This is a genomic window from Paenibacillus sp. fava2 (genome assembly GCF_058313675.1).
The window spans coordinates 3512312-3569982 of the sequence record NZ_CM177755.1 but is presented as its reverse complement, the minus strand read 5'-3'; the positions used below and the strand labels follow the sequence as shown (position 1 = coordinate 3569982).

Genomic DNA, 57671 nt, shown 5'->3' with positions numbered 1-57671 from the left:
GTAAGCCAGGCCAGTTCAGCAATTTCTGCTGCCGGGGCAAGCGTACCGTTATATTCTGCGGTCAGGCAGGTCATCCGCACCTGCACACCGGGTTCTTTACCATGTGCTTCAGCTTCAAATGTGCCAAAATGCCGGATACTCTCCGGAATAATGTGTACCGTTAATTCCTCTTCAATTTCGCGGATCAGCGTTTCGTTGTCCGTCTCGCCCGCTTCCCGTTTGCCTCCGGGGAAATAATAGGTGTCTTTACCGTGAGAACGAGCGCCGAGCACCTTCCCGTCTACCATATGAATCCAGGCAATCTTGTCTATCACTTTGGTCATTTGCTACCCTCCATTCACTTTTATCCATTAAAAGCTATCTTACCCGCTCCATAAAGGACAGATGTCCTACACAATTGCTCCGGCAAATGTCTCAGTGCTCCAGCTTAACATGCATATGCATAGCCGCCTCATCCCAAGGGACAGAATAAGCCTGTCCTTTGGCACAAAAAATCGAAGCCGACTGGTAGGCCGGATCGGCATTTTTATCGTACTGCTTCATACTGATGATGTGTCCTGACTGATGGCAGGTCTGGTACCCACCGGCCCGCAGAGATAGGGCACCTTTGCCTTGTGTCATGGAAGCAAGTCTTACCGGATAATTCATGAAAGTGGCAACCGGTACCGTTCCGGTAAGGATAGCCGTTTCACCGTTTATTTCGGGCGCGGTAAAGCTTCCGCTGGCCTGCTGAATATCGGACATCACCTTGCCTACATGATCGGCATGAATTCTGATTTTGAAGTCATAAAACGGCTCCAGCAGCACATTCTCCGCCTGCTCGAGCCCCTGGCGTAATGCGCGCAGCGCAGCCTCCCGGAAATCTCCGCCTGACGTATGCTTATTATGGGCCCTGCCGCTCAGCAGCGTAATCTGCACATCGGTCAGCGGAGAGCCTGTCAGCAGGCCGTGATGGCCATTGTCCAGCAGCACCTGAACAATCTGATTCTGGTAGCCCACAGCCAGATGATCGGGGTGACACTTATTATGTATCGTTACGCCGCTCCCGCTTTCACCGGGTTCAAGCCTCAGATGAACTTCGGCGTAATGGCCGAGCGGCTCAAAATGGCCACAGCCATAGGCTATTGACTCGATCGTCTCCATATACAAAATCTCCGGATCACCAAAGGTTACCTGAATTCGGTACCGCTCCCGCAGCACCTGCTCCAGCACCTCCAGCTGGATTTGCCCCATTACCTGAATTTGCAGCTCCTGAAGCATTTCATCCCAGCTTACATTCAGCGAGGGGTCTTCCGCACCGAGCTGCTGAAACGCCTGCAGCACCTCTTTCAGGTGAACCGGCGGTTCGAAGCAGACCTTTGATCTTAGCGCAGGAACGAGTCCGCTGCCTATGGTATCTACCAGCTCTCCAACGCCTTCGCCCGGCCCGGCAGCCGTTACGCCGGTAACGGCGAACAATTCACCCGCAGCAGCCCAGTCGGCTGCTGCCGTCTTCGCCCCGTTAATCCGCCGGATTCCGGTAATACGTTCAGAGATCCGCTTTCCTGCAGGACCGCAGGTTAACTCCTCCCTAACCTTAAGCACACCTTGCAGCGCTTTAATATAAGTGATTCTTGTTCCCTTGTCATCGTAGCGCACCTTGTAGACTCTCCCGGCAAAAGGCAGACGATAATCATATTCCGTTACTGCAAGTGCATCCAAATTTCGGAGGAAGCTGCCGATCCCTTCATCCAGCAGAGCGGAGCCTGCCATGCAAGGAAAGACTTTGCCCTGCCGCACCAGCTTAACCAGAGCCTCCTTCCAGGCCGGCTCGTCCAGGCTTCCATCGAGATATGCCTCAAACAGCGCTTCATCCCGTTCCGCCAAAAAAGAGCGCAGCTCCTCATCCACACCCTCAGCATCAAGCTCCGGCAGCATAACGGCATCTCCGCTGAGCAGCTGGCGAATCTCGCTAATCACACGCTGCGGGTCGGCGCCGGTACGGTCTGTTTTATTGATAAAAAAGAAGGTTGGAACCTTATGGGAACGCAGCAGCTGCCATACCGTCTCCGTATGACCCTCCACACCTTCAACTGCGCTGACAATCACAACGGCATAATCGAGAATCTGGAGTACCCGTTCCATCTCCGGAGAAAAATCGACGTGGCCGGGTGTATCCAGCAAAAAGTAGTGTGAATCACCGTAGATGAATTCCGCCTGATCAGCGAAAACAGTGATGCCGCGCGCTTTTTCAATCTCGTGGGTATCCAGAAAAGTATCCTTATGGTCCACTCTGCCCCTGCTGCGGATCGCTTCCGTATGGTAGAGCAGCTGCTCGGCGAACGTCGTCTTTCCGGCATCGACGTGGGCCAGCAGACCGATTGTAATATTCTTAGTCATTCTTGCTGGTAGTACACCTCCAAAAGTATGATTCGATTCCTTTATATACACATTTATGTACCTCATACAAAATACACGGCAAACCATCCCTTTTCATTATGGGCGGTTTGCCGTGTATGATCAATCCTATGAAACGTATTATCTATCCTTGCCTGGAACGGTTACGTCCCTCCTGATAAACAGCCAGCGCCCAGACCAGAACAAACAAAGGAATAAAAATATACCAGGGAAGGGTTACAGTATCACCGATTATAAACGAAATAAGAAGTAGGACCGCTATGACAATAATGGAATACAGCACGCCTCGTCCAAAAGTTCTCATTTTTCCCGCCTCCACTTCATTCAGGTATATCCAATATTACCCAAACCGGAGAAAATAACTCTGAAAGACGGGAATATGTAATGTAGCTGTTATTTCGGCAATCCAAAAGTATAGACCGGGTACTGTTCTGTTCAAAGACCTGTCATTAAATGTCAATATTATCCTTCACAACCTTCTTTTCTTAAACCAGAAATACAACAGAGCACCCAATACCAATACAAGAAAAGTTGCTGCAATCAGCATTGGAAAGTTAACAGAAAAGCCGAAGTCGCCTTGGAGCAGAGTGTCTTTTGACGGATCAGGCTCAACCGATAGACCATATTTATCTATTAACTCGGCTTTTCGGTCTTCCGTAAGATTGTTTACCGCATTTCCCACATCCATCATCCTCTCATCAACATGCATTAGTACAGCTGGATTTAATACTTGTTCGTTAAAAGTATCCTTAATTCCTTCAATAAAAATAGAGCAGCCTCAGACCGCAAGCCGCTCCTCTTAGCCTTATGTAGTTAAGCCAGATCTATTAACTCAGTACCGCAATACCAGTACAAACCGCATCCCCTCCGCATAAGCTTCACCGTAAATATCCCCGTCCATCTTGCGCATCAGCTGGCGGCAAATGAACAGGCCCAGGCCATTGCCCTGCTTGCCGGCGCTGTTCGAGCCGCGCCAGAAGCTGGCGAAGATATGCGGCAGCTCGATGGCCGGAACGGGAGCGCCGGTGTTCTCAATAAGGATCAGCTGGCGGTAATCCTCTTCCCGGAAGCTGATTCTAATTAGCGTGCCGTCCCCGTATTTGATTGCATTCTCCAGCAGGTTGTCCACAACCTCCAGCAGCTTATCCGGGTCCCCAAGCAGCAGCTTGTCTTCAGGTTCACCCACTTCAAAACGGATTTTGAGCAGTTCAAGGCGCTCCTTGTAATGCTCCGCCACCCGCCTGATCCAGTCTTTCAGGTAAAATTCCGCTGCGTGCACCTCTGTCTCCTGCAAAGATGACACGGATGCAGAAATGATGCTGCTGATCATCTCCTCAATCTGTCCGGCCTTTTGGCCGATCAGGCTGGCGGATGCCCTGCACTTGTCTTCGTTGTCATAGAGCCCTTCCGCCAGCGCACTGGAGTACAGCTTAATCGCAGCGACCGGTGTTTTGAGCTCATGCGACAGGGAGGCGATCAGAGTCTGGCGGTCTTTTTCCAGCCGCAGATTGGTCTGCTTCTGCCGGTCCAGCGTCTCGCGCAGCAGGTTTAGCCCCCAGACAAATTTGCCAAAAAACCTGCTTTTGCTCTCCTTCATGTCCTGAGTCAGATTGCCTTTGGATAATGCGTAAGGAAGCTCCTCAATCGTATGGAACGGCCTGATGATCTGCTTGCGGATGTACATAAGCAGGCCGCATATGGCAGTAAGTACTGCACCAAGCAGTATGACCGTCAGCAGAAGCAGAGGCGAACGGCTTGTACCTGACGCATACTCCAGCCTCAAATAACCTGCCGGCTCATCTCCACGGTATATAGGTTTAACAGTATACTCGGCATTGTTCTGCACACCTGTGCCGTCAAAAAATCCGCGTACGGCCTCCGGCTCTGCATTCCATTCAAGCCATGCAGCATTTCGCACATAGGTGTATCCGTCCAGCTTAAGTGCACCGGGCTCACGCCGGTCACTTACCTCCCGGGTAATCCGGTTGACCTCAATCCGGTATGCTTTGTCTCCTGAGTCTCCTGTCAGCTTGAAGCCATAGGCGGTAAACAAGGCAATCACCGCGATACCGATACTTATCGTGCAGAGAATCAGCCGGTCAAACCGCTTCATACTTGTAGCCTACTCCCCACACTGTTACAATCCGTTTCGGCTGCTTCGGATTAAGCTCAATCTTTTCCCGCAGCTTGTTAATATGTACAGTTAGCGTAGACGGCTCGCTGAAGCTGTCCGCTCCCCACACCTGCTCGAACAGCCACTCCTTGCGCAGCGCCTTACCCCGGTTATTCAGCAGCAGCACCAGCAGCTCATATTCCTTCATTGTCATGGACACCGTAGCTTCCGCCAGAAACACCTGCATGGAGGAGCGGTTGACCAGGAGGTCGCCGTCTGTCAGCAGCTGCCTGTTGTCATTCATCTCATAGCTCCGGCGCATATGCGCCTTTACTTTGGCAATCAGCAGCTGAATGGTAAACGGCTTTTCCAGATAATCGTCTGCCCCCAGCTCCAGCCCGATAATCTTGTTGTCATCTCCGTGCCGGGCACTCATGATGAGAATCGGCAGATTGTATTTTTCCCTGGCCAGCCTGCACACGGCAAAGCCGTCGATCCCGGGCAGCATAATATCGAGCAGCAGCAGCTTCACTGCCTCGCTGTCCAGAAGCTCCAGTCCCTCTTCGGCACTGGAAGCAGATGCTACAGAGTAGCCCTCCGCCTCCAGAAAATCCCGTATAACCGCAGACAATTCCAGATTATCCTCAATGACCAAAATATCAGCCAATGCCATCCCTCCTGTACTTTCTATCTCTCTAAGGCAGGCAAGGCGGCAATTAGCCGACACTGATTCCCCCGCCTACCAGCCCTGCTCCATCAGCCACTCATTCAGCCTGCGCTCCCGTTCTCTGACGCCCTCCGCCTCAGCAAATTTGCCAAGCTTCAGCTCGCCCTGGATGTTGCCGTCCACCATATAGAGCACCTTATCGGTCTGCGCGGCTACCTTCACATCATGGGTGACGATCATGATCGTCGTACCTTCCCGGTTGATCCGGCACAGCTCCTCCATCACTTCCTTGGCGGCTTTGGAGTTCAGTGCCCCGGTCGGCTCATCGGCAAACAGCATCCTGGGAGCGTTGATCAAAGCCCGGCAGATACAGGCCCGCTGCAGCTGTCCGCCCGACACCTCGGCAATGTCATGTCCGGCAATTTCGATAATCCCCAGCTTGCGCATCAGCTTGTCGGCATACTCGTTGATGTCACTGCGGCTGCGGTTATCTCCTTTGCCCTTAATCGCCTGATAGCCCGATAATATGATATTATCATAGACCGACAGGTTGCCGAGCATATACATTTGCTGAAAAATAAAACCCATCTCATGCAGCCGGACCTCTGCGATCTCATTCTGCGACAGCTGTGACAGCTGCTTCCGGTTAAACAGGACCTCTCCCGCTGTCAGGCGGTCCATCCCGCTGACCGTATATAGCAGGGTAGATTTGCCGGAGCCGGAAGGTCCCATGATCGACACAAACTCTCCCTCATGCAGGGTGAAGTTAATATTCCGCAGCACATTATGCTGACTTTTGTTCACGATATAGGTTTTGCACAGATTGGTAACTTCAAGTATGGTACTCATCGTTTCATTCCTCCTGATTATTCTTTATTCATATTCCAGACATGGATGTGTTTAATTTGTCCGCAGCTGGTATATACCGCCGTTACCACTACAGCCAGAATCACCAGCGGGTACAGCACGTAAACCTGCAAAGGCATAATCTGAAAGTGAAGCTCAGTAAGCCCGAACATTCGGAAGACGAAGCCGAACAGCCGTTCACCGAGAATATTGGCTCCCAGCACGCCTATAATCAGCGAGCCTGTCAGCAGAATCATAATCCGCAGCACCTGCCACAACCGGATCAGACCGTCTGTAAAGCCAAGGCTTTTCATAACGGCAATGCCCTGGATCTCTTTGCTGATAAGCAGCCGTACAAACAGGCTTGTAATAAAAAAGATAATCAGGCACACAATGACCGTAAGCAGGCCGATGACGCTTTTTAGCTGACCGATAAAGCCGCCGATAACCTCCTTCAGCATTTCATCAGCAGTCTTAATTTCGTACTGGCTGAATAACCGCTTCATCTCTGCCGTGATTGCAGCCTTGTCCTGATCCGGTGCATGAATCATGCCGGTAATCATATAAGATGTTGTCATTTGCGGGTAGAATTCCCCGGCCAGCCGGACCATATAGCCTTCATTCGAGATGGCCTGAAAAATACCGGTGATCAGGAAGGAATGCTGCTGGCCGTCTATTTCAAATACAATAGAATCACCAAGCATTTTGTGATAGACCTCTGACATAATGCTGGTAATCGCTATTTCATTAGCCAGCTCAGGAGCCGTTCCCTGCAGATACTCAAGATTGGCCGCAGGCTCGTTTTTCGTGCCGGATATACTTCTGTTGCTCTCGCCGTCCTCGGAGATATACTTTGTCAATGCCGTGTATTCCAGTGAAAGCTCCACATCGAACTTCTGCTCCTTAAACTGCTGCTCTACCTTCGACAGCTCCCCGCGGATCTCATTCAGCGGTTTATCAGCCACGACGGCTTTCGTATAGAAATCCGCTTCCGTTGTTCCCAGATAGCTTATGAATTTCGGTGTGAGGATCGTATTGGTCAGATTGATAGGGATAATGATGATAGCTGCGCTAAGAATAAAGGTGAGGATTAACGTGGTATAGCTTTTCAGCCGGCTTACAACATCGCTCATTGCCAGAAACAGCATCGGATACAGCCGTTTGCTGCGGTGAAGATGGAACCTGCGTGAAGGCTTGAACCTTTCGCCGGTATGGCCCTGTCTGATCGCGTCGATCGCAGAGGCTTTATTAATTTTGCGCATACACAGGATACAGAACAGCAGGGTCAGCAGAACAATTGCTATTGCACTGATTATGGAAATGATAATGTTGGTTATGCCACCGGGTAAAATAATGTATTCTGCTGTTTTACGGGACATAAGGGCACTCAGCGGAAAGCTGCCAATTAGTCCGACGGCTCCGCCTATGACAGCAAGGCCTGAATATTTGGCCAGGTACAGCCCCTTGATCGATCCGTTCTTAAAGCCGATGGCCTTCATCACGCCGATCTCCCGGTATTCATCCTGCAGCGTAGACACAATGGTGAATCTCAGTGTTATAAAAGCTATGAAAATCAGAAACAGGCTGATTACAAACAGCATGGCGGAAATGATCTGATCCGTCAGGAAAGAGGTTTTTACAAGCCCCTTGTCGACCTGAAAATTCGCCTGCAGATCCTCCTTGGCAAAAGCTGCCGTTACCGCTGAAGACTCCACTCCTTTAGCTGCCATAAAACTATACTGCACCGAGATTGCTTCCTCAGGAAGTGTGCTCTGAATGGCAGTAAAATCCTGCTGCGAAATCATCAGCCGTTTCAGCCCCATCAGGTCGGCTCCCAAAAAGGCGTCTTTGAAAAATTCTGTTACTGTAAAGCTTTTGGAGATGCCGTCAAAATTCATAGTGATGCTGTCGCCAAGCTCCATGCCGGTAGCATTTCTGATGCTTACCGGTATGCCGATCTCGCCTGCATCCAGCTTAAACTGCTGATCGTCCTGGCTGAAGATCAGATTAACCTTGTCAGGCAACGTCGCCAGTGTAAGCACCAGATTGCTTGAAAAGCCGTTCCGGCCGGCCGGCAGCTTAATCTGCTGGCTGGTTACACTGATCTGCGGCTCGGAGTATACCTCACCGATAATAGGCTGATTACCGGCCCAGTCTTGAATCTTTTGCCTGTTCTCCGCCGTATCGGGAATGGTGATACTGTGGTCCGCGACATTGCTCTTGTCAATAAAATACCCGATGGCCGATGAGGTGGTGTACATCAGGTTTGTTCCGCTCGCCACCAGGGCTGTAGCCAGTGTGATCAGCACGAGCAGCACGATATTCATCGTTTTTTTGCGCCGCAGATCCTTTTTCAGAATGTTAAAAAACACGCTTCGTTCCCCTTTCTCATATCCTCTGAAGTGATTATAATGGGGAAGTTATTAAATAATCCTTAACTGGGGGGGATTTTGACGATGGAGACGGATTTGAGATACCCGATTGGCCCGTTTGAGTATGCCGGTGAGATTACCGCTAATGTTACCACCGCGTGGATCAAGCAAATTGAAGAATTACCGGGACTATTGCGGGAGGCTGTAAAAGAGTTGAATGATGAACAGCTGGATACCCCATATCGTCCGGGCGGATGGTCGGTGCGGCAGGTTATCCATCATGTTGCAGATAGTCATATGAATGCTTATGTCCGGTTTAAACTGGCTCTAACGGAAGACAAGCCGGTAATTAAGCCTTATGAGGAGACAAAATGGGCCGAGCTGCCGGATTATGCCTTACCGGTTGAGCCATCCCTTTTGCTCATCGAAACCTTGCATCAGCGCTGGGTAACCGTTTTGCAAGACCTGACTCCTGCCGATATGGACAAAACCTTTATCCATCCGGAATCCGGTGTAGTTTCATTAGGCAGAAACATCGGCATTTATGCCTGGCACGGCAAGCATCACCTTGCCCATATTACCTCGCTATGCAGCCGCATGGGCTGGTAAACAACCCGATACATCTAAAAAAAACCTGCCCGGGAAAGTGGATAATCCATTCTGATCATCCAAACCTAAGGCAGGTTTTGTATGTTACTGCTGTTTCACAAATTCATAAAATGCCAGGGCCTGCTCCCAGTCCGTAAAGCCGGCCTGGGCCAGCTTGTCGCTGCCGCCGCCTTTACCGCCGAAGCTGCCGAGGTGCTCCTTAAAGAACGCGCCACAGGACAGCCCGGCATTTCCGCTCTGCGCGAACACCAGTTTATTCTCGGCTGCTGACAGCAGCAGCACCGGCAGATCAGTCAGCGCAGTCAGCTTGACCGCAAGGCTCTGAAGATCCTTGAGTGATTTCTGTTCATAAGTCTGCGCGATAATCCTGCTGCCTTGCTCCTGCGCCGCCAGCAGTTCGCCTGCTGCATAGCCGTCATTCTGCTCTTTAAGTGCTGTAAGCTCGGCCTGAAGCTGCTTTTGCTCCTGTTCCATCTTTTCAATCCGGTCCAAAATCTCGTCCTTGCCGGTATTGAATTTGGCGGACAAGGCGCCCAGAATACGCACATTGTCATTGAACTCGGCCAGTGCGCGGCCGCCGCATTTGAAGGTCACCCGGATGTTCCCCTTCTGCTTGTCCGCTCTCAGCAGCTTGATCATCCCTATTGCTCCGGTTGAAGGGACATGAGTACCTCCGCAGGCGTTATATTCAATTTCTTCAATTTCCACGATCCGGATATTCTCAGTCACTGTAGGCTGCTTCACCAGCGGCAGGCTGGCCAGCTCTTCACCGCTCACGAAATAGCTGGTAATACTGCGGTTCAGAACAATCTGCCGGTTAACCTCGGCCTCCACCTCCAGCATTCTGGCCGGTGACAGCTCTGTCAGCTCAACATCAATAGTCGCGTAATCAGCTCCGAGATGGAAGCTTAGCGTCATCGCCCCGCACAGCTCGCGGAATACCGCAGACAGCAGATGCTGCCCGCTGTGCTGCTGCATATGATCAAATCTCCGCTCCCAGTCGAGCCTGCAGCTGACTTCAGCGCTTCCGGGAAGACTCTCCACCTTGTGGAACACTTCGCTTCCCTCAAGAATGACATCCAGCACCGGAATGCCGCCGATGGTGCCGGTATCGCAAGGCTGCCCGCCGCCATGCGGATAGAAGGCTGTCTGCTCCAGGACAAGATACAGCCCCTCTTCTTTTTCCTCAATCCGGCTGACTTTTGTCTCCCACTCCTGTATATAAGCTGATGCATAATATAATTTATCAGTCATTTGTCTGCTCCGCTCCGTTTCTGTTTACAGCTCCGGCTCCGGCTGGTCCGAATAACCGTTCCATAATGATATAGTCTTTACCGCCTTTAGTGAACGACTGCCCCGTTGCAGCCAGTCCGAACTTCTGATAAAAAGGGGCTTTATTGCTCCGTGCATTGCAAAAGATTCTGCGGACTCCGCGCTGCGCCGCCGCCGCAAGCACATGCTGCAGCAGCCTGCTGCCATAGCCTTTGCCCTGCTCGGACTCCAATGTCGCGAATTTACGGAACTGTGCGTCCTCGCCTTCAATAAATAAAGAAACAACGGAAATCATCCGCTCACCGTCGAACAGCCCGTAATGCTTCCCGGCATCGTCATCAGCCAGCTTCACATAATCCAGCTCCCGCTCCGGCCACATGACCTCATGCCTTAACTGCCATGCCTGTTCCTTAGGTATGAACCTTATGTCCATATTTCCACCTCTATCTCGCTCTGTTTAGTGCATCGTATCCCATATCTGTTTGCCGATCAAGATCACTGTTACCGCAATGAACAAAGGACGGATATATCCTGCTCCTTTGCGGATAGCAACCTTAGAGCCGAGTATAGCGCCGATAACCATCGGTACACCAAGCACCAGACCATAGGAGTAGCTCACCGAGCCCAGCGCAACGAACGTAAGCAGACTGGAGATATTGCTGGCAAAATTCAGCACCTTGGCATTGCCGGCTGCCGTCACGAACTCAAAGCCCAGCATCAGAAAGGCAAAGATCAGAAACGATCCCGTCCCCGGACCGAAAAAACCGTCATAAAACCCGATGATCAGGGCGACCACCATGCCGGTCAGTCTGGTTTTTTTGCTGCTGCCCGAGAAGGTGGACACATCACCCCAGGATTTTTTGAACAATGTATAGAGCGTAATCACCACCAGCATCACGATGACCAGCGGCTTCAGAAATTCTGAAGGCACCTGCCGGACGGTAAAAGAGCCAGCAACCGCCCCCGCAATAGAGAAAGGTATTAACAGCCTGATGAGCTGAAAGTTGATTTTACCGGATTTAATAAAGGAAGCTGTACTGGTAAAAGAGCACATGGTGCCAGCCAGCTTGTTCGTTCCTAGCAGAAGATGCAGCGGAATGCCCGCCGACAGCAGCGCCGGAATTGAGATCAGGCCGCCGCCGCCCACTACAGAATCAATAAAACCGGCCAGAAAGCCGCAAACCACTAAAACTATGATCATTCCAGTACTAATATGATCCATCCCCGGCCTCCTGCTATGTAGACAATGAGTATATTAAACCTGTAATCTGGAAGGCTTGTGTAAGCTTAATCCCAGCCGTATTCCACAAACCATTCCCCGCATCCAAAGGCATCCAGCGCTTTTGTCATGAATGGAAGGGTATTGTCCGGGAGCTTGTTCAGGTCAAACCAGCCCAGCTTATCACATTTGTCCGGCTCCATATTGCTCACTTCCCCCGACCACTCCTCGGCCCGGAAGAAAAAATCAATCCGTTCCGCGTCCGCTGTCTTAATGTGCATTGTCCCCAGCATATGCAAATGTGCCGGATCAATCCGCACCCCTGTTTCCTCCCGCGCCTCCCGGATTGCCGCCATTTGCAGCGTTTCCCCGCCGTCCAGCTTCCCGCCGGGAAAGCCGTAATAACCGTCCATATGTCCTGTATTGAAGCGTCTAAGCAGCAGCACCTTGCCGCCCTGAACCAGCATGATATGTACAACACTGAGCACCCGGAATTCCGCCATATTGTTCTATTCCTCCCTCGTAAAATAAAAAAAGAGCAGCAGGATCATCTCCTGCCGCTCCCTTAAATCCGTATGGATGCAGTAATTACTTATAAGAATTCTGTTCATTCTTCTTATAAGTTGTCTTGTCATCGCTAAGGGACTCCTTGCGGATGTCGAGCTTCTTCTGCTCCATCTGCTGTGCCTGCTGGCTGGTAACTGCCGCATGGTCCAGCTCATCCACAGTGTTCATCAGGTTCTTATCCGGTTTGGCGTGATCTGTCACTGCGCTGCCTCCTTAAGGGTACTAAAAATCGGTTCACCTTATTGTGGCAATGAACAGCCCGGATTATTCGGAATCAACGTTGTGATAGACCTGCTGTACATCATCGAGCTCTTCAAGAGCATCGATCAGCTTCTCAAACTGGGCCTCGGCATCTTCCGGAATCTCCACATAATTCTGCGGTAGCATGGTAAGCTCTGCTACGGTGAATTCCGTAATACCGGCACCGCGCAGTGTTTCCTGCACAGCATGGAACTGGTCAGGCTCGGCGTATACGATGACCGCCTCGTCCTCTTCCAGCACATCGCGCACGTCAACGTCGGCTTCAATCAGCAGCTCCATTACTTCTTCGGCAGATTTGCCTTCAAGGCCGATAACGGCTGTCGGGTCAAACATATACGTTACAGATCCGCTGACACCCATGTTCCCGCCGTTTTTGCTGAATGCGGAACGGACAAGCGGAGCCGTACGGTTCACGTTGTTGGTCAATGCATCAATAATAATCATCGAGCCGCTCGGGCCGAAGCCTTCATAACGCAGCTCTACATAGTTTTCGTCGCCGCTGCCTTTAGCTTTTTCCAGGGCGCGGTCGATAATGGCCTTCGGTACATTATAAGTTTTGGCGCGTTCCAGAACGACCTTCAGCGCACGGTTCGATTCCGGGTCCGGTTCGCCTTTCTTCGCTGCTACATAAATCTCAACGCCGAATTTGGCGTAGACCTTACTTGTATTGGCATCCTTGGATGCTTTCTTCTCTTTAATATTATTCCATTTACGGCCCATAGTGTTCGACTCACTTTCCAACATAAGTTATAAACAGTCCGTTATATTATACCTCTCTTGGGACGATCCCGTAAAGGGCACCGGAGCTCCGTTTAGAAGTCGAGCAGCGCTAGCACGCGCTCTTTGCCCAGTGCCTGAACTAGTACAGGAACCCTTGGACCCTCCGGCTGCTGCAGAATCAGCTGATATAGGATAGTAAACAGCCGCTTCTGATTGCTTCTCATCGTCTTTTTGTCAGCATCGTGACAAATAGCGTACACCTGCTGCATAAATTCTGTTTCATCGGAAAATCCGCTGCGGAGCAGGCCGCAGAATGCCAAAATCCGCTCCCGTTCAGCAGCCTCCAGTGATTGATACAGTACCCGGTCCGGGCTGCTGTTCACTGTTACCAGCTTGTGCGGGGCATAATGTCTGATCCAGTGCTCAGCCCGTTCTGCGGCTTGACGGAATAATGCCTCTTCGCCGGCTTGCACGCCATCCTGAACAAGCAGTCTTTGCAGCAGCCCGCTGTCCCAGTTAAGCAGAGGCAGCAGGGCCGTAATCTGACTGAAGCCCGGTATTTCCGGGTCTTCGGGATTGCGCAGGGCCAGGTCAAGAGCCGCCCGTATGTCCTCACTCTCCAGCTGCCCGGCGGCATTAGCTTTGCGGAACCGCTCGAATTCTGTATAGTTCCGCAGTACATCCTCATCAAGGCCGATGCTGAAGGCCGCATCCGGCTGATATTTGGCGAACATGAACAGGATCGGCTCCGGCCCGTATACCTTCAGCAGATCATCCGGCGTATAGTTATGGCCAGACGAGCTGGACATTTTGGCATGGCTGCCTTTAATGTTGATGAACTCATAAGGAACGTAATACGGCGGCTGGTTACCGAATATTTTCTCCGCGATGACTTTGGCAACATTATAGCTCCCCGTCTCGGAGGAATGGTCACGGCCGCCCGGCTCGAATACGACATCCTCCATCCCCCAGCGCATCGGCCAGTCTATCTTCCAGTGCAGCTTGATGTTCGAAGCCTGCGGAACGTGAAGCGTGTTATAGCAGCCGCATTTGCAGCTATAGATGATGTCCTCCGACTCCCCGTCAAAAGCGTGGACACTGGTCGTATCCTTTCCGCAACGCTCGCAATAGACCTGAATCGGATAAAAGGCTGCCCGTTCCTCTTCAGTAGCTTTGCTCGTTTTGAACATCATCAGAATGTCGTAAATTTCCCCTCTGCTGCGCAGGGCATGGAGGATAGCCTGGTTATACCTGCCTGACTGATATTCACGGCTCTGGTAGATGAATTCGGGTTGGATGCCAAAAGCGCTTAGCGCTTGCTCAAATTCCTGCTCGTAGTGCTCAGCATAGGAAATATGGCTGCCGCATGGACATGGGACCTTGGTGTACGGCATACCAATATACCGCTCATATGAAGCGTCCAGCTGCGCGGGAACCTTGCGGAACCGGTCGAAATCATCCCACGAAAAAATAAAACGAACCTCTTTCCCGGCTCTCTGCAGCGCCTGGGTAACGAAATAGGTGGTGACAATCTCGCGGAAATTGCCGATATGAACCGAGCCCGACGGGCTGATGCCCGACGCGCATACAAAGGTCTGGCACTCAGGATGGCTGCTGATCAAGTTGCTTGCGATTTTTTGTGCCCAATGCATGTTAATAATCTCCTCTGCTCTTTAATAAAAAACAAAAAAGCCCCCGCCTCAAGATTGTCATCTTGAGGACGGGAGCTGTCATAAGCACCGTGGTACCACCTCTGTTCGCGGACATGTCGCCAGGCCCGCCTCTTCGGGTACGGCAATAACGCTTATACCCTAGCTCTGTAACGGGAGCTCCCGTCATAGCATCCTTGGGCGATCATTCTGCCCAATTCCGTATGCAGCTCAGAGACTTTATTCGTCAGGCACATTGCTGCTCCATTTCACCGGGCTGGAGCTCTCTGTGAACAACGTTTGCTTAACTACTCTTCTCATCATCGCTTTTTTTATCCAATTAAACCTATTTAAACATGATTTGCTATGCCTTTTCAAGTTTAAATTTCATTTCTACATTTTGATGAAAAAGATTTTGAACAGGCCAATATACTGCCGCTTCGCCTTGATGTCTCCGATAAAAGTATCCGTGTCTTGGATGTCTGGCAGACTGAAAACGGAAAAAATGATGTAATTATCCCTCTCTGCAAGGCTCTGCACCAGCGGCCGGATCACAGCCTGACTAACGCCATCCGGCAGTGATGCGCCTAGTATTTCCTGCAGATCATCAGCGGCATACTCCGCAAAATCCTCAGTGGACGGATTAAGCAATGCAAGCACGCCCAGCAAAACCACAAGCACAATCAACATATTTCTGATTCTTCCCGGTCTGGCCCTGCGCTCAACCTGCCGATCAGCATATGGCTCCATAACATCCCTCCTGCCGTAACCATAATTCATTTGGGTAAATATGTAAATGATGTTTAATTTGTGATTAAAGCTTTCTTTGCTGACGGCTGACGGCTGACGGCTATGTACAGGTATTCAAGGTAGATATTTTCTGCTACACTGGCAACATTATTGTTTATAGAGGAGCTTTTACGGATGTTATCAAATGAATCTTTTACGGCAGTATTATTTCTCTTATTCACCATACTGGCAGTAATCGTCTGGGCGGTCAGCTTAATCAAACCATCCTTTGTTGGTCGCAGGAGTGCTTCCGCCCGAAAATCCAGCAAGCGTGTTAACAAAATCTCACTGCTCACAGTGGCTATAAGTTTCGTTTTATCGGTTGTTACCGCACCTGGAACTTCACTTGTTGAGAAGGCTACTTCAATACAGAATTTTTTCATATTAAGAGATTTCAAAGTGGCTGGCACATTCATATATACTTCAAAAACAATGGAAGCCGAAGTCACCTCGGTTATCGACGGAGACACCTTCCGGATCCGCACCGATGAATTAGGTACCGAGAAGGTACGCCTGCTGCTGATTGACACGCCCGAGATTGGAAACGAGCCAGAGCCCTATGCTCTGGAAGCGCGTGACTATACGGAGGAGCTTCTTGCAGGCCAGACGGTTCATCTAGAATTTGACGAATCGGAGCGGGATCAATACGGCAGGCTGCTGGCATACGCTTATGTTGACGATCAGATGGTTAATCAGCTGCTGCTGGAAAAGGGGCTGGCCCGAGTGGCTGTTTTCCCGCCGGATACCAGGTACGTAGAGGACTTTAGAGAGATTGAAACGAAGGCGCGGGAATCCCGGCTCAGGGTCTGGAGTATTGACAATTACGTCACTGACAGGGGATTTAATGCAGAGGCGGCTGCTCAAAAGCAGCAGTAAATAACAGCAGGCAAGCATAGCTTTAATAGCCCATTGTGTGATAGAGAATTTGATGACTGTTTTTCAGTTGAGCTGATAGGAGCGCCGCTATTCCACTCAGTTGAGCTCCCAGCAATAACAAACTTAGCCCGGTACCGGCAAAATAACAAAACAGGGATGTCCCGCAGCCGCTCAGGCAGACCGGAACATCCCTATTCTTTTTCCCTGTCCTAACTTGCTATAGTGGTCTTACACCCATATCTCATTCGCCGTCTCAATAACGAGCCGGATTTTGTCCCACTGCTCTTCCTCCGTAAGAATATTCCCTTCCTCGGATGATGCAAATCCGCATTGCGGACTTAGACACAGCTTGTCGATATCCACATATTCCGCCGCTTCGGCGATCCGCAGCTTCAGCTGCTCCTTATTCTCCAGACCGCCATGCTTGGTAGTGACAAGGCCCAGCACCACGAACTGGTCTTTGATGAACCGCAGCGGTGCGAAATCACCGGAGCGCTCGTTATCGTATTCCAGGAAAAAGGCATCCACCTGCGCCCCGCCGAACAGTGCCTCCGCAACTGGCTCATAGCCGCCGGCCGCGAACCAGGTTGAACGCAGATTGCCGCGGCATACATGCAGTGCGATAGTCATATCCTCAGGTTTATCTGCTATACTCTCGTTGATTAGCGACACGTAGTCCCTGGCCAATTGATCCGGATCAATGCCTCTGCTCCGCAGATGCGCCCGGTGCCTGCCGCTCGACAGCGTTCCCCACGTCGTATCATCCATCTGCAGATAGCGGCAACCTGCATCATAAAAAGCCCGGATAGCCGCACGGTATACAGTAATAATATCCTGGAACAGCTGATCCCGGTCAGGATAAATCTCGTTTCCATTGTAATCCTGTACGAAGTGGAACAGGGACGGGGCAGGTATTGTCATTTTGACCATCGTATCACCGGCCATTTGCTGCAGTCTGGTGAAATGAGCCAGCATCGGGTGATCGCCGAATGATATTTTCCCGGTAATCTTAAAGCTTTCAGCCCGTTGCGCGTTTTCCTTGGCCGAACTATTTCCTTGATTTAGAATGATTTTGTGTGTGCCTGTTATTCCCAGAAAAAAATCCAGATGCCACCACGAACGGCGGAATTCTCCGTCAGTAACAGCCTTGAGGCCCAGTGCCTTTTCCTGCTTCAGCAGTTCAGCAATTTCTCTGTCCTCAATCTCCTGAAGCTGTGCAGCAGTTATTTCCCCCTGTTCGAGTAAGCTGCGCGCTGTCTTGATGCCCTCACTGCGCAGAAAGCTGCCTACGATATCATAGCGAAAGGGAGGGGCAGTTCTGGCGGAACCCGTAATTGGACTGATCATACGACCCTCCTGCTGTTATAGTAAAAACTGATTCATGTCAAAATAGCTGCTGGCAACCAGATCGTTCAGCAGATCAATATAAGCGGACATAATTTCACTCGGCTTACGGTCTTTATGGGCAATCCAGCCGACAGTAAACACTTCATTACTCTCATAGGGAATGGTCACCACCCCGTTGCCGTTCAGATCAGAGGCCATAATGCCTGTCCCGATCGTGTAAGCGTCGCTCCCAAGCAGCAGATTAGACAGGGTGGCCCTGTCCGTTACTTTGATGTTTTTCTCAATCTGGGTGAAGCTAAGCATTTCTTCGGAGAAATGCAGTGAATTGTTATCTCCCTGCTCAAACGTAATGTACGGATACGGCAAAATATCTTCGAGTATAATAGACTCTTTGCCAGCCAAAGTGTGCCCCGCTCTCACATACACATGCGGATTGGTATTGAACAGCGGCGTAAATTTGAGATTCCCGTCACTGAACAGCTTGTTCATCACCTTATAATTGCTCTCATTGATGTACAGAATGCCCAGATCGCTGCGCAATGTCCGCACATCCTCAATAATTTCAAAGGTCTGTGTCTCCCGCAGGCTGAAATTATATTCTGCAAGCTCCCGCTCCTTCATCAGACGCACAAAAGCATCTACAACAAAGGCGTAATGCTGGGTGGATACGGAAAAATAAACCGGACTGCGCTTCTTGCCGGTGTACCGGTTCTCCATGAACTCGGTCTGCTCGATAATCTGCCGGGCGTAGCCAAGAAACTCCATGCCTTCGGCCGATATGCTGATTCCCCGGTTAGTCCGTTCAAAAATAGTTATGCCCAGCTCGTTCTCCAGTTCCTTGATCGCATTGGAGAGACTGGGCTGCGACACAAAAAGCCGTTTGGCCGCTTCGTTCATCGAGCCGCTGTTCGCGATCTCAATTGCGTAGCGGAGCTGCTGCAATGTCAAACCTGTTCCCCCTCTTACCTCAGGCTGATGCCTGTGCGAATCTGGCTTATAACAAGTAGCATACCTTTAATTCCCGTCCGGTGTCTACTGGGTCCGCTTCTTGGCGGCGTCAATCTGGGAGGGATCAAGACCTTCCCAGATGTTATCAATCTGCACCTGCTCCGGATGCTCGAATACCAGAAAAGCTGTCGGCAAATAGCGTTCTCCATATTGAGAGGACGGTTTGTTGACGATTTCGTTGTCCTTCACCAGCACTGTGGATGAGCCCCCGTCCAGATTGGCGGCAATCACTGCACCATGCTTTAGCATGATCTGCTGGACATCATACAGATTGGCCCCGATGCTATAGCCCGGCTGTCTGCCGTCAATGACAACAAACAGCAGCGCACCGTCAGCACGCTGGCCCATGGCCGTTCTCGGGGCAATGCCCCAGCCTTCGGCTGCATTTTTGATCAGCCCTTTGCCGTTCACGATAATCCGCGGCTGAAAAGAAACGGCCTCCTGAACCCCAAGCTTGTTTAGCTCTTCCAGCGAATAGTTGCCGGCTATCATTTTCCCCTGTTTATCTAACCCGACTATTTGTGTCGAAGTCTTTCCCCCGAGCCCGTTATAAAAAAGCTTACCCTGGGAGATCACAAGCCCGATCGGCTTAAATCCGTTACCTTTCCAGTTCGGGTCGGCGAAACCTCCACCATTAACTCCGGCAATAGCACCGGTTCGCGCTACCATACTGGATACCTTTTCGCCGGAGCCTGTTTTATTCGGAATGCCCAGCCGGACTTTGGTAGGATCATTCACTGTCATCACATAACCCGAATAGCCGGTTCCGCTGACCTTTTCAATTTCCACCAGCTTCTTCTCTGCCGGGGCTTCAGCATCAGAATCGGATTCAGGTGCGGGAGTGGTAATAGTATGCGTATCCACTTCATCCCCCATGTTGTCAAAGCGCTGGTTATACTCCGCTACTCTGTTCTTCAGTTCTTCTTCCCCGATAATATACTTTGCCATATAACGGTGCTGTGTTGTTATTAGTGTGTCCGCTATCAAGTAACGAAAATTGTTGGCCGAGGGCGCAAAATACAGCCAGCCCATGCCAATAGTCAGCAGCAATAAACAGAACATAAACACTCTGATAAGTCTGCGCAGAAAGCTTGCTTTTTTACGTTTCTTTTTGACGGGTTTCTTCTTGCGCGCGTTTGAGCGCTGGGGTAATGATGAAGTGCTCACTTCTGGATTCCTCCCTGGTCTTGCCTATCATGCAAATGTGGCAGTCTCGTATTCTCCCATGATAGACGATCTTGTGCCGGCAAAGGTTTCAGTATTTTCACATTATCATCCATAATTTGTAACAACAAAAAAGCCCTCCTGATGAAGAGGGCTACACATTATAGTATGTCATCAATCTAGCCATGCCTGCTTTTTCCGCCTCTACGATTCGAACGGCCGCTTTGACCAGCTCCCCGGAAGAGTCGCCGGCTATGCTCCGGTTCTGTTTTCCGGTATGGAGCAGACCGGGCAGATTGACGGTAGCGGTATAAAGCAGCCACAGCGATTAAAGCAACAATACTCAGGAGCAGAACAATAGACACTACCCCTTTACTTTTTGGAGTAAGCTCCTTGACTCTGTCAATACCTTCATCAGATACAGTTTCATGTTTAGCTGGTGCTTCAGCTGCAATATCAGCAGCTGCTTCTGTTGTTTCGGTGGCTGCTACTCCGGATGCTACTCCGGATGCTACTCCGGCTGCGTTCCCGGCTGCTGTCGGACTTCGGTCAGCTCTGGTCAAAAAATAATGGTAGAAATCATTCGCCGCTGCGGTAACACCAGCCGCATACTTTTTGGCGGCAAATTGCGGCTCCAGTGACTTATTGAGGATATCTCCGATAAGCTTATTCGTTAAGGTAGTATCCACATCCCTGCCCTGCAGAACATGATAGTTGTCTCCTTCTATATCTAGCACCACCAGAACATCTCTGGTACCGGCTCCGAGCGAGGCATATTTGGCATAGGTGTACTCCTGCAGCGTTTTTCCGCCGGGGTTGTCCACTGTTACAAAATAGATACCACTGCCGGTCGTTGTTTTGTAACGGTTACTAGACTGGTTAAGATATAGTCTTGTAACCTGCGGAAGGACTCCGGCATTATCGGCAACAAAATTCTGCATTCCGAGCGGCTCCGTCCATACCCCACCCAGACTTTTAATCAAGGCACCATAGGTTTTGCGCGCTCCGGCAGCATACTCCTTGCGGGCGAAATCCGGCTCCAGTGACTCGGCGAGGAGCTGCGACAGCATGCTGTCGGTAAGTGAGTTCTTCAGACCGTCACCCTGCAGCACCCAGTAATTATCATCCTTTACCGAGAGCAGCAGCAGAACCCCTTTTTCTTTGTCAGATGAGCCGACTTCCCAGGTGTCGAACAGTGTTCTGGCGTATTCCTCCATTGAAGCTCCGCCGGTTGAGTCCACTGTTACAAGTACCACCTGCGCTCCCGTCTCCTGATGGAGCTTTACGCCGTAGTTGACCATATAATTCTCTGCTTTGAGGTCGATAACTCCCGCAAAGTCATTCACATAAAAAGCATCTGTATGCTCCGGAACCGCCGGGTTGGCCCAACTCCTATCCGGCAGCAGCATGACACTCAACAGCACCATAATCAGCAATAACATAATCCCTTTATGCTTCATCCGAATCCCCCTGCTTGTCCATTATTCTGGCTTTGACTAACATTAGCCTCATTTGGTTTAGTACAATTTCACTCGACAATAACTGGTGTGAATGTTACGTTTAATGCTTGCTACGGTTCGAGTTTGTTTGGTGAACTGTTTGTACTTACTACTAATCTGCTAGCATTTGCGGGCTATCTGCTATTGATTATATGCTTGATCCTATTATTAATTACTAATATTAATCCAAGGAAAAATAAGAGTAGAAGGTAGGTACTCAATAGTTATTGGGGGTTTGCCTTGCGGCTACTTCGGCCGGAATCAAAGGCATTTTTGCCTTTGATATGGCTCTTTCGGCCACGCGGGCCGGAATCAAAGGCATTTTTGCCTTTGATTTGCCTCATTCGGCCAAGCGGGCCGGAATCAAAGGCATTTTTGCCTTTGATTTGCCTCATTTGGCCACTCAGGCCGGAATCAAAGGCATTTTTGCCTTTGATTTGCCTCATTTGGCCAAGCGGGCCGAAATCAAAGGCATTTTTGCCTTTGATATGGCTCATTCGGCCACTCAGGCCGGAATCAAAGGCATTTTTGCCTTTGATTTCGCTCATTCGGCCACGTGAGCCCGAATCAAAGGCACTTTTGCCTTTGATTTCGCTCATTCGGCCACGCAGGCCGGAATCAAAGGCATTTTTGCCTTCGATATGCCTCATTCGGCCACTCAGGCCGAAATCAAAGGCATTTTTGCCTTTGATTTGCCTCATTTGGCCAAGCGGGCCGGAATCAAAGGCATTTTTGCCTTTGATATCCTCCTCCCCTCCCTTTCGCCCTCACAAAAATAAGACCCGCCGGGCATCTGCCAGACGGGCCTTATTTTTGTTAATACTAGAACAACGACGCCGGGATCATCTTCCTGCCGCCTTTTACCAGAGTAGACTCCAGCATTTCTCCCTTATCTCCGCCAAAATAGAGCTGCCAGTAGACGCCGAACCGCACACTGACATCATTCTTCACCAGCTCCGGCGGTGTCACGATCAGCCACTGGAACCTTAGCGCTTTGGAAATCTCGAATACGGGATCAAGCACGTTGTTGGAGACCATCTCGCCGAACGGGTTATCGTAGAGGAAGACAGTCCAGCCCTTGTTCTCGCGGTTGACCCGCTTATGGGTCATGATCATCATCGCCACCAGCAGCTGCACTGACTGGCGCTGGCCGCCGCTGCCGACCGCTTCGTCAAGTGCCCCGCGGTTGATGACCTCCCAATCGGAGTAGTGGAATTCTTCCGGTGCCGCATACAGGAAGTAATTCTCTGTAACCGGCTTGTACACCTGCAGCACAGGGAAGCGGTTCTGCATAGCTGCGTAGACGAGTTTGCCGTCATTGATCAGATCTTTCACCGCTGCCGCCGGCACCTGCTCGATCTTCGGATATTTCTCCAGCAGGCTACTGATGCAGCGGTTGAAGTAGTCGCTGACCAGCGGCTCAATGTCATCGGTCGTCTTGGGCACGGTGATATGCTTATAATTCAGCTTCACCAGCGGAAAAGCATGTCCGTTCTCGTTATGAATAATCATCCGCCGCTCCATGCGCTTCAGGATATCCGTAATCTGCACGACCCGCTTAGCCGCACGACCGACCCACAGCTTGCGCGAGAGCTCCATGCTCTCTTTATCGCTGCGGATGCTCTCAATCTGGTCGCGTGAGCTCTGCAGCATCGAATCCAGCACCTGCCCGGCAATAAAGAAGTCCTCCCAGTGGACGGTGTTCAGCCGCTCCTGGATTTTGGTCTCCAGCTCACTGTTCCAGCCGCACTTGGCCAGCTTGGCACTCAGGTCATTTTTCTCTTCCTTCACTTTACGGGTAAGCTCTGTACGCTGTGCACGGCTCTCTTTACTCTGAAGCAGCCAGTCAGCGACTGTCCGTTCACAGATTTCCCTCACCTGAAGCTGTACTTCCTCCGGTACATCACGGAGCTGAACCCGGCCCTCAACATGCGTGTCCAGAATCTGTCTCTGATTGCCCAGTGTCTGCAGCCATTGATCCACGGCAGAGAGCCGTTGTTTGCACAGATTTAACTGCCGTTCATTCTCACGGGTATCCTCCGTAATCTCCTGCTCCTTGACAGTGAGCGTGTCAGTCCATAATTCAACAGGCCGTTCATGCTTCTCCTTGATCGACTTTTCCGTTTTGCGCAGCTCTTTCTGCAGGTTCTCAAGGATCGTCTGACAGCGGATGAAGGATTCGCGTACACTCTGGTAATCCTCCTCCAGATATACTGTCTCATTCTTCTGCCGCGCCCGCGCCGCAGCTATAGCTTCCGGTGAATCCTGTGGCTCGGGTGCTTGTTGCCAGTCGCGGTCAACCTGATAGACAGCAGCTTCAAGCTCACTAAGCTGTTCGCCGGCACGCTTTATGTTTCCCTGCCGCGTTCGGATTTCCAGCTCATTATGGGTCAGGGATTGCTGCAGACTCTCCACTGTACTTAACAGCTGCAGCAGAGTATTCTGTACATCAGGGTTAATCCCGGCCTCAGCCAAGTCTGTTTCAATCTGACGGTCATTCGGGAAAACAAGCTCTGGGAACCAGGTCTGCAGCCTTGGGTACAGCGAATAACGGGTGTCTCCGATCCACTGCTCCCGCAGCTGTGCCGCACTCTCCATCTCCGTCTTTAGCTGAACCAGTCCCTGGTCCTTGACAGAGATCTCTTTACTCAGCGCCTGTCTGCGGTCAACCGCCTTCTGCTTATCCTTATAATCCTGCTCCTGCTTCCGGGTCCGTTCTTCCCACAGCCGCAGGGCTTGGGCTCTTAGCTCCAGCCCGCTCTTTTCCTGCTCGAATTCATTAAGCTCCTTCTGAAGGGAAGCAAGCTGTTCTTCATTCTCACTGATCTCTGTTTTTAGTCCGGCCACCGCTGTATCCAGGTCATTCACAATCAGCTCCAGCTCACGGAGCTTGGCTTTTAAGCTTACTGTATGCTCACCCTGGAACAGCCGCTCAAACTCCTGACGGGCTGTTTTCAGCTTCGAGAGATAATTCTCCGCGTCCTGAAGCTCTTCTTCCCGCTCTTTCAGCCGGGAGGCAATGCCGCGCTTCCAGTCCTGGAACTGCTCCGGCTGCAGAACCATCTGAGGCCCCTGATTAGCAAGCAGCAGGAACGGCTCCGCAGCAGCTAAGCCCATTTCCTCGCGGATAAAGACCGGAACAGCCGATTTGAGGATGACATTCTTCAATGCATCCGGCGGGATTTTGTCTGCTTCATGCTGTGTAACGATTAGCCCGTAAGGGAGCAGCGGATGGCGTCCAAGCTCTTCTTCACGGTGCAGATAGCTCAGGTCATTCAGGTAGGAGCTGCCAAGCATGGAGCTGATTTTGAGTGCATCCAGCCTGTCCTTGACTGTAAGCACATCTGCATTAGGCAGCCAATAAGCTTCCTGCTGCAGCTCAACGTCCAGCTGCTGGTGATAGAACTCCCTGCGCAGCCGCTTGGTCTGCTGCTCTGTATCTTCCAGCCTGCGGATGAACCGCTCATGGATCAAGGCTTTTGCTTCAAACAACGCTGTTGCGCCCAGCACCTGATGCTCCTCATACAGCTCAAGCAGCACAACAAGCTGTGACCACAGCTGCGATTCCCGGCCCATCTGCGCTTCCAGCTGATTGTGCAGCCCGCCCGTTTGGCGGCGCTCAGCGGCAAGCTTAGCCTGAAGCTCCGCCAGATTCGTGCGCAGGCTCAGCTTACGAGCTTCCCCCTGACCACGCAGAGCAGTGCGTTCCGCAATTGAATCCGCAATAGCATTGGCAGCCAGAAGTGTCCTCTGCAGCGCCGGCCCCGGTGCACTGGCCGCCTCCTGCCCATGCCGCGAAGCAAATACGCCCGCTTCCTCGCTGAATTGGCGAATGTAGCCGGTAAGCTCATTGATCCGGCTTTCCAGTCCGCCCAGCTCCAGAACATAACCCTCCCGCTCTTTACGCAGCCCGGCTTCTTCAGCCGAAAGCGCCTGCTGACGGCTTGCGAAGCCGGAAAGCTGTTGCTGCCACAGCCGAAAGACCTGATCCCACTGCAGGCGCAGCTCCTCTTTGGCGTTCTGGATAACCTCCTGGCGTTCCTTCATTTCAAGTGAGCCTTCAATGGCTTCAATTTCCTTCTGCCACTGGCCGATTTCCCGCTTGTGCACCTGGCGTTTAGCCAGATATTGCGCCACTTCCAGACGTTTTTCCTGCTCTTTGGACTCATCAAGCCGCGAACGCGCACGTCCCTGGTTATCGCTTATGGCTTTGAACTCTTCCTGCTTCTCATCATACTCCTCTTTGCTGCGCAGGTAGCTTAGGTTATCCGCCTCGAAGCGAAGCTGCCGGGCTTCGGACTGCAGCCGGACCAGCTCGTCAGCTTGTCTGCCCCGGTTATCTTCTGCAGATCTTAGCTCGTCGTAAATGACTGTATAAATCTGCCGTCCAAGCAGCTCGGTCTCCTGAAAGCTCCGCTCTGCTTCTGCGCCTTGCTTGACCAGCTCATGCAGCGGAGCAGCCAGCTCCGTGAACTCGGCAAAAGCCTTCTCCCGCTGCTCCAGCATCGGAAGCCGCTGGGCAACCGTTGCTGTATCGGTAAACATCCGCTGAAGCGATCCGTCCTCCTCACGCGACCCGTCATCCAGGCTGGAGCCGATTTCCGGAATAATGAGCTTTTCAAACAGATTGTGGTTCGTGAAGGCATCATTTTTCTGAAAATAACCCTTGATCCCGCCCTCTTCACCGTTAATCTTCTTCATATTGCGCCATTCCCCGATGTGGATATCCCGTCCGGCCAGGAAAGCGTAGTATTTCTTAAGCTCTGATTGGCTGCTGCCGTAATAGATGATCTCGTTGCGCCGTTCCCGTACAAACTGCTGAATCGCCTCAAAGCTTGCAGGGCCGCCTTCATCTGCATTATAGAGCGGCAGCGTGGAAAGAGTAAGGTCTGCTTGCTCATCATAATCCGTCAGCGTGTACAGCAGGTAGTCGACCTTAATCTCAAGCTGGTCTGCCGAGCTATTGGCGGTCATGGCAATCCCGGTGGTGACGTATTCATTGCGGTCGCCGGAGTCCAGCTTCCATTCAATGGCTACGTGGAAGGTGTAGGGCTTCAGCTGTTTTTTGTGATTATGGAAAAACGCCTCAACCTGATTCTCATTGTCCTTCCCCCAGGAAGTCTTAGGAATCAGCAGCTGAAAAATCGACTGCAGCAGCACCCCTTTTCCGCCGCCGTTCATCAGGGTAATCAGGGTATTGGCCGGCCCTTCCTCGTTGCACAGGTCAAGTATCATATCGTCGTATTTCTTGAGCATTTTCTCATATTTCAGTCCGGCGATCCGGATCCGTTCAATGCGCGGCATGGGCGTCACCCTCCTTCTCAGCCAGTGTGCTGCCGATAAGGGCCTTCAGTTCCTTATAGCGGTCTACATCATGGTACAGATAGCGCATCCGTTCGTACAATTCCTCCCGCGGGAAAATCCGTTTTTCACTCTCGGAAATGAATACCAGATGCTCGTCCTCCAGCAGCTTCATCCCTTCATGAATCAAGCCGATCCGTGAACCGGAGCCTCTGGAGAGTGTATCGGCATCCTCCTGGCTTTTGGTCTGCATATATAGGCTGGCCCATACCTTGTACATCGCCTGAATGTCGAGCCGCCACTGCTTGCTGAACTTGCCTTCCTCATCCATTTCATACCAGGCCTTCAAAACGGCCGACACCTGATCAGCCAGCTGGATATAAGACATACTGTCCTGTCCGGGTTTAAAATGCTGCTCGTCCTGATCCATTTCTGCCAAAAATACTAAGATAATGACGTTGATAATATGTAAATGCGTCTTGCGCTCAATCCGTGAATATTTACTCTTCAGCTGCGTGAAGTTGGTCGCGAAGCCAGATCCTAGCGGATTGACCAGCAGATGAAGGCGGTGCCCGGAGTTCATGATCCGGCAGCCTCCCTCTTTAGCCAGATATTGCAATGCATCATAAGCACCGTTATCCTGCAGGCACTCCGCTGCAGCCGGATCATCAAGTGAAATGACTTTTCGCCGCAGCAGATCAAAAAACAGCCGTGACGCCTGCTGCAGTTGTTCCAATGTATAACTCATGTTCGGACCACTCATCTTTCTTCTATAATAATAGTGTATGGACTCATCTCAAGCCCAGGCCATCTGACTGCAGGCTGCTGCCCCGTACCGGAAATTTTTGTTCTAAGCACTTTACCCCGCATAATCTCCAGTTCAGGGTGACTGTCCAGCAGATATTGAATAAGCCTCTGACATTCGTCCGTTCCGGCCGGGCTCTCCGCACCAGACTCTTGCACCTTTACTTCAGCATGAAAAAACTGTGCCCACAAGTCCACCGCATTCGGGTTATTAGCCCAGCCGAGCTTTTCTTCTTCGGTAAAAGCTTCTGCAGCAAAGGTGAACCTGCCGTCCGCCGCAAGCCCTCTAAATACGGGAAGCCACAGCCCGGCAACCTCTGCCCAGGGTATCGTCTTGGGAATATAGGATGCTTCCGGTTCTTCCCCGGTATCTTCAGGTTCCTCCAGCCATTCTTCGGGCATAAATCCGGTTTCCTGCTCTTCCCACGCCCAGGCTAGGGGATAAATGAAGTCCTGCTGTGGTGCGAACAAGCCGCCTACCAGCAGCTCAAGACTGTCACCGCCCGGAAGTCCGTCGCTTTTGACCCATTCCTCCCATACATTGGTCCGGAAGTTAAAGCCGGAAGCCCCCCAGAACAGCTCGGGGAAGTTCAGCCGCAGATTGGTTTCCGCCTCAAAAATGCCCAGGACCACCTCAGCCAGCTCATCATGCACTTTCCGTGACAGTTCCACCCGCTCAGACAGCAGCCGCAGCTCGTTGAAATCAATAAGATCCTTCTCATCATTGGCCAGACGCGCCAGCGAGCGGTGAATATTATCAAAGTGCCTGCGTTCCTCGTCAAATTGCTGGTGAATCTCCTCCAGCCGCTGGTGGCGCATTACCCCGTATTCACTGAACATATGCTTCGGATTACGGCGCAGCGCGTTCCGGTATTCCTGCTGCTGCTGGGTCATTTTGCGCACCCGGGAGATCAGCTCGTTCACATCCTGCAGCGCCCGCGTTACCCGGCCATGCTTGATATGCATCTGAATCTCCAGCAGCTTGATGCTGATCTGGAACTCCTCGATGATCTCGTGGCTCATAAAGATCAGCTCCATCGCATACTCGGAGAGCCGGTAGACTGTCGTTCCGCTCTCTTCCCAGCTGCTGCGTGTGGCATCCTCATCTACGGTAAAATATTTATATTTCTGCATCGTCATCTGCCGCGTGTGATCATCATAATATACCGCCTCAAAATCACCGCCGTTGCCGCTCCAGAGCAGCCCGTCCACCAGCCGTTCCACCGATTCGGCAGTTCCCAGCCCGGTAATTTTGAAGCGTTCCAGCGAGCTCCATGCCAGACCGATGATATCCTCCTTGGACCGCTGCTCATTCGACTCCAGCTCCAGATAATAGACCTGAAGCAGCACACTCAGCGCAATCATTTCCTTATACGGCTGAAGCTCACCGAGATTCATCCCCGCGCCAAGGCTCCACAGCGGATTAAGCCGCTTGTTCCGTTCCCCAAAATCAGACCAGTTCATAATGTATAAGCCAACCCCGCCATCACTTCGTAATTGGTGACAAAATAACATAACCCATATCAGCCCCGGATAGGGAAATATGGGTTAGCAATCACAGATAACTAACATTTTCCTTGCGAATATATGTTTCTATTATAGCAATCAAATGTGAATCTGGCTATTCAGATAATTAAGATAGAGCTGCCCAGATAATCACCAGGCAATGTTGTCCCAGCCGGCCTGGCGTTCCTGCCGAAAGCGCTGCACCCATTCTTCGGCGACCTCATCGGCAATGGGGTCATAGTAGGGAGCAGCGATCTGCACAGAGTCCGCAGGTATATCCAAAAAGCCTAATATGTTTCTAACGGTTTCTTCATAGTTCCGGATAAAGTCCTCGTAAACAACCATCATTGGTACAATCTTTGCCTCGGCATAAAATGCCTCCATCCCTGCTTCACGCATTGTACACTCCACCAGCAGATGATTAATGGCATCAAAAGAGTATTTATCGGCTATCTCCGCCTCATGCGGCTTAATACCATGCTCCCGGTGCCATTCGCCGGATACAATTGCTCTCCACCAGGAAACTGCAAGCCGCACTTTATTGCGCCGGGTCATATAAATATGCTTGCATTCCGGGAAGGCTGCTTCCCAAATCTGCGGTCTGGTGAGCCCTTCCGGCAGCCTCAGCTCTCTTTGGAATGTTTGCAGCCATTCATCAAGCCTCCACGTCGAAGTCTTTAGCCCAAATACGCCATTAGGCGTTGTGCCGTGGTGCCACATCTGCTGGATGTCCTGATAGCTGAAGGCCGCAGGGTCCGGATCAGTCAGCCACTCGCAAGGTTTTCCTGCAACTCCTGTTGATTCTAATGCTTTATAGAGCAATGTACTGCCGGTCCGCTGAGAAAACCAGATTGTGTAGCTGCGTTCAGGTTTCATATTAGATTTCTCCCTTGATTTCAATTTTGATTTTTAATTTCAAAAAGTCCTTTAAGGCTGCTACACAGTGCTCTAAAGAATATCTTTCTGTATCCAGTACAAGGTCGGGCTGAGCTGGCGGCTCATAGGGTGCGGATATCCCCGTAAAATCAGCTAACACGCCGGCTTCGGCCAGGCTGTACATTCCCTTTGGATCACGCCGCTTGCATTCCTGCAGTGAGCATTGTATATATAATTCCGCGTAATCCTCCGGCTGAAAATGCTGTCTGACAATCGCCCGTCCTGTTTCACTGGGGGATATTAGCGGAGCCAGAACCAGACAACCCGCCTCAACGAACATCAGTGCGACTTCAGCAGTCCGCCGGAGATTTTCATTCCGGTCCGCAGCTGTAAAGCCGAGATCCCGGTTGAGTCCTTTTCTCAGACAATCACCATCCAGGATTACTGTCCGGACTCCATCTTGAAGCATTTCCTGCTGCACTTTATTGGCGAGTGTTGTTTTACCTGAACCGGGCAAGCCGGTGAACCAAAGAACGCTGCCTTTATGTCCGTTCATTTTTTCTATAACTTCTCTGGACATGATATATTCCTTTCTCTGTAAGAGACGCAGATTAAATTCAAATAGTGGAATGGACATAGAAAAAGCCGCAGATGAACAATCGTTCACCCACGGCTTCTATTCGCTGAATCACTAAACAAGACATCATAAAATGCCCTAAGCAGTTCAGTTTGAGAGCAGTGATGAGGATTAGATTCATGACGATGTACACCAGAAGCGGCACAGAAAACAATCCCTACCTACACAGGCAGAGTGCCCCGGTCACGCTCATGTACGATTAGGTTAGATTAACCTTGTACTACCGTCAGGAATACTGTCATCATCATCACTGTACAAATCCCACCATTCCACTATTTGTTTCCAGTATAAACCAAATGGAGTAAGTGTCAATATTTTTAATTTAATGCCAGCTTACTGCTGGTTGTATTTCTCCTGTAAAAGATACTGCAAATTCGCCTTAACGCCTGGCCATTCTTCGTCAATGATGCTATACAGCACATTGTCCACTGCGGTACCTTCCGAGGTAATCCTGTGTTTGCGCAGATGGCCTTCTTTTGTGGCACCTATGCGTTCAATTGCTCTTTGCGATCTCAGATTGCCGCTAACAATTGTAAAATTCACCCGGATCAGTGAAAGCTCCTCGAAGCAGTGCTGCAGCAGCAAGGCTTTGCCTTCTGTATTCACCGGTGTTCTCCAGTATTCAGGAGCGATCCAGGTGCAGCCGATTTCCGCATTGCGGTGAGCGTGATCGATGTGCATAATCCGCGAGGTTCCGGCAATCCGTCCGGTTGAACGGTCCAGCATGACAAACGGCAGATCGTGGCCTTTTTCTTTGTTCGTTAGCGCTGTATCAATGAGCTGCTCTACCTGTGCGGCGGAGGTTATTTTTCTCCAGGTATATTCCCAGATTAACGGATTTCTAAGAATCGCTGTTAGCTCCGCCCTATGCGCTGCTTCCATGGGAACCATTTGAATGTACGTGCCGTTTAATGGTCTGATGTTCTCCGAGATCACACAATTGCCTCCTAAAATGCGGATAGGTTCAAAGCACGCTGCACAACTAAACGCCGATCTCCTGTTAAAGACCAGCTTCCTCTAAATTGTAAACGATCTGCCCGTCCTCTGTCTGTATGGTTTTGATAAAAAAACAACCCCGTTTATGTAAAAACGGAGCTGTTATCTGTCAGTCTATTGTGACTGTATTATAATGAAGAAACTGTTATTTCCGCCCGGCAATCTCTGCGGCAATCAGCCGGGCCAGCTCCTCTATACTCATCGGACCCGCATCTGCGCCGTCCCGCTTTCGCACCGAGATAGTACCCGAATTACGCTCATTGTCACCAAGCACGAGCATATAAGGAACCTTCTCCAGCTGGGCTTCCCGGATCTTCAGGCCAAGCTTCTCATTCCGCACGTCCGCCTCAACCCGGATTCCGGCTGCTGCCAGCGCCTGCTTCACCTCGAAGGCATAGTCCGCATGATTCACCGATACCGGCAGCAGCTTCACCTGAACCGGGGACAGCCACACCGGAAAAGCACCGCTGAAATGCTCAGTGAGAATCCCGATGAACCTGTCGATCGAACCGTAGACTGCGCGGTGAATCACTACCGGACGGTGCTTCTGGCCGTCTTCGCCGACGTAGCTCAGGTCGAATTTCTGCGGCATCTGAAAATCCAGCTGCACTGTGCCGCATTGCCAGCTCCGTTTCAGCGCGTCGAGGATGTGGAAGTCAATCTTCGGCCCGTAAAAAGCGCCGTCTCCCGCATTGATCCGGTAAGGCAGGCCGCGGTTTTGCAGCACCTTTTCCAGCGCAGCCTCCGCCTGGTCCCACAGTGACTCCTCACCCATGTAATCTGCCGGACGAGTGGACAGCTCCACCTTGTATTCGAAGCCGAACACATTGTAGATATGGTCGATCAAATCCAGCACCTGGCCGATCTCTGCTTCAATCTGCTCCGGCAGCACGAACAGGTGGGCATCATCCTGGCAAAAAGTGCGGACACGCATCATCCCGTTCAGCGAGCCGGAGGACTCATTGCGGTGAACCTGCCCGAATTCGGCCAGCCGGATTGGCAGCTCCCGGTAGGAGTGCAGGTTATTTTTGAAGATCAGCATATGCCCGGGGCAGTTCATCGGCTTCAGTGCAAACTTTGCTTCGTCCGCCTGAGTGAAATACATATCGTCCTTGTAGTGGTCATAGTGTCCGGATTGCTCCCACAGCCGGTTGTTCATCATCAGCGGTGTGCGGACCTCACTGTAATCCCGCTCGCGCTGCAGGCCTCTGCTGAAATCCTCCAGTTCAGTGCGGATGATCATCCCTTTTGGCAGATAGAATGGCATACCCGGTGATTCCTCGGAGAACATGAACAGCTCCAGTTCCTTGCCTAGCTTGCGGTGATCCCGTTTCTTAGCTTCCTCCAGCATGTGCAGATGCTCGTCGAGCTGGGCTTTTTTCAGGAAGGCTACACCATAAATCCGCTGCAGCATCTTATTACTCGAATCCCCGCGCCAGTAGGCTCCAGCCACGCTCATGAGCTTGAATACCTTGATTTGGCCAGTTGAAGCCAGATGCGGCCCCCGGCACAGATCGGAAAATTCCCCCTGATCATAAATACTGATAACAGCATCCTCCGGCAGATCACGGATCAGCTCCAGCTTAAGCGGCTCCTCCAGGCCTGCGAACAGGTTAACTGCCTCATCGCGGCTGACCTCTCGGCGGACGATCGGCAGATTTTCCTTAACAATGGCATTCATCTCCTGCTCGATTGCCGCCAGATCCTCGCTCGACAACGGCTGTTCGATATCAACGTCGTAGTAGAAGCCGTCTTCAATGACCGGACCGATGCCCAGCTTCACCTTTTTGCCGCCGTAGATCCGTTTAATGGCCTGGGCCATCAGATGTGCAGTGCTGTGCCGGTGTACGTCCTGGCCTTCCTTGCTGTCCAGTGTCACAATTTCAACCCGGCTGTCCTGTGACAGCGGATAATGCAGATCCACAAGCCGTCCGTCAACTTTTCCTGCTACAGCATTTTTCTTCAGGCTGAAACTTATGGATTCAGCAATAGCACTAATATCGGTGTTATAGGAATACCCTTTTATTTGTCCATCCGGCAGTTTTACTTTGATCTCCATGATTAAGCCTCCGTCTCTTTAAGGTAGTTGAACATTTGAACGCAAAAAAACGCATCTCTCCCGAAAAGGGACGAGTGCGCTTAAGCTCGTGGTTCCACCCTAGTTTGACCTGCGCTGTAACAACCCCCTGCTGTCAGGCGGAAGCTAAGTCGCATAATCCTCATGGTATCCGGTATCGGGGATAAGACGGTGGCATTTACAGCCGCCCTGACAGCAGGGAGGGTTCAGTGCCACGGCTGCAAAGGGGTAACATCCTGCCGGTCTCTGTAAGAAGCTCTCACCACTCACTTCTCTCTCTGGTCAGTCCTTGTAGGATATCATGTCTTTGGTCATTGCCTTGGTTATGATCTTGCTTGGTGTTGCTGGTTACATATTACTCAATGACAATCTTAAAAGTCAATAGCCAATGTAAAAAATAATTCAAACGCCCGTTAAGTTTAACCGGCAGCCGCTACACTTATCCGTGTAATAATCCCGCCGATTTCCTCAACGGTGGAAGCGATGTAATCCGCGCCGCTCGCGGATAATTCCGCTTCAGAGCCATAGCCGATCAGTACACCAATTGAGGTTACTCCGCAGGCTTTTGCCCCGATAATGTCATGTTCCCTGTCACCTATCATTACGGATTCCTCAGGTGCAATGCCACCCTGCTCCAGCACATACCGGATTACCTCAGCCTTTTTGGAGCGGGTGCCATCCAGATTACTGCCGCCAACATGCCGGAAATACCTCTCCAGCCCGTAATGCTTGAGAATCTGTTCTGCGAACACGGTAGGCTTGGACGTAGCCACATACAAGGTGTATCCCTTGGCTTGCAGAGCCTCCAGCAGCTCGGGAATCCCCGGAATGACAGCATTCTCGAACATACCCACTGTACTGTATCGTTCACGGTAATGCACCACGGCCTGCGCTGCTTGCTCCTCCGGTAATCCCTGAATCTGCACAAAAGAATCATGCAGCGGAGGCCCGATATAGGGCAGCAGCAGGTCCAGATGCTCCACCGTTATTCCGAACTTGTTCAGTGCAAATTCCACACACCGGGTAATCCCCTCTTTCGGATCAGTCAGTGTACCGTCCAAATCAAATAAAATATGCTTCAGCTCTCTATTCATCTCGCTGCTCCTCCCGCAATATGTATTAACCGGTGCTTAGCTGCACAGCTTGTTCCATCATACCCCTGTTTCTACATACTTTCCACACACTTATCTATTAACATTCCAGTGTAAGTTAATTTGCTATTGGAGGAAGTAACATGACAATGACACACTACATGTCTCTGCTAGCGGACAATCAGCCATGGAACCTGATACTTTTTATGGCGATTCCCGTTATTTTTGCCGAGACGATTACGGTCACCGAGTTTTTTATTCTGTTCACCAAAAATCTGAAGGGCCCGCTTAGAACATTCAACCGCATATGCAGCATTCTTGCGGGTTTTTATTTTACAGGTATCTTCCTGTACTTGTTCCCCACTGCGTTTGTACCGCTCACTGTGAACGGTGAATGGCATACCTGGGTTGACGTCGTTGCTGTTGGCTTTTACTTGAGCGGAGTACTGTTCCTGCTGCCGCTGGCACTGCTTGACCTTGGTCTGATTGCCCGCAAACGTTCGGAAGAGGAGAAGCTGAAGCTGCATTTCCTGCTGGTCAGCGGCTTTCTGGTCGTTGCGCATATCGCCATGATCTTCGGTATGATCAATCCGGAAATTGTGAGCGGCATGGCTGGAATGAATCATTGATTTCACAAAAAACGGCAGTCCGATCTGAAAGATCGTGACTGCCGTTTTTAATGTTGGTTCAGCAGAAATACTTCGGTCTGCATGTTCCAGTTTCTTCCCTGGCACCTACTTCCGCACCAGCACCGTCAGTTCGCCCTCAAACACCTTAATCTCCGCCTGATTGAACGTTGACAGCTTTACCGTCACAAGACCGGTTTCATTTTTCTTCTCGGCTAAATCTATTACTTCCACAATACAATATAATTCATCTCCCGGTAACACGGGCTTAATAAACCGGATGTTATTCATCGCGGTTCCGGCGATTATATCCTCACCGTAACTGCCGGTTTCAACCCAGAGCTTAAAGGAAACAGCCAAGGTCTGAATGCCCGATGCGATGATTCCGCCGAATCTTCCCTGCTTCGCTCTTTCTTCGTCCAGATGCATATACTGCGGATCGAATTCAGCGGCAAAGCTTTTAACACTCTCGGGAGTAATGCTTAATGATTTCGTTCTAAAGGTCTGGCCGGCACTAAATTCATGAAACTTCATTCTTCCACCTCTTGGTTGTCTGTGTATGTTAATAGTTTAGATCAAGGTGATAGAATGAATCAAGAGAGCTGCAAGCTTACCAGGCTACGCGGATAATCAGCCCTTTGGGATTGCCGACCTCCAGGTATGCCGCCTGGCCGTTGACATCATCGTACGGGAAGCCGTAGGCCAGTCCGTTAATGCTGTGGTCATGCCAGAATTTTGCATAGTAGTTGGCCGGAGCCGCATTATAGTAATTCGCCACATTATTCCAGTTGCTGGTGGTATAGACATGGCGGTTGATCGCAGCAGCAGTAGCCGCATCAGTGAGAGCACCGTCACAGCGGAGAATATCCTGGGTGCTGTAGCTGGAATATCCGGCAAAATAATTGGCGTTCGCACCCCCGACTGCAAAAGAACCGTAAATCGGTGCTACAATCCGGTATGGAGCCTGGAGGGTGGCAAGCGGTTTAAATGCCGCCGGCACTTCATTTTGATATTTCGTAAAGATTCCAGCCCGTGTCTCCGACTCGAGTTCACCGACAGTCTGGTCGAAAGAACCGGTTGTATTGACCAGCCGGTGCTGAATCGGGAATCCGAAGGCATCCACACGGGTTGTGTTACCGTGATAACCAGTAGCATCAACAGTAAACTCTATGAAATCAAAGTAGATGTTGCGGTTCGGATCAGTAGGATTGTTAATATCCGGACCGGCGAAGCCGTCGTCATAGGTTTTGATATAGAGCGGGGTGCCGACACTGAGGAACATCCGTCCGGAGGTAATTTTCGGAAGGTTAACCCAGGAAGCCTGGCTGACGGTATGATAAATATTGGCATAGTTAACCCCGTTTTTGGTCAGATGACCGGAAGCATCATTAAGCGCATTTGAAATCGGCAGCAGATTACCGCTTAGATCCAAATAGCTCCATTTGCCGTTTGCCGGATTGATTCCGATAACTCCCCAGTAAATCTGGCTGTCTGCATATGCACCGCCCGTTCCATTCATTACTTTGAGGGACATCGAACCGTTCGGAGCAGTGGGTATGGAGGATGCGGCGATGGAATAGATGGAATTAGAAGAATTAGGCGGTGTGGTCGGTGTTGTGCCTGATGCAGTGTAGCTAAACCAGCCTGTATCGTATGCCGGAGTACCATTGTTGTATGTGAAAAAATAGCTGATCGCTGTACCGGCGGATACACCGGTTACAGCCTGCTCATAGCGGGCAGAGCTGCTGTTATACGTCATCCGGTAATTAAGCTGTGTGCCATTGTTGACCTTGTAGTGCACATCCACCCACGAAGTACTGACTGTTGATTTGAACCAGATCGTTGCCGTTGTTCCCGAAAGGCTGACCCCTTGGGTATAATCGGCAGCAGCAGCCTTGGAACCGAACATTGGCAGGCAGGAGAGCAGGAGCACAAGCGCGAGCGTTAGCATTGACCATTTCATCCTCATCGCATTTCCCTCCATATAATGGTTTAAAATCAATCACGCACCAGTTATGGTTGCGTTTTCAACACTGATTATAGTCTTGGTCAGGCCTGTTTAGTAGGCACAGAATTTCGGTTTTGACTCCCAGAATTTGGGGTGAAACGTTTCTATTCAGGATGCTTTCTGGCGGTTTGCTGCAAAAAAACCAAAAAGCCTTATTTCTCCAGAAGTCAGGAGAGATAAGGCTTCGCAGTTTTGTGACATTACCAGTGTTTAGAGATAAACGTATCACGCCCGGATTGCTCGCGGTCCTCTTTGTAATGCTTCGGATTCTTTTTGTGATAATCCTGATGATATTCTTCCGCCCGGTAGAATACCGGAGCAGGCAGAATTTCGGTTACGACCGGCCCCTCAAATCTTCCGCTTAACGCAACCTGTTCCCTGGACGCTTCAGCCGCCTGCCGCTGATTGTCGTTATAGTAGAATATGGCTGTCCGGTACTGGCTCCCGCGGTCCTGAAACTGTCCGCCATCATCGGTCGGATCGATCTGCGGCCAGAACAGCTCCAGCAGCCGCTCATACGGGAAAACCTCCGGATCAAAGGTAATCTGTACGACCTCGTAATGTCCGGTTGTTCCAGTCTTGACCTGTTCGTATGTCGGATTCTCCACTGTCCCTCCGGCATATCCGGATACGATTCCGTGAATTCCCGGCAGCTCCTCAAACGGGGTTACCATACACCAGAAGCAGCCTCCTGCAAACATTGCCTGTTCCATAAGTCTAATCTCTCTCCCTATCTCACTCATCTGCAGATCTTAATTGCACATGTTATGAAGATAAGGCCAAATAAAAGGAAAGTCAATTCAGGTGATTCCCGCTGGCTGTTACAAGCGTACTCCGGCGGTCAGATGAACGGTAGATCCCGGCAATGATCTCAAGGGCTTTTATTCCTTCCCGGCCGTCCAGCCAGAACCTTCGCCCCTCCCGGAGATGGCTATAAAAATCATGGATCAGCCACTGGTGTCCGCTTCCCCAGTATGACTTGCCTCCATTAGTAACCGTACCCGGCTCACACAGCAGCTGTTCGCGGCCATCCTGCCACAGATAAAGGCAGTCACGCCGCTGCAGCAATGTGCCCTGCTCAAATACCAGCTCCAGCTCAACAGGTGAATTGACCGGATATGCATTTGTCCCGTAGAACAAGCCTCTGGCCTTACTGGCAAAAGTGATGCAGGCATGGGCGCTGTCCTCTACCTCAATAACGCCGTCCAGCACATCTGTGCTTACAGAGCCGCTTACTGCAGAGATTTCTCCGCCGAACCACTGCAGCAGATCAAGCGTATGAATGGTCTGATTAATCAGCACGCCTCCGCCTTCAGTGGCCCATTTGCCCCGCCATTCACTCTCCGAGTAATATTGTTCACTGCGGTGCCAGGTCACTACACCCTTCATGCAGACCAGCGGCCCCAGCTGGCCGCTGTCGATCATCTGCCTGATCCTCCGCGAAGGTTCATTATAGCGGTTCTGGAACACGATACCGAGCTGCCCCTTGCTGCGTTCAGCCGTATCTATAATCCGCCGGGCAGAGGGAACATCGGCGGCCAGCGGCTTTTCAGTTAAGACATGTTTACTGGCATTCAGGAAATCAATGGCCATCTGGGCATGCAGATAGTGGGGGGTACACAAATGAACCACATCGATATCCTTTCTTACCAGAAGCTCCCGGTAATCCTGCACAATATCACATCCATATTGGCTGCCAAAAGCGGCTGCCTGCCCCGGATGAATATCTGCAGCTGCCAGCAGCTGTGCTCCTTCCATTGATGCAATTGCCCGGGCATGAAGCGGAGCAATGGCTCCGCAGCCAATGATTGCTGCTCCGAGAGAAGTCATGTTAACACCTTCCGTTCTTTATCCGCTTTTGTTCCATTAGCTATTTCAGGCTATCCGGCGTAAGATTCAGCGCTGAAGCCTGGGCAATCAGGCACAGCTCTGCTGCTTTGAACACATGCTCCTGGGTCATTGCATGTTCTGTCCGCTGAAGGCAGTCCAGAATCAGTTCACCGAAGAAGGGATATCCGACTTTGCCGGCAACATGCTCGTAATGCTCTCCCTCGCTGTCCACCCAATAGACATGATCTGATTCCGTGGAGCGGCCGATATCAATGTATTTCCGCAGCTCGATGTATCCTTCGGTTCCCAGGATAACAGTGCGGCCGTCCCCCCAGGTTCCCAGTCCTTCAGGAGTAAACCAGTCTACCCGGAAATATTGCGTAGCACCGTTATCCCCGGCCAGGGTAACATCCCCGAAATCCTCAAGCTCCGGATACTCCGGATTATTATAGTTAGCAACCTTACTGTGCAGCACCTTGGCATCCCGGCAGTCTGCGTAATAAAGAAACTGTTCGATCTGATGACTGCCGATATCACAGATAATTCCGCCGTATTTAGCGCGCTGGAAGAACCAGTCCGGCCGGCTTGGCGCATTCAGGCGGTGCGGCCCTGTACCCATTACCTGGATAACACGGCCGATTGCCCCCTGCTTCACCAGTTGTCCGGCATATACTGCACTTTCCACATGCAGCCGTTCACTGAAATAGGTCATATATTTGCGCTGTGTCTTCTCAACCTGTGCCCGTGCGGCGGCAAGCTGATCGAGCGAGGTGAACGGAGCCTTGTCTGTAAAATAATCCTTGCCGTGTTCCATGACTTTGATCCCCAGTTCTGCCCGTTCGGAAGGAACCGCAGCCGCAGCTACGAGCTTGACCTCCGGGTCCCCGAGAATCTCCTCGGCACTGCCAGCCACTCTGACTCCCGGATACACTCCGGTGAACGCCTTAACCTTGGCTTCATCCGGATCATATACCCACTTGAGCTCTGCTCCTGCTTCAATCAGCCCGTTGCACATGCCATAGATATGGCCGTGATCCAGCGCGATGGCGGCAAAGGTGAATTCCCCCGGCTTGACTACCGGACGTGCTTCATATTTGGGTGCGTACATCATTCCGTCTTTGCGGTTCATCTTCTGTTCTCCCCTCCGGCTACAATAGCTTTTTTAAATAGTTGAAGCTGATGGCCAAGCTTTCAAACGGATCACGCCGGCAGACATCCTGTTCAACCACATACCATTCCACTCCGGTCTCACGGCAGGCTTCAATAATTTCCGGATAGTTCATGTTCCCTTCACCAATTTCAGCAAAAGCCGCCTTTCGTTCAACAATTGCCATATCCTTGAGATGCACAACCTGCATTCTTCCCTCTACCTTGCGTACCCAGCTGACCGGACTGCCGCCACCGGCCTGAACCCAGTACAAATCCAGCTCGAACCCTACGGCAGCAGTATCACTTTCGTTAATCAGCACATCCATTCCGGTAACGCCGTCAAAGCGTTCAAATTCAAAATCATGATTATGATAGATGAACTGCAGCCCGTGCTCCTGCTTCAATGTGTTGGCTATTTTCGAAGCCTGACGGACAAAGCTGCGGTAGCCCTCCCGGCTGGTCTGATACTCTGCCGGCAGTGAGCCTAAACCGATGTATTTGCAGTTCCACAGCTTATGTTCAGCGGCAAGCGCTTCCAGATCATTTACCAAACGGTTCCAGGGGACATGAGTCGCACAGATCACAAGCCCGGATTCATCTGCGTAATCCTTGACCAGCTGCGGATCTATGGGACCGATACCTGATATCTGTACAGCCTTATAGCCTATTTCTTTCAGCTTCTGAAAGGATTCTCTCAAGCCCTCTGGTGTTTTGGTAAATTCACGGAGTGTGTACATTTGTGCAGCAATGGCAGATAAATTCATATTACAGGATCGCTCCTTATTGTAGTTTAGTGGGTTCCTGATACATCCAGCGCTTTGCCCTGGCTTGCTTCCTTCTTGAATGTGGAGTTGCGGACCTTCTCCATAAGGTGTTCATGGAATAGATCAGCATCAATCGGCAGCTCCACCCAGTTATCGGTCCAGGCGGATAAATACATTGCGTTAGACAGCGTCAAGCCGCGTATTCCTTCTTCACCCGGAGCAATCAAAGGCTCGTCATTTAGAATAGCATTCGTGAAGTTGCGGAGAATTCCCTGATGGCTGCCTCCGTTACTCTTATCTACAGGGATTTCACATTTCCAACATTCCGGCTGGCCGAATCCTCCGGTATAGGTGGCATTAAACTCAGGCTCCGGTGTACGCAGCCGCCAGAACGTCAGGCTGCCGTCTTCCACAACGATTTTGCCGTTGTCTCCGGTAATTTCAAAACGGTTGGTTCCCGGCGCTTCACCGGTAGTCGTAATGAACAAGCCGGTCGCTCCGTTCTCGTACTCAACATAAGCCGTTACATCATCCTCTACCTCAATGTCGCGGTACTTGCCGAATTGGCAAAAAGCCCGTACGCGCTTCGGCATCATCCCGGTTGTCCACTGCCACAGATCGAGCTGATGCGGGTCCTGATTCAGCAGCACCCCTCCGCCTTCACCGGCCCAGGTGGCCCGCCAGCCGCCGGAATTGTAATAGCTCTGCGAACGGTACCAGTCCGTAATAATCCAGTTGGTTCGGCGGATCTCGCCTAGCTCACCTGAAGCAATAAGCTCCTTCAGCTTTTTGTAGAGCGGATTCGTCCGCTGGTTGTACATAATGCCGAATTTGCGGTCACTCTGCGCAGCGGCATCGTTCATTTCCTGTACGGCCTTGGTGAATACACCTGCCGGCTTTTCAATCAGCACATGCAGGCCGTGCTTCAGAGCTTCAATGGCCAGCGGCGGATGGTCATAATGCGGCGTTGCGATCAGGACGGCATCAATGCTTCCCGATGTAAACAGCTCCTCCGCTGTACTGAACCGCAATACTTGCTCAGGAAGCTGCTCCGCTGCCCATTCCAGCCGCCCGGGGCTGATATCGCAGACTGCGGTTAATTCAGCGCCCTTCACTTCATTCAACAGACTGAATGCATGGGCCCGGCCCATATTGCCGACTCCGATAATGCCAAAGCGAACCTTGTTCATCTGGAAAATCACTCCTGTATTTGTTTATGAACTGAGAATAACCTTAATCCCGGCAGAATGACATGAGCGGAATTAAGGTGTTTTTGTATTTAATTAAGATGTAATGAACAAATGAAAGCGGTATAATGGATTGTGAATCAGCGTTGAACAGTACCCCCACTACTAGGCGTTGTCCGCAGACTCCAGGGAATGTTTGGACTTCCGGCCGCTGTTGTCTGCAGATTTCCTGATATGAACCGCTTATCGCGGTAGAAATCCGCAGACTGCTTATGCTTCCGAAGCGAGCTTTTCTACGAAAAGCTTTTGGCGGTCGCTCCCGCTCCTCCAGTTCCAAAATTCTCCTCCGTTACTTTCCCCTGAATAGATTAAATTGAAGTTAAAAAACATATTGAACCATTAAGGAGAGGAAAAAAGGAATGAACCCTTCCGTCAGGATGAACGGAAAGTATAGCAAAGAAGCAGATAGTAAAATGAGTAGTGCTGTTAATAACAAACTGAACGGAACCCACACAGGCAATCTGACCGGAAGGCTGCTGCAGAATCTGACGGTGCGGGTGACGCACGCCCAGCTAAGCAGCAAATATCCGGGCTGGGACCGCAGCAATGAGACCCCTTCATTCAACCGGCTGTATTTTATAGACAGCGGAGAAGGCAAGGTTATCATTAACGGCGAGACCCATTATCCGCATGCCGGCCATTTGATGATTATGCCTGCGGGGACAACACAAACCTCCATGACCTATCCGCACAATTCATATGTCCGCTATTATTGCCATTTTGATGCACAAATCGGGGAATGGCCTTTGTTCCACAATGCGGGCAAGCTCTATATCTGTGAGGCGGCTGACCCTGATGCAGTCCGTGCAATTTTTACAGAGCTGATCGCTTTATTTCAGGATGACAGCTTCCTGTCTACGCTGCGCAGGCAGGCCAGTCTGCTGCAGCTGCTGGCCATCTGTCTGGAGGGGGGCGGTTATGCCAATTTTCTGGACGATGTAGCGCATACCGGGGATCATGGCAAGCTCGCCAGTGTGCTGGGTTACATCGAAGAGCATCTTCATGAGCCTATGGAGGTGGAGGAGCTGGCCGGGCTGGTGCATCTTCACCCGAACTATTTTATTCCTTACTTTAAGAAGTTCATGGGGATGCCTCCGATGCATTATGTGCAATACAAGCGGATGGAGCAAGCCAAACGCCAGCTGTCGGGCACCAAATCCAGCATCGGCGATATTGCCGAGCAGGTGGGCATGGATCTGGCCCATTTCTCCAAGGTGTTCAAAAAAACAACAGGCGTATCGCCGTCAGCGTACCGCAGCAGTACCAGGTAACGGATATATTTGCAATAACTGATTCATCTGCACTTACTGATACCGCACACTGTTAATTCAATCCCATGACATGAATAAGCAGATATCCAAGCAGGGAGAGCAGCATCGACCCTGCCAATCCGGCTGCAAAGGGCTTGCGGCCTAAGCGCCCGAAGGTTGTCAGGTCAATGCCCAGACCGAGGCCTGCCATCGCCATGGCAAGCAGCAGATAAGCCAGCACCAGCAAATCTGCAGTTAGCTTATCGGGAAGGATTCCCAGGGTGTTCACTCCGCTCATTACCAGAAATCCGCCGATAAACCATGGCACGGGGAAGTTGCGCGGTGTGTTCTTTGCGTCGCTGCTCTGGCTGTCCTTATAGTCCTCCGCTTTGGACTTTTTACGCAGCCTGCGGTTTTCCCATAACCCTAATCCCAGCGCTACCGGTGCAAGCAGGGCCACCCTGGTCAGCTTGACAATAACCGCCAAATCGGCTGCCTGCTGCCCTACTGGAGCCGAAGCGGCGAGTACATGCGCAACCTCATGAAGCGTTGCTCCGGCAAATATGCCATATCCTGCTTCACTGAGTCCGAGCAGCGGATAGGCGGCAATGTAGGTCAGTGTAAAAATGGTGCCCAGAACAGCAACCGTCGCAGCACTTACCGCTATTTCGTTATCGTCTGCCTTGATCTGCGGGGCAACCGCCGCTACGGCAGCCGCTCCGCAAATGGCGGTTCCGCAGGCGGTCAGGATACCGAGCCTCCGGTCTATATGCATAGCTCTGCCCAGCAGATACACTGTGATCAGTGTGAATACAATATGAATTACAGCAATGGCCAGCACTTTAGGTCCGGCTTGTATGATGTCGGTTATATTCAGTCTCAAGCCCAGCAGGATAATACCGGCTCTGAGCAGCTTTTTTGCGGAAAATTGGATACCCGGTGCCGCTCTTTCCGGTACACCTGCTGCTGCACGCAGAATAATCCCAAGCAGAATAGCAAGTACCAGCTGGCCCATCACGCCCAGTAAGGGCAGCATCGCTAAATATTTCGCTCCAGCTGCAAGCGCCAGTGTAAGCAGCAGCCCTTCAGCGAACCCGCGGATTCCTGCGGTCTTCCATGCCTGTTTCCTTCCCTGCTCAAGCTTGCTTAGCTGCTGAAATAAATGAATATGCATAGCTTTCACTCCCTGTCCGCCTTATCACAGAGCGGCTTCTCTGCCCCAACTATACGTCCGGACAGCAGGAAAGGGAAATACCGGTTTGCTATCTCAATCATTACAAATCCTTATGATTGGATGGAAGCTCTATGTTATTATTGAATTACTTCATCTTTATGAGCGGAGGGATCATCATGATTGTCGATGCATTGCGGGTATTTGTAACGGTCGCGGAGCAGCGGCATTTCTCCAGAGCCGGAGAGCTGCTGAACCTCTCACAGCCCGGCGTCAGCCTGCATATCCGTAACCTGGAGAATGAGCTGGGCAGCAAGCTGCTGCACCGTTCTCCCAAGGCAGTACGGCTCACAGAGGCCGGTGCCGTGCTCTATAAACACGCCAAGCAGATTCTAGCCCATTACGAGGAGGCGGCCCAGGAAATCAGGCTGCTGCGGGATGAGGTAACAGGCAGTCTTATTCTTGGGGCCAGCTTTACAATTGGAGAGTATCTTTTACCTGGCAAATTGGCCGATTTCGCCAGGCAGTATCCGCAGGTGAACCTGCAGGTTACGATTGGTAATACTGTGGAGATTATTGCAGCCGTCAAAGGCAATCAGCTGGATATCGGGTTCATCGAAGGCGAAACCAGTGACACGGAGCTGGACATTATCCCCTATATGAAGGATGAGATGATCATTACTGCTGCAGCGGGCCATCCGCTTGCCGGGGAATTGATCATCGATAGCGGGATGCTGCAGAATCAGATCTGGGTGCTGCGGGAGACGGGTTCCGGCACACGGGCATACAGCGATCATTTTCTGCAGGAAGGGCAGCTCACCGTTAAGCGTTCCTATGTGTTTAACAGCAGCCAGGGAGTGAAAGAAGCGGTGGCTGCCGGTCTCGGACTCTCCCTGCTGTCCCGCTGGATTGTACGCAAAGAGCTGGCCAGCGGGGAAATGGTCGAGCTCCGTACCAGGCAGAAGCTGCCGGAAAGGGATTTCCTAATCATCCGCCGCAAAGAACACCAGACCGCAATGGCCATCCGCGTCTTTCTGGAAAAGCTGCTGACAGCGGAAAAAGCCTGATCCCAGCGACTAAGGGATCAGGCTTATCATCAGATTTACTTATGCTCCACTAGAGCACCGTTCTCCAGATGCAGCACACGGCTGCACCATTCCAGCATCCGTTCGTCATGGGTGACCATGACTGCGGCCTTGCCTTCGCTCCGCACTTCATCTGCGATCATCCGGACCACCTCCCGGCCGCGCTCGAAGTCCAGACTCGCCGTCGGCTCGTCCGCGAACAGAATCGCCGGCTTGTTCATCCAGGCTCTGGCAATGGCCACACGCTGCTTCTCCCCTCCGGACAGCTTCTCGGGATACTGGCTGCGGCGTTCCCAGATGCCAAGCCGCTTCATCAGCTGGGCTGCGCGCACCGTAGCCTCCTTCGCTTCCAGCTTCGCCAGCTTGGCAACATACAGAAGCTGTTCCTCCACTTTAAGATAAGGCAGCAGCTGGGCACTCTGGAACATAAAACCGATTTTTTGCAGCCTGAGCGCTGTCAGCTCCTTCTTATCCTTATTATTAAGAGACTCTCCGTCAATGTAAATCTCACCGCTGGTTGGCGTCAAAAGGGCTCCCGCCGCAGAGAGGAAGGTGCTTTTGCCCGAACCGGAGGGTCCCAGAACGGCCACGAACTCCCCTTCATGAACTGTAAGATCAAGATTGTCCAGTACCGACATTGTTTGTCCGCCATCCCCGTAAGTCTGGGTAACCTGCTTCATCATTAGCATCGCACTCATGCTCCAGCCCTCCCTATCGCTTCCAAGGCATCTACCTTTGCTACTCTCGCTACCGAAATCAGCGCTCCCAGCAGGGACATACCGACAAACAAAACGCTGGTCAATAGAATGGTCGAACCTTCCAGCTGGAACGGCATCGAATCAGGTAGTCCCATATTCATCCCGAAGGTCAGCAGCAGGCTGACAGCCAGGCTCGCTACGGACAGAATCAGCACTTGGCCGACGACACTCCAGGCAAGATAAGACATTTTGGTCCCCATCGCCTTCAGAATGCCGAACTGGCTCGTCTTTTGGATAGTGATAACATAAAAGAACACAGCGAGTACAAAAGCCGCGATGACAAACAGGAAGGCAATCATCATTTGCAGGGAATTCTGTTCTGCAGCGTAGCCAGGAATACTCTTGATCGCCTGCTTTTGCGTAATCGTCTCTACATGATCCAGCTTGCCCGCAATCTCGGCAGCGTGTGCCGAAGATGCTTTCAGCGCTATAACATTATATGGAGCTGACTGCTGATCAGAGCCCGGCTTAGCAGTACCGCTCTTCATTGTCTGCCAATCAGCCGTTGTAATGTAGACGACCGGCATGTGGCTGTAAGAGCTGTCCTCAACAACCCCCTGTACCTTGAAGCTCATTCCTGATGCCTGATCTGTTATCGTACTGCCGACGGTAATTCCCGACTCTGCAAGCTTTGAATCAACAACAGCGCCGCCCTGCGAAGTATTGGTTAAGGAGCTTCCCTGCACGACCTCAGGCGCGAGCATCCCGTCCATATCTACCGCAAAAAAAGTGATATCCGCCTTCGCAGCAGCAGCCTCAGCTGTAACGGTGCTGGTCTGAACAGCAAGCGCTGCGGCATTTTGTGCGCCGACAATGGACTGTGCTGTGCTCAGATCCGTGCCGTTTAACTGGGAACGTCTGAAGGTATGCTCGGCATCGTCCTGTAACGCAAAGTAGTTGGCCGGCATATTTTCCACAGCTGAAATATTGGCATACGCAAGCCCGCGGGCCAGGCCGGTTACGAACAGTACCAGAAACGAAACCAGCAGCATAATGACCATAATGAGACTGTATCTTGCCTTGGAGTGCCTCATCTCCCTCAAAGCCAAAAACATATTACCACTCCCTCATCTCTGTATGACAACAGTGTAGAGGGCGAAAATGAACGGAGTATGAATAAACGATTACAGATGCGGCAATGTCACCGTAAAAGCAGTACCTGCGCCAACAGTACTATCCACCTCGATGGTGCCGTTATGCGCCATGACAATCTTTTGGACGATCGAAAGACCAAGGCCGGTGCTGCTAGTGCCCGCGGTGCGCGCCTTATCCCTTTTATAGAACCGGTCAAAAATCATCGGCAGCTCGGCAGCGGGAATTCCCTCACCTGTGTCCGCTACTGTTACTGTACAAACCCCGTTAGCCGCTGATGCAGAGAGGGTAATGGTCCCGCCCGCAGGGGTATATTTGACCGCATTAGATACAAGGTTCATCCACACCTGGTAGAGCAGATTGGAATCGGCTGTAAGGGTAATCTCCTCCACATGCAGCCGCACAGCCAGCTCCTGCTCGGTCAGCCGCCATTCCATAATCTGAATGACCTGGCGCAGCTGTGCCCGGAGATCGACCTTCTGCTTCTGCAGCGCATTTTCGTCATAATCCAGTGAGGAGAGTGTCAGCAGCTGTTTGCTCAGCACGGACAGGCGGCGGCTCTCCTGGTCAATAATATCCAGATACTCCATTCGCTGCTCCCCGGACAATCCGTTATCTTTAAGTGCATGGGCAAAACCCTGTATCGAGGTCAGCGGGGATTCAATCTCATGCGAGACATTGGCGACGAATTCCTGCCGGGCCCGGTTGGTCCGCTCCAGCTCCCTGCTCATGATCATAAAATGGGAAGCCAGCTGCCCGATCTCATCGCGCCGCCTGGTATTCAGCCGGATATCATATCTGCCTTTGGAGATTCGCTGGGTGGCCGCGGTTAGCCGGGTAATCGGTTTAACGACATGCAGCACGGCGACCACGACAAACCATAAACTGAACAGAATGCTGAACCCGATCAGCATGGCAAAAAACATCCGCAGCTCACCGAACTGCACCTGCGCATCCGGACGCATAAACAGCGCATAGGTCAGCCCGTTTAATTGGACCGGAACGCCGATGGTGTTGGTAAGCTGATTATCAAAAAATCCGGTAATAAACGCGCTGCCCGGAAACTCCGCAACACCATGATAGACACCGCCGCCCAGCACCAGCTGCAGCTTCTCCTCCGGCAAATCCTTTTCCCGGAAAGGCAGACCATAAGCCCGTTCGTCCCCTTCCCCATTAGTCAGATAGAGCTTATAGCCTAGTGAAGCCGTACTAAGCAGATATTCCCCGGCACTGTCCGGATGATCCTGGATAAACTGCTGGAGACCGATGGCCATTTTGGTAAGCTTCGCATCATTCTGCGGCTTGATCCGGGCCTGATAATACAGATTGGACACAAGAAAGCCGAGCACACTGCTCATGACGATCATGGAACAGAACAGCAGGCACATTCTTATATAAAGGGATTTCATCCGTTCACCATATCCACTTTGTAGCCGATTCCTCGCACGGTCCGGATCACAAAATCATTCGGGTAATCCGCAAACCGCTGGCGCAGCCGCTTGATGTGCACATCCACTGTCCGCTCATCCCCTTCGTAATCCGCTCCCCAGACCAGCTCAATCAGCTCACTGCGCGAAAATAACCGCCCCGGATACTGCGCAAGCTGTGCTAGCAGCTCGAACTCTTTTACCGGCAGCAGCAATACCTCGTTTCCGTCACTGATCTCGTAATTTTTACGGTCAATCAGGATGGAGTTGAGGCGGATTTTATCATCCGAAGCGATCGAATACCGGCGGAAAAGCGCCTTGATCCGGAACAGCAGCTCCTCCGGCTCGAACGGCTTGGTCACATAATCATCTGTCCCCCGCAGATACCCCTGCTCCTTGTCGCTAAGCTGCTGACGGGCAGTAAGCAGAATGATGGGAATATCGTAAGTTTCCCTTATGTATTGGCACAGCTCCAGTCCGTCCATTTGCGGCATCATCACATCCACAACCGCCAGATCCACTGTGCTCGCTTTCATCAGTTCCGCCGCCTGAAGCCCGTTTTCTGCCTCTGCAACAGCATAGCCCTCCCGCAGCAGCACATGCCGCAGCAGCGTGCGGATATTCATATCGTCATCTGCAACCAGTATTCTTTTCATCGGCAATCCACTCCTGTATCCAAATCTAGCTGTCCTATATCGTAGCAACAATGCTTACGGATGACAACCGGGCAATCTGCCGTGTACCAACCGTATCAGATTAAGCGGCTCCGCTTCTTTTCACATATCCCGTTCCAATTCATCAGCCAGATATATTGTTCCTCCAAAAACGTACGGGAGATTTCCTGCAGGCCTTTACAGCCGACAATCCGGGCAATGATCTGATAATGCCTTACCGCCACAAAGTCAAAAACCGCCGCCATCTCCGGACCCTGGATTGTCCGCCGGCGCGAATACCCTGTATAAAACCGTTCAAATTTACTTAATGTCCGGTCATAAGCCTCCGCATCCAAATGATTAAAATTCGTAGCATCACTCATATAGGCAATGTCCATAACCGGATAATCACCGGAGGCATCGTCGAAATCGAACACAACCATTTTACCAGTGGAACGCTGGCGCAGCATGTTTCCTGTATGCATATCCCCATGGCAAAAGCCTTTAGGCAGCCTGCACATCCGTGCCCATAAATCATCCCCGTACTGTGCCAGATCCGCAGTCTTCACGGGATCAAAGTTCATTCTGTTCAGAATGGTAATGAAATCCCCGATGTAGGTCTCTTTTGAAAGATGATTTAACGGATGCGGATAACATTCCATTACTTCGTGAAGCTTCCCGAGCTCATACCCCAGTTCAACTGTTTCGCTGTCCATGTCCGGTTCTTCACCTTCTATACATTCAAACAATATTCCTGTGCAAGGCCCTTCAGGTGTATATTCAAGGATCTCAATTGACTGCAGAGCATTAGCAGTATAGAAGCTGCGGTATAGCTTAAATACATAGGTGCCTGTACGGCTCTGAACCCAATATACGCAACCGATCATATCCCTATATAGCTCTAAACGGGTTACACCGATTTCGTATCGGGTCTCTATTGCATTAAACAGCAGAGGTTCATTTATTGACGAAGACGGCATAGGCTTCCACCTTTCACTCTAACCGGTAGTAGAATGCATAAGTATAAATTATCATATAGGGTTGCCGCTCTCTGTAAAATATATCTATTTCTGCTCCGCTACAATAAAATCCGCTATGCTCTTTTTTAGCGGAGTAACGGGCCTTCCCATCAACCTCTCCAGATCACCTGTTGTAGAGGCGGTGTTTATGCCGGCGAGATAATTATAAATCCAGTGGCGAATTCCGGGGTCTTCACGGTGAACAATAGTTTTGCCGGCCCATTCGCTGAGCGCCTCAGCCAGATCATGAAAGGTCCAGACCTGCGGGGCCGTTAATTCATAGCTTGGATGATCATGCTGATTACTGAGAAGCACCGCAGCTGTTGCCTGTGCCAGATCGCGGCGCGTAACGGAGTTGAAACGCCATTCTCCGGGGGAAGTGAGCAGGACACCGCTGCTGATTGCCTCCCGTAAGCCGAGCACATTCACGAAATCCAAATACAATGCATTACGCAGAAAAGTGTATCTTAGTCCGCTATCCGCAATCGCCTGCTCGGTAAGAGTATGAACATTATCCGGGCTTCCCTGATGTGAAAAAGCAAAGCCGGTATAAAAGATATGCTCCACATCGGCTCTGCGGGCGGCATCAATTACGTGCTTATGCTGCACAAGCCGGACAGCATCATCCTGATGCGGGCTGGAGATTAACAGCAGCCGTGAGATATTACGGAAAGCTGAATCAAGCGATTCCGGTAAGTCATAATCTGCCATTCGTATTTCCACACCGGACTGCTGCAGTTCAGCAGCTGGACCCGGAGTGCGCACACCTGCAATGAGCTGTTCTGCCGGTATCTTTTGCAGCAGCTCCATCATAATCAGCCTTCCAAGCTGGCCCGTTGCCCCGGTAATCATTATTGTCATTCATTCTCTTTCCCTTCTACAAAAAATAATGGCCATTTTAGTTAAGCTCTTAACTATCTCCACAAAAAGACAGGGAAACCATTAACGGCTTGATAGCCGCCTGTCTAGGCCTGATTCAGCTTGCCCAGCAGCATCATCAGTTGACGGAGCTCCTGCTCATCGAGCCGGCTCATCCGCTCTGCAACCGCAAGCCGGTTGTCCGGCAAATGCTCCAGCAGCAGCGCCTCTCCTTGCTCCGTAATCGTAACAACCGTTTTACGGCCGTCCTCAGCATGACCGGTCCGGACGATATAGCTTTCCTTCTCTAAGGGTGCGAGCAGCAAGGTAATATTGGCTTTGGTGACGCCGATTTTCTCAGCCAATTCGGAAGGCAGCATAGTGCCGCCATGCTTCGCAATCTCCACCAGAATCCGCACCCTAGCTCCGTTCAGTCCATGAGCCTGCCAATATTTTTCCGACACAGCTACTGCGCCCGCGGTCGTTTCTACCAGTGCAAAAAAAGCCTCAGTCGTGAACGGCTGCTCCAGCACCAGCTTGTGTAATTCATCCTTCACCGAAATTCAGCTCCATTTAGTTAATACCTTAACTACTTCAATATACGTTCAACTGCCTCCTTTGTCAAAAGAAAGAATTAACTCATGTAACTGCTGATGCCGAAGATGAGCTTGAATGCCGTCCGGCTTTTCCGGGTTCTTTTGAAACCTGATCTGATATCAAAAATAAATACGGTTCTTCCCGCCCAGCATCTTATGTATACGGAATGCAGCTTTACCGGCCCGATGATTCCCCGCTCCTCAAATTCAGTACCATCGGCAAGCTCCGTCTCTGTACGGATCAGCCAGCGGTTTCCGAGGCCAAACTCAATGTACTTCAATCTATCCACTCCCAGAACATGGTTAACCCCCCGCTCTCCCGTAAGATTGCAGGGGGCCTATTTAAAACGAACCCTACACAAGCACCGTCTTAGCCGACAGCGGCTCTTCCTGATAGCTCTTGCTGCCTTCAAGCAGCACCTCCAGCCTGATCAGCTCCGAGCGGCTGGCCAGCCGGATTGGCGGTCCCCAGGTACCATAGCCGGATGACACGATAACATGCAGCTTATCTTTTAGCAGATAGCCCCAATCCAGTTCGAACAGGCGTCTCGTAATCCAGTGGTTCGGCGCGATCTGGCCGCGGTGGGTATGACCGGATAACAGCACATCCACACCTGCCTTAGCCGCAATGTCAAAACCGGTTGGCTGATGGTCCATCATCAGGATCGGACGCGAATGATCAAGCCCCTCAAGCAGCGCCTGAACGCTCATTCTGCCGCCTTGCATCGACTCAGCCGTTTTGTCTTTTCGTCCGGCAATGTATACACCGCCTGCTTCCACCACTTCATCCTGCAGCACCCTGATGCCGATGCCGGCCATCACTTCCGTGTACTGGGCTATAGAACCGCCGTAATACTCGTGATTACCAAGAACAGCGTATACACCATAACGTGCCTTGAGCTGCTTCAGTTGCAGACTCATATCGTTTCGGATAAACGGCTCGATGCTGTCGTCCAGCACGTCACCGGCCAGCAGGATAATATCCGGCTCCATCCGGTTGATCTCAGCCACCATTTTGCGCAGATGGCGGTTACCGACGATGTTTCCCAGATGAAGATCGGATGCCACAGCCACTGTGAGCGGTGCACTGGTCCCGATGGACTTATCGATCCGGACCGGATGGGTCCGTATTACTGTGCTCCAGGCATTGCGCGAGCCCCAGATCAGGAACACAGCCAGCAGCAGCACCAGCGTGATCCCGGCTTCGGCTGTAAATGCGGTACGGTCAAAGCCCATCAGACCCAGCACCCAGTAGAGCAAATCGGTCAGCGGCAGCATAATAACAGCGAATTCCATGCAGGCAAGATAATAAGAGCCGATGACCTTGAACAACCTGGCGGCAGGCTTTACCGCCTTAGGCCAAGGAACCATACCGATCATGTAAGCAAAAGCTATAAGCATAAATACCGTCCAGTACACACCTGCCAGGATACCCGGCAGCACATCCTTCAGCAAAATCCAGAGATGATAGCCAATGTAGAAATTAACCAGTCCCAATACCAGCAGCATCACGGCACCAGACAGCAGTATTCGCAGATTTTTCATTAAATCACTCCTTTTGCGTACAGCTTTTCTATACGTTCTAACTCAAATCATAACACAGAATATTTTCCGGATATAAATTCTGCCCGCTGACTCTGATAAACCTCGGTCTGAGCATAAAAAGAAGATGCCCTGCGGCATCCTCATATTCCATTATGCAGTTATACCGCTTTGCCTTTGGCGGCAATACAGTCACCGATCAGCTGATCACATTTGCTGATGTGATTAAGCAGCCAGTCTGTAAGCGTACGGTTAAGCTTGATCGTTGAAAGGACCGACACACCCTTGGTCTTCACCGTCTCCTCCAGCTCCAGAACAGTCTGCACAAACTCTGCATGCGTCTTCTGGTGCTCGGTCAGCTCAGGGAAGTCGATGTCCGCCATCAGCTGCTCCTCGCTGCTGAAGTGCTCCAGCGTGTACTCTTTAAGGAATCTCAGTGTCTCTTCGATTTGTTCCTTACCCTTCTGATTGGTGCATGCCTCAAAAAATTCATTCAGCTTTACCAGCAGCTGTCTGTGCTGGCAATCGATTGTCTCTACACCGATGTCATAGGATTCCTTCCAGTCGATCATACCTCACCTTGCCCTTTTCCAAATTTTCCAAGTAGATAGATACACCCTTTATTTTCTACTTTTCCGGACAAAGCTTCTGCGAACAAAATCACAAAGTTTAGACATGAATTTACATTTTCATGCAAAAAACGCAAGAGCGGCTCTTACGCTTTTTAGACTATTGCAGTTTTACCTCATTTGATCAATACTCTGGTTAGTAGAGCTTTTTATCGCAAAAAAAATAGTCAGGAGTCCTGATAATGTCCCGTAAGAACAAGCCAAATTCTACTTTGTTTGTTCCCAAATCATCCGGCTTAGGCTGGACCTTGAATCCACGTCATCCGCTGGGCTGGATGGTTCTGATGTTTGTATTTATCGTCGCCGCATATCTGATATTCTTGGGGTAGCTGTACCAATACCTCCGTTGACCTTATAGCAGTTTAAGTCGGAAAGCATTAATTGCCGTCTGATCCGGTGACCGGTCAAGAATTGCAAATACGATGTGTTTAAAAAGCGTCCGGTAGCCTTCCTCCACCAGCACCTGCCGGAAGTATCCGGCAACCTCTGCCGGGTCATTGCGGAACACGCCGCAGCCAAATGCCCCTAGCACTATAACACGGTGTCCCTGGTCTGCCGCAACTGCCAGAATATAGCGGATACGCTCCAGCATCACTCCGGCAATCAGCGGTACGTCCTGCGGGTCCCGTTCCTTGACCACACCTGCGTTAACAGCAGGGGCAGTAATCATGGACACGGTATACGGCTTATCCAGCAGCAGATCACGGCTGTCGCGGAATACTGGAACTCCCGGAGAATGAATCATGTAGTGGGAATACAGACAAGATTTGCGGCTGCGGTTGTAATCGTACATTTCCTTCATTTGAGCGATCGCTGGATAAAGGGCGGATGCACGTGCAAGGCTCTCCTCCTGGGCTTGGCTGCCGCCGAGGAAGCCGCCGCCCGGATTTTTGGCAGAAGCAAAATTCAGGCATACGGTGTGGTCATGATCTTCCCGTTCCACCAGACGCTGCGCCGCTTCCAGTGTGGACTCAGCTGTTACTGAGATGTTCGGCTTATCCGCAGGGTGATTGCGGAGCTGCTGTGCTGTGCGTTCATTCAGCCTTTTGAGCTCCTCAGGTCTATATAACTGTGAACCGGAAACGGCCGCGCTGACAGCTCCGGCAATCTCTGCTTGCTGTCCGGATCTGTTAATATAATGGCCTGCAGCAATAATATCTAAAGTTTCTTGGGCAACTAAGGCCCGTTTATTTCTTCCGTTATTGGAATTATTCATCACTCTCAGCCCCGATCGGTTATTCTTTATTGACGTTATACCGGTATAGCCTGGAGGGCCGGTGACCGGCGTCTTTTGTATATTCATCCGTCTCCGTCACACTATCAGCGATCTTTCTGCGAAAGGCTGCGGCCAGCAGCTCTTTGCCAAGGATAATTTCGTAGACCCGCTGAAGCTCGGACAGAGTAAACAATGGCGGCATCAGATTAAAAATAATGTCCGTATACTCCACCTTGCCGCGCAGCCGTTCGATTGCATACTGCACTATCAGCAGATGATCGAAAGCGAGTCCTTCGCTCTCGATAATCAGGCTGTGTGCTTTACGGACATGTCCTTGGACAGTCTCGGTATGTTTGACTGTACCTGTAAGTGAGGTTTGCTCATTATGCAGCGTTATCCGGATTATTTTCTCAAGCTCATATCCCTGTTCCAGTTCTGTCCGGTTTGTTTCAACTAATTGATGCGTTACTTCGAACCAGGCGGCATCAGCCGCATCATCGCCTGCCTGCACATTCAGCGTTGTCCGGTCAACCAGTGCCATATAGGAGCAGCTGATTACACGCATGCGCGGATCGCGCTTCACATCACCCCAAGTGTACAGCTGCTCCATGTAGATGTTGTCGATATTCGTCTCTGTATAGAGCTCTCTTCTGGCGGCGTCCTCAATACTCTCGTTAATGGATACGAAGCCTCCCGGCAGTGCCCATTGCCCCAGGTAGGGGTGCTGGCCCCGCTTGATCAGCAAAAGCTGAAGCGACTTCTCGGACAGCTTCCGGTAGTTATTCTGCTCCTGTTCCATCACGGTAAAAATCAGCATATCCACGGTCACGGACGGGCGCTCGTACACTCCCGCATCGTAGTTCTGCAGAAACTGTTCTTCTGTTAGCCCCTGGGCATCGGTTATGGGTTGCTTGTTCATATAACGCTCCTTCATTTATATTAGACGTCACGGATAACTTATTGTTTAATTGTTATTAACATAATGATATTATATGCACAGGTGTCACGGTAAAGTCAAGCTTCTAATGTTTATTTTTGGCAAACAAAAAAGCCTGATTGCTCAGGCTTTCCGCTTAAACCGCTCTTCCATTCACACCGGCTCGATATGCACCAGCACATCTGAAACCCGGTGACGGCCTTTCAGCTGATCTTCAATTTCTTCCGTAATATCGTGGCTTTGTACAACATTGAGACTGGATTTTACTAGTACCGTTGTATCGACCAGCACGTTATTGCCGTGTACTCTCGCTTTAATGTCTTTGATCGATTCCACACCGGCAATCCCCGCCACCGTCTGCTTCATCAGCTCCAGCTGCCCTGCATCGAAGCCGTCAGTCAGGTCATGGGTAGCTTTTCGGAAGATGTCCCAGGCCGTTTTGCAGATCAGCAGGCCGACGATAACTGCAGTTACCGGATCGAGCCAGGGCAGACCGAATTGCGATCCGATGATCCCGATAAAAGCCCCCACGCTGACAAGCGCATCCGAACGGTTATCCTGAGCGACTGCCTGCATGGCATTACTGTTAAGTCTGCGGGCCAGCTTGATGTTATACAGATATACAACCATAATGACCACGGCACACGCGGCTGCAGTCCAGGCGGCAATCAGATCAGGCGTGTCCAGCACCGGCTGGATGAACTTGTTCACGCCCTGGTACAGAACTTGAAACCCTACAGCAATCATGATGAAGGAAGCAATCAGTGCGGCAACCGTCTCCGCTCTGAAATGCCCGTAGCTGTGATTGGAATCCGGGGGTCTTCTCGAAATTTTGAGACCGATCAGAATGGCAATGGATGCAATAATATCGGTGCTGTTGTTAAGCCCGTCGGCAAGCAGCGCCTGTGAGCCCGAGAAGGTCCCGATCAGCAGTTTGACAGCAGATAACACTATGTATGCCAACAGACTGAGCCAGGCCCCTTTTTCACTTTGTTTGATGTCGCTGTAGTTATCCAAAACAAAAGAACCTCCAAAACAATAGTATTGTTCCATACTACACGCTGGCATCCGGGTGGGTCTAGAGAAACAGTGTTGCCGGCCGGCGTAATAGTTAACCTCTCTAAATAGAGTTGGATGCCGCGAAGTGTGTT

57 protein-coding genes and 1 other annotated feature (1 of these 58 cut by a window edge) are annotated in these 57671 nt (G+C 51.1%); of the genes, 6 read left to right on the top strand and 51 right to left on the bottom strand.

What is annotated here, in order from left to right:
* From AC4G46_RS15435 to AC4G46_RS15400, 8 genes are all read right to left on the bottom strand, one after another.
* On the bottom strand, positions 1-323 hold the 5' portion of the coding sequence (locus tag AC4G46_RS15435) for an NUDIX hydrolase (RefSeq protein WP_491128705.1). 79 nt of this gene lie to the left of the window's left edge; the window shows 323 of its 402 coding nt (coding positions 1-323); its start codon is at positions 321-323; the stop codon falls past the left edge of the window.
* Positions 324-414: 91 nt separating this feature from the next.
* Entirely contained in the window at positions 415-2379 is a 1965-nt protein-coding gene (locus AC4G46_RS15430; RefSeq protein ID WP_491128704.1) for a GTP-binding protein, read from the bottom strand.
* Positions 2380-2521: 142 nt separating this feature from the next.
* Positions 2522-2701, bottom strand: a complete 180-nt coding sequence (locus AC4G46_RS15425; RefSeq protein WP_090714123.1) for a hypothetical protein — start codon at positions 2699-2701, stop codon at positions 2522-2524.
* Positions 2702-2866: 165 nt separating this feature from the next.
* Complete coding sequence (locus tag AC4G46_RS15420; protein WP_491128703.1) at positions 2867-3088, bottom strand: hypothetical protein; 222 nt, start codon at positions 3086-3088, stop codon at positions 2867-2869.
* 141 nt (positions 3089-3229) lie between these two features.
* Positions 3230-4510, bottom strand: coding sequence for a sensor histidine kinase (locus tag AC4G46_RS15415; RefSeq protein ID WP_491128702.1), 1281 nt, complete (start codon positions 4508-4510; stop codon positions 3230-3232).
* Positions 4497-5183, bottom strand: coding sequence for a response regulator transcription factor (locus AC4G46_RS15410; protein WP_491128701.1), 687 nt, complete (start codon positions 5181-5183; stop codon positions 4497-4499). The genes AC4G46_RS15415 and AC4G46_RS15410 overlap by 14 nt, the downstream gene beginning before the upstream one ends.
* A gap of 66 nt (positions 5184-5249) precedes the next feature.
* The gene (locus AC4G46_RS15405; protein ID WP_491128700.1) at positions 5250-6026 is read right to left on the bottom strand and encodes an ABC transporter ATP-binding protein; all 777 of its coding nucleotides are present in this window, start codon (positions 6024-6026) and stop codon (positions 5250-5252) included.
* Positions 6027-6043: 17 nt separating this feature from the next.
* Positions 6044-8395, bottom strand: coding sequence for an ABC transporter permease (locus AC4G46_RS15400; protein WP_491128699.1), 2352 nt, complete (start codon positions 8393-8395; stop codon positions 6044-6046).
* Between the two features lie 84 nt (positions 8396-8479).
* Here AC4G46_RS15400 and AC4G46_RS15395 point away from each other — a divergent pair, with 84 nt between their 5' ends.
* Positions 8480-9004: a YfiT family bacillithiol transferase gene (locus AC4G46_RS15395; RefSeq protein ID WP_491128698.1), complete on the top strand. Its 525-nt coding sequence runs from the start codon at positions 8480-8482 to the stop codon at positions 9002-9004.
* 84 nt (positions 9005-9088) lie between these two features.
* Here the strand turns inward: AC4G46_RS15395 and AC4G46_RS15390 are convergent, their stop codons facing one another.
* From AC4G46_RS15390 to AC4G46_RS15350, 9 genes are all read right to left on the bottom strand, one after another.
* A complete protein-coding gene (locus AC4G46_RS15390; protein WP_491128697.1) occupies positions 9089-10258 on the bottom strand; it encodes an alanyl-tRNA editing protein in 1170 nt (389 codons plus the stop codon).
* Positions 10251-10709 (bottom strand): GNAT family N-acetyltransferase, encoded by a 459-nt coding sequence (locus AC4G46_RS15385; protein WP_491128696.1) that lies wholly within the window; start codon positions 10707-10709, stop codon positions 10251-10253. Before AC4G46_RS15385 ends, AC4G46_RS15390 begins: the two co-directional genes overlap by 8 nt.
* 24 nt (positions 10710-10733) lie before the next feature.
* Positions 10734-11498 (bottom strand): TSUP family transporter, encoded by a 765-nt coding sequence (locus AC4G46_RS15380; RefSeq protein ID WP_491128695.1) that lies wholly within the window; start codon positions 11496-11498, stop codon positions 10734-10736.
* A gap of 65 nt (positions 11499-11563) precedes the next feature.
* Entirely contained in the window at positions 11564-11998 is a 435-nt protein-coding gene (locus AC4G46_RS15375; RefSeq protein ID WP_491128694.1) for an NUDIX hydrolase, read from the bottom strand.
* Between the two features lie 85 nt (positions 11999-12083).
* Positions 12084-12263, bottom strand: coding sequence for a hypothetical protein (locus tag AC4G46_RS15370; protein ID WP_039873030.1), 180 nt, complete (start codon positions 12261-12263; stop codon positions 12084-12086).
* A 63-nt stretch (positions 12264-12326) separates the two neighbouring features.
* Entirely contained in the window at positions 12327-13043 is a 717-nt protein-coding gene (locus AC4G46_RS15365; RefSeq protein ID WP_491128889.1) for a YebC/PmpR family DNA-binding transcriptional regulator, read from the bottom strand.
* A gap of 92 nt (positions 13044-13135) precedes the next feature.
* A complete protein-coding gene (lysS, locus tag AC4G46_RS15360; protein ID WP_491128693.1) occupies positions 13136-14695 on the bottom strand; it encodes a lysine--tRNA ligase in 1560 nt (519 codons plus the stop codon).
* 61 nt (positions 14696-14756) lie between these two features.
* Positions 14757-15025: a binding site (T-box leader), on the bottom strand.
* Between the two features lie 60 nt (positions 15026-15085).
* Entirely contained in the window at positions 15086-15442 is a 357-nt protein-coding gene (locus AC4G46_RS15355; protein ID WP_491128692.1) for a hypothetical protein, read from the bottom strand.
* 53 nt (positions 15443-15495) lie between these two features.
* Positions 15496-15930, bottom strand: coding sequence for a hypothetical protein (locus AC4G46_RS15350; RefSeq protein WP_491128691.1), 435 nt, complete (start codon positions 15928-15930; stop codon positions 15496-15498).
* Between AC4G46_RS15350 and AC4G46_RS15345 the strand changes: the two genes are divergently transcribed.
* Positions 15914-16357 (top strand): thermonuclease family protein, encoded by a 444-nt coding sequence (locus tag AC4G46_RS15345; RefSeq protein ID WP_491128690.1) that lies wholly within the window; start codon positions 15914-15916, stop codon positions 16355-16357. The two genes, AC4G46_RS15350 and AC4G46_RS15345, sit on opposite strands and share 17 nt — an antisense overlap.
* 228 nt (positions 16358-16585) lie before the next feature.
* Here AC4G46_RS15345 and AC4G46_RS15340 read toward each other — a convergent pair whose 3' ends face one another.
* The 13 genes from AC4G46_RS15340 to AC4G46_RS15280 all read right to left on the bottom strand — a co-directional run bounded on the left by AC4G46_RS15340 (position 16586) and on the right by AC4G46_RS15280 (position 34666).
* On the bottom strand, positions 16586-17704 hold the full coding sequence (locus tag AC4G46_RS15340) for a 5-methyltetrahydropteroyltriglutamate--homocysteine S-methyltransferase (protein WP_491128689.1): 1119 nt from the start codon (positions 17702-17704) through the stop codon (positions 16586-16588).
* A 15-nt stretch (positions 17705-17719) separates the two neighbouring features.
* On the bottom strand, positions 17720-18652 hold the full coding sequence (locus tag AC4G46_RS15335) for a LysR family transcriptional regulator (RefSeq protein WP_491128688.1): 933 nt from the start codon (positions 18650-18652) through the stop codon (positions 17720-17722).
* An 84-nt stretch (positions 18653-18736) separates the two neighbouring features.
* Positions 18737-19879, bottom strand: coding sequence for a phosphodiester glycosidase family protein (locus tag AC4G46_RS15330; RefSeq protein WP_491128687.1), 1143 nt, complete (start codon positions 19877-19879; stop codon positions 18737-18739).
* A 176-nt stretch (positions 19880-20055) separates the two neighbouring features.
* Positions 20056-21336 (bottom strand): TPM domain-containing protein, encoded by a 1281-nt coding sequence (locus AC4G46_RS15325; RefSeq protein ID WP_491128686.1) that lies wholly within the window; start codon positions 21334-21336, stop codon positions 20056-20058.
* Between the two features lie 263 nt (positions 21337-21599).
* On the bottom strand, positions 21600-22076 hold the full coding sequence (locus AC4G46_RS15320) for a hypothetical protein (RefSeq protein WP_491128685.1): 477 nt from the start codon (positions 22074-22076) through the stop codon (positions 21600-21602).
* A gap of 121 nt (positions 22077-22197) precedes the next feature.
* Positions 22198-26679, bottom strand: coding sequence for a coiled-coil domain-containing protein (locus AC4G46_RS15315; RefSeq protein ID WP_491128684.1), 4482 nt, complete (start codon positions 26677-26679; stop codon positions 22198-22200).
* A complete protein-coding gene (locus tag AC4G46_RS15310) occupies positions 26666-27424 on the bottom strand; it encodes a DUF6063 family protein (RefSeq protein ID WP_090719730.1) in 759 nt (252 codons plus the stop codon). Before AC4G46_RS15310 ends, AC4G46_RS15315 begins: the two co-directional genes overlap by 14 nt.
* Before the next feature lie 11 nt (positions 27425-27435).
* The gene (locus tag AC4G46_RS15305) at positions 27436-28944 is read right to left on the bottom strand and encodes a hypothetical protein (RefSeq protein ID WP_491128683.1); all 1509 of its coding nucleotides are present in this window, start codon (positions 28942-28944) and stop codon (positions 27436-27438) included.
* A 192-nt stretch (positions 28945-29136) separates the two neighbouring features.
* Positions 29137-29862 (bottom strand): Stf0 family sulfotransferase, encoded by a 726-nt coding sequence (locus AC4G46_RS15300; RefSeq protein ID WP_491128682.1) that lies wholly within the window; start codon positions 29860-29862, stop codon positions 29137-29139.
* Position 29863: 1 nt separating this feature from the next.
* Positions 29864-30499, bottom strand: a complete 636-nt coding sequence (cysC, locus tag AC4G46_RS15295; RefSeq protein ID WP_491128681.1) for an adenylyl-sulfate kinase — start codon at positions 30497-30499, stop codon at positions 29864-29866.
* Positions 30500-30832: 333 nt separating this feature from the next.
* The gene (locus AC4G46_RS15290; protein WP_491128680.1) at positions 30833-31435 is read right to left on the bottom strand and encodes a GNAT family N-acetyltransferase; all 603 of its coding nucleotides are present in this window, start codon (positions 31433-31435) and stop codon (positions 30833-30835) included.
* A gap of 205 nt (positions 31436-31640) precedes the next feature.
* On the bottom strand, positions 31641-33554 hold the full coding sequence (gene thrS / locus AC4G46_RS15285) for a threonine--tRNA ligase (protein ID WP_491128679.1): 1914 nt from the start codon (positions 33552-33554) through the stop codon (positions 31641-31643).
* 437 nt (positions 33555-33991) lie between these two features.
* Positions 33992-34666 (bottom strand): HAD family hydrolase, encoded by a 675-nt coding sequence (locus tag AC4G46_RS15280; protein WP_491128678.1) that lies wholly within the window; start codon positions 34664-34666, stop codon positions 33992-33994.
* A 140-nt stretch (positions 34667-34806) separates the two neighbouring features.
* On the opposite strand from AC4G46_RS15280, the gene AC4G46_RS15275 reads away from it, so the two are divergent.
* Positions 34807-35292 (top strand): DUF6803 family protein, encoded by a 486-nt coding sequence (locus AC4G46_RS15275; RefSeq protein WP_221799945.1) that lies wholly within the window; start codon positions 34807-34809, stop codon positions 35290-35292.
* Positions 35293-35397: 105 nt separating this feature from the next.
* Here AC4G46_RS15275 and AC4G46_RS15270 read toward each other — a convergent pair whose 3' ends face one another.
* The 7 genes from AC4G46_RS15270 to AC4G46_RS15240 form a co-directional block, all read right to left on the bottom strand.
* Entirely contained in the window at positions 35398-35823 is a 426-nt protein-coding gene (locus tag AC4G46_RS15270; RefSeq protein WP_491128677.1) for a MaoC family dehydratase, read from the bottom strand.
* Between the two features lie 76 nt (positions 35824-35899).
* Positions 35900-37258, bottom strand: a complete 1359-nt coding sequence (locus AC4G46_RS15265) for a glycoside hydrolase family 64 protein (RefSeq protein WP_491128676.1) — start codon at positions 37256-37258, stop codon at positions 35900-35902.
* 239 nt (positions 37259-37497) lie between these two features.
* Positions 37498-38010 carry a peptide-methionine (S)-S-oxide reductase MsrA gene (gene msrA / locus AC4G46_RS15260; RefSeq protein ID WP_491128675.1) on the bottom strand — a complete coding sequence of 171 codons (513 nt, stop codon included), beginning with the start codon at positions 38008-38010 and terminating at the stop codon, positions 37498-37500.
* Positions 38011-38092: 82 nt separating this feature from the next.
* Entirely contained in the window at positions 38093-39127 is a 1035-nt protein-coding gene (locus tag AC4G46_RS15255; protein WP_491128674.1) for a Gfo/Idh/MocA family protein, read from the bottom strand.
* A 40-nt stretch (positions 39128-39167) separates the two neighbouring features.
* Entirely contained in the window at positions 39168-40256 is a 1089-nt protein-coding gene (locus AC4G46_RS15250; protein WP_491128673.1) for a Gfo/Idh/MocA family protein, read from the bottom strand.
* A 19-nt stretch (positions 40257-40275) separates the two neighbouring features.
* Positions 40276-41040 carry a sugar phosphate isomerase/epimerase family protein gene (locus tag AC4G46_RS15245; protein ID WP_491128672.1) on the bottom strand — a complete coding sequence of 255 codons (765 nt, stop codon included), beginning with the start codon at positions 41038-41040 and terminating at the stop codon, positions 40276-40278.
* A gap of 26 nt (positions 41041-41066) precedes the next feature.
* Complete coding sequence (locus AC4G46_RS15240; RefSeq protein ID WP_491128671.1) at positions 41067-42230, bottom strand: Gfo/Idh/MocA family protein; 1164 nt, start codon at positions 42228-42230, stop codon at positions 41067-41069.
* A 470-nt stretch (positions 42231-42700) separates the two neighbouring features.
* Between AC4G46_RS15240 and AC4G46_RS15235 the strand changes: the two genes are divergently transcribed.
* Complete coding sequence (locus AC4G46_RS15235) at positions 42701-43558, top strand: helix-turn-helix domain-containing protein (protein ID WP_491128670.1); 858 nt, start codon at positions 42701-42703, stop codon at positions 43556-43558.
* 52 nt (positions 43559-43610) lie between these two features.
* Here AC4G46_RS15235 and AC4G46_RS15230 read toward each other — a convergent pair whose 3' ends face one another.
* Positions 43611-44711, bottom strand: coding sequence for a YeiH family protein (locus AC4G46_RS15230; protein WP_491128669.1), 1101 nt, complete (start codon positions 44709-44711; stop codon positions 43611-43613).
* Positions 44712-44887: 176 nt separating this feature from the next.
* On the opposite strand from AC4G46_RS15230, the gene AC4G46_RS15225 reads away from it, so the two are divergent.
* Positions 44888-45775, top strand: a complete 888-nt coding sequence (locus AC4G46_RS15225; RefSeq protein WP_491128888.1) for a LysR family transcriptional regulator — start codon at positions 44888-44890, stop codon at positions 45773-45775.
* Between the two features lie 35 nt (positions 45776-45810).
* On the opposite strand, the gene AC4G46_RS15220 is transcribed toward AC4G46_RS15225, so the two are convergent.
* From AC4G46_RS15220 to AC4G46_RS15175, 10 genes are all read right to left on the bottom strand, one after another.
* Positions 45811-46491 carry an ABC transporter ATP-binding protein gene (locus tag AC4G46_RS15220; RefSeq protein ID WP_491128668.1) on the bottom strand — a complete coding sequence of 227 codons (681 nt, stop codon included), beginning with the start codon at positions 46489-46491 and terminating at the stop codon, positions 45811-45813.
* Positions 46488-47606, bottom strand: coding sequence for an ABC transporter permease (locus AC4G46_RS15215; RefSeq protein WP_491128667.1), 1119 nt, complete (start codon positions 47604-47606; stop codon positions 46488-46490). The genes AC4G46_RS15220 and AC4G46_RS15215 overlap by 4 nt, the downstream gene beginning before the upstream one ends.
* A 69-nt stretch (positions 47607-47675) precedes the next feature.
* The gene (locus tag AC4G46_RS15210; RefSeq protein WP_491128666.1) at positions 47676-49052 is read right to left on the bottom strand and encodes a sensor histidine kinase; all 1377 of its coding nucleotides are present in this window, start codon (positions 49050-49052) and stop codon (positions 47676-47678) included.
* Complete coding sequence (locus AC4G46_RS15205) at positions 49049-49726, bottom strand: response regulator transcription factor (protein ID WP_491128665.1); 678 nt, start codon at positions 49724-49726, stop codon at positions 49049-49051. The genes AC4G46_RS15210 and AC4G46_RS15205 overlap by 4 nt, the downstream gene beginning before the upstream one ends.
* A 95-nt stretch (positions 49727-49821) precedes the next feature.
* Positions 49822-50610 carry a phosphotransferase enzyme family protein gene (locus AC4G46_RS15200; protein ID WP_491128887.1) on the bottom strand — a complete coding sequence of 263 codons (789 nt, stop codon included), beginning with the start codon at positions 50608-50610 and terminating at the stop codon, positions 49822-49824.
* A gap of 177 nt (positions 50611-50787) precedes the next feature.
* Positions 50788-51603 carry an SDR family oxidoreductase gene (locus tag AC4G46_RS15195; protein ID WP_491128664.1) on the bottom strand — a complete coding sequence of 272 codons (816 nt, stop codon included), beginning with the start codon at positions 51601-51603 and terminating at the stop codon, positions 50788-50790.
* Between the two features lie 104 nt (positions 51604-51707).
* On the bottom strand, positions 51708-52157 hold the full coding sequence (locus AC4G46_RS15190; protein ID WP_491128663.1) for a MarR family winged helix-turn-helix transcriptional regulator: 450 nt from the start codon (positions 52155-52157) through the stop codon (positions 51708-51710).
* A 77-nt stretch (positions 52158-52234) separates the two neighbouring features.
* Positions 52235-52477 carry a DUF3977 family protein gene (locus AC4G46_RS15185; RefSeq protein WP_491128662.1) on the bottom strand — a complete coding sequence of 81 codons (243 nt, stop codon included), beginning with the start codon at positions 52475-52477 and terminating at the stop codon, positions 52235-52237.
* A gap of 73 nt (positions 52478-52550) precedes the next feature.
* On the bottom strand, positions 52551-53741 hold the full coding sequence (locus AC4G46_RS15180; protein ID WP_491128661.1) for a metallophosphoesterase: 1191 nt from the start codon (positions 53739-53741) through the stop codon (positions 52551-52553).
* A gap of 158 nt (positions 53742-53899) precedes the next feature.
* Positions 53900-54310 (bottom strand): bacteriohemerythrin, encoded by a 411-nt coding sequence (locus tag AC4G46_RS15175; RefSeq protein WP_491128660.1) that lies wholly within the window; start codon positions 54308-54310, stop codon positions 53900-53902.
* Between the two features lie 239 nt (positions 54311-54549).
* On the opposite strand from AC4G46_RS15175, the gene AC4G46_RS15170 reads away from it, so the two are divergent.
* The gene (locus tag AC4G46_RS15170; RefSeq protein WP_491128659.1) at positions 54550-54696 is read left to right on the top strand and encodes a DUF5808 domain-containing protein; all 147 of its coding nucleotides are present in this window, start codon (positions 54550-54552) and stop codon (positions 54694-54696) included.
* A 23-nt stretch (positions 54697-54719) separates the two neighbouring features.
* On the opposite strand, the gene AC4G46_RS15165 is transcribed toward AC4G46_RS15170, so the two are convergent.
* The 3 genes from AC4G46_RS15165 to AC4G46_RS15155 all read right to left on the bottom strand — a co-directional run bounded on the left by AC4G46_RS15165 (position 54720) and on the right by AC4G46_RS15155 (position 57537).
* Positions 54720-55583 carry a TIGR02452 family protein gene (locus AC4G46_RS15165; protein WP_491128658.1) on the bottom strand — a complete coding sequence of 288 codons (864 nt, stop codon included), beginning with the start codon at positions 55581-55583 and terminating at the stop codon, positions 54720-54722.
* Positions 55584-55602: 19 nt separating this feature from the next.
* Entirely contained in the window at positions 55603-56502 is a 900-nt protein-coding gene (locus tag AC4G46_RS15160; RefSeq protein ID WP_491128657.1) for an NUDIX hydrolase, read from the bottom strand.
* Between the two features lie 171 nt (positions 56503-56673).
* A complete protein-coding gene (locus AC4G46_RS15155) occupies positions 56674-57537 on the bottom strand; it encodes a cation diffusion facilitator family transporter (RefSeq protein WP_491128656.1) in 864 nt (287 codons plus the stop codon).
* Positions 57538-57671: the final 134 nt, after the last annotated feature.

Bases quoted from the DNA above. Each gene is read 5' to 3' on its own strand.
- AC4G46_RS15210 (WP_491128666.1), bottom strand. From the start codon at position 49,052: ATGAAATCCCTTTATATAAGAATGTGCCTGCTGTTCTGTTCCATGATC.
- AC4G46_RS15315 (WP_491128684.1), bottom strand. From the start codon at position 26,679: ATGCCGCGCATTGAACGGATCCGGATCGCCGGACTGAAATATGAGAAA.
- AC4G46_RS15385 (WP_491128696.1), bottom strand. From the start codon at position 10,709: ATGGACATAAGGTTCATACCTAAGGAACAGGCATGGCAGTTAAGGCAT.
- AC4G46_RS15165 (WP_491128658.1), bottom strand. From the start codon at position 55,583: ATGAATAATTCCAATAACGGAAGAAATAAACGGGCCTTAGTTGCCCAA.
- AC4G46_RS15270 (WP_491128677.1), bottom strand. From the start codon at position 35,823: ATGAAGTTTCATGAATTTAGTGCCGGCCAGACCTTTAGAACGAAATCA.
- AC4G46_RS15215 (WP_491128667.1), bottom strand. From the start codon at position 47,606: ATGTTTTTGGCTTTGAGGGAGATGAGGCACTCCAAGGCAAGATACAGT.
- AC4G46_RS15245 (WP_491128672.1), bottom strand. From the start codon at position 41,040: ATGAATTTATCTGCCATTGCTGCACAAATGTACACACTCCGTGAATTT.
- AC4G46_RS15205 (WP_491128665.1), bottom strand. From the start codon at position 49,726: ATGAAAAGAATACTGGTTGCAGATGACGATATGAATATCCGCACGCTG.
- AC4G46_RS15170 (WP_491128659.1), top strand. From the start codon at position 54,550: ATGTCCCGTAAGAACAAGCCAAATTCTACTTTGTTTGTTCCCAAATCA.
- AC4G46_RS15175 (WP_491128660.1), bottom strand. From the start codon at position 54,310: ATGATCGACTGGAAGGAATCCTATGACATCGGTGTAGAGACAATCGAT.
- AC4G46_RS15320 (WP_491128685.1), bottom strand. From the start codon at position 22,076: ATGAGGCAAATCAAAGGCAAAAATGCCTTTGATTTCGGCCTGAGTGGC.
- AC4G46_RS15420 (WP_491128703.1), bottom strand. From the start codon at position 3,088: ATGATGGATGTGGGAAATGCGGTAAACAATCTTACGGAAGACCGAAAA.
- AC4G46_RS15325 (WP_491128686.1), bottom strand. From the start codon at position 21,336: ATGAAGCATAAAGGGATTATGTTATTGCTGATTATGGTGCTGTTGAGT.
- AC4G46_RS15410 (WP_491128701.1), bottom strand. From the start codon at position 5,183: ATGGCATTGGCTGATATTTTGGTCATTGAGGATAATCTGGAATTGTCT.
- AC4G46_RS15280 (WP_491128678.1), bottom strand. From the start codon at position 34,666: ATGAATAGAGAGCTGAAGCATATTTTATTTGATTTGGACGGTACACTG.
- AC4G46_RS15200 (WP_491128887.1), bottom strand. From the start codon at position 50,610: ATGATCGGTTGCGTATATTGGGTTCAGAGCCGTACAGGCACCTATGTA.
- AC4G46_RS15195 (WP_491128664.1), bottom strand. From the start codon at position 51,603: ATGACAATAATGATTACCGGGGCAACGGGCCAGCTTGGAAGGCTGATT.
- AC4G46_RS15345 (WP_491128690.1), top strand. From the start codon at position 15,914: ATGGAAGCCGAAGTCACCTCGGTTATCGACGGAGACACCTTCCGGATC.
- AC4G46_RS15225 (WP_491128888.1), top strand. From the start codon at position 44,888: ATGATTGTCGATGCATTGCGGGTATTTGTAACGGTCGCGGAGCAGCGG.
- AC4G46_RS15250 (WP_491128673.1), bottom strand. From the start codon at position 40,256: ATGAACCGCAAAGACGGAATGATGTACGCACCCAAATATGAAGCACGT.
- AC4G46_RS15180 (WP_491128661.1), bottom strand. From the start codon at position 53,741: ATGAAAAATCTGCGAATACTGCTGTCTGGTGCCGTGATGCTGCTGGTA.
- AC4G46_RS15375 (WP_491128694.1), bottom strand. From the start codon at position 11,998: ATGGCGGAATTCCGGGTGCTCAGTGTTGTACATATCATGCTGGTTCAG.
- AC4G46_RS15405 (WP_491128700.1), bottom strand. From the start codon at position 6,026: ATGAGTACCATACTTGAAGTTACCAATCTGTGCAAAACCTATATCGTG.
- AC4G46_RS15310 (WP_090719730.1), bottom strand. From the start codon at position 27,424: ATGAGTTATACATTGGAACAACTGCAGCAGGCGTCACGGCTGTTTTTT.
- AC4G46_RS15235 (WP_491128670.1), top strand. From the start codon at position 42,701: ATGAGTAGTGCTGTTAATAACAAACTGAACGGAACCCACACAGGCAAT.
- AC4G46_RS15160 (WP_491128657.1), bottom strand. From the start codon at position 56,502: ATGAACAAGCAACCCATAACCGATGCCCAGGGGCTAACAGAAGAACAG.
- AC4G46_RS15425 (WP_090714123.1), bottom strand. From the start codon at position 2,701: ATGAGAACTTTTGGACGAGGCGTGCTGTATTCCATTATTGTCATAGCG.
- AC4G46_RS15380 (WP_491128695.1), bottom strand. From the start codon at position 11,498: ATGGATCATATTAGTACTGGAATGATCATAGTTTTAGTGGTTTGCGGC.
- AC4G46_RS15395 (WP_491128698.1), top strand. From the start codon at position 8,480: ATGGAGACGGATTTGAGATACCCGATTGGCCCGTTTGAGTATGCCGGT.
- AC4G46_RS15430 (WP_491128704.1), bottom strand. From the start codon at position 2,379: ATGACTAAGAATATTACAATCGGTCTGCTGGCCCACGTCGATGCCGGA.
- AC4G46_RS15355 (WP_491128692.1), bottom strand. From the start codon at position 15,442: ATGGAGCCATATGCTGATCGGCAGGTTGAGCGCAGGGCCAGACCGGGA.
- AC4G46_RS15300 (WP_491128682.1), bottom strand. From the start codon at position 29,862: ATGAAACCTGAACGCAGCTACACAATCTGGTTTTCTCAGCGGACCGGC.
- AC4G46_RS15240 (WP_491128671.1), bottom strand. From the start codon at position 42,230: ATGAACAAGGTTCGCTTTGGCATTATCGGAGTCGGCAATATGGGCCGG.
- cysC (WP_491128681.1), bottom strand. From the start codon at position 30,499: ATGTCCATTCCACTATTTGAATTTAATCTGCGTCTCTTACAGAGAAAG.
- thrS (WP_491128679.1), bottom strand. From the start codon at position 33,554: ATGGAGATCAAAGTAAAACTGCCGGATGGACAAATAAAAGGGTATTCC.
- AC4G46_RS15275 (WP_221799945.1), top strand. From the start codon at position 34,807: ATGACAATGACACACTACATGTCTCTGCTAGCGGACAATCAGCCATGG.
- lysS (WP_491128693.1), bottom strand. From the start codon at position 14,695: ATGCATTGGGCACAAAAAATCGCAAGCAACTTGATCAGCAGCCATCCT.
- AC4G46_RS15255 (WP_491128674.1), bottom strand. From the start codon at position 39,127: ATGACTTCTCTCGGAGCAGCAATCATTGGCTGCGGAGCCATTGCTCCG.
- AC4G46_RS15220 (WP_491128668.1), bottom strand. From the start codon at position 46,491: ATGAGTGCGATGCTAATGATGAAGCAGGTTACCCAGACTTACGGGGAT.
- msrA (WP_491128675.1), bottom strand. From the start codon at position 38,010: ATGGAACAGGCAATGTTTGCAGGAGGCTGCTTCTGGTGTATGGTAACC.
- AC4G46_RS15230 (WP_491128669.1), bottom strand. From the start codon at position 44,711: ATGCATATTCATTTATTTCAGCAGCTAAGCAAGCTTGAGCAGGGAAGG.
- AC4G46_RS15365 (WP_491128889.1), bottom strand. From the start codon at position 13,043: ATGGGCCGTAAATGGAATAATATTAAAGAGAAGAAAGCATCCAAGGAT.
- AC4G46_RS15265 (WP_491128676.1), bottom strand. From the start codon at position 37,258: ATGAGGATGAAATGGTCAATGCTAACGCTCGCGCTTGTGCTCCTGCTC.
- AC4G46_RS15390 (WP_491128697.1), bottom strand. From the start codon at position 10,258: ATGACTGATAAATTATATTATGCATCAGCTTATATACAGGAGTGGGAG.
- AC4G46_RS15340 (WP_491128689.1), bottom strand. From the start codon at position 17,704: ATGATCAGTCCAATTACGGGTTCCGCCAGAACTGCCCCTCCCTTTCGC.
- AC4G46_RS15415 (WP_491128702.1), bottom strand. From the start codon at position 4,510: ATGAAGCGGTTTGACCGGCTGATTCTCTGCACGATAAGTATCGGTATC.
- AC4G46_RS15305 (WP_491128683.1), bottom strand. From the start codon at position 28,944: ATGAACTGGTCTGATTTTGGGGAACGGAACAAGCGGCTTAATCCGCTG.